This is a genomic window from Simplicispira metamorpha (assembly GCF_004341365.1).
Classification (GTDB): domain Bacteria; phylum Pseudomonadota; class Gammaproteobacteria; order Burkholderiales; family Burkholderiaceae_C; genus Simplicispira; species Simplicispira metamorpha.
Window position 1 is genome coordinate 1 of the sequence record NZ_SLXH01000030.1, and the last position, 41,792, is coordinate 41,792.

Annotated in this window: 38 protein-coding genes and 1 pseudogene; 10 read left to right on the plus strand and 29 right to left on the minus strand. The window is 64.9% G+C overall.

Translation table 11 applies throughout. The features are described from left to right. Positions 1-146 precede the first annotated feature (146 nt). Both EV674_RS14535 and EV674_RS14540 read left to right on the plus strand, forming a co-directional pair. Positions 147-980: a pyridoxamine 5'-phosphate oxidase family protein gene (locus EV674_RS14535; protein ID WP_119014119.1), complete on the plus strand. Its 834-nt coding sequence runs from the start codon at positions 147-149 to the stop codon at positions 978-980. Between the two features lie 164 nt (positions 981-1,144). Then, complete coding sequence (locus EV674_RS14540; RefSeq protein ID WP_119014120.1) at positions 1,145-2,761, plus strand: Na/Pi symporter; 1,617 nt, start codon at positions 1,145-1,147, stop codon at positions 2,759-2,761. Positions 2,762-2,774: 13 nt separating this feature from the next. Here the strand turns inward: EV674_RS14540 and EV674_RS14545 are convergent, their stop codons facing one another. Beyond that, entirely contained in the window at positions 2,775-3,224 is a 450-nt protein-coding gene (locus tag EV674_RS14545; RefSeq protein ID WP_119014121.1) for a CoA-binding protein, read from the minus strand. Positions 3,225-3,363: 139 nt separating this feature from the next. Continuing rightward, positions 3,364-5,745, minus strand: coding sequence for a protein-disulfide reductase DsbD family protein (locus EV674_RS14550; protein ID WP_119014122.1), 2,382 nt, complete (start codon positions 5,743-5,745; stop codon positions 3,364-3,366). Positions 5,746-5,822: 77 nt separating this feature from the next. On the opposite strand from EV674_RS14550, the gene EV674_RS14555 reads away from it, so the two are divergent. Further along, complete coding sequence (locus EV674_RS14555; RefSeq protein ID WP_119014123.1) at positions 5,823-6,773, plus strand: creatininase family protein; 951 nt, start codon at positions 5,823-5,825, stop codon at positions 6,771-6,773. Between the two features lie 15 nt (positions 6,774-6,788). Here EV674_RS14555 and EV674_RS14560 read toward each other — a convergent pair whose 3' ends face one another. The 5 genes from EV674_RS14560 to EV674_RS14580 form a co-directional block, all read right to left on the minus strand. Then, positions 6,789-7,751, minus strand: coding sequence for a threonine dehydratase (locus tag EV674_RS14560; protein ID WP_119014124.1), 963 nt, complete (start codon positions 7,749-7,751; stop codon positions 6,789-6,791). 70 nt (positions 7,752-7,821) lie between these two features. Then, positions 7,822-8,721 (minus strand): PhzF family phenazine biosynthesis protein, encoded by a 900-nt coding sequence (locus tag EV674_RS14565; protein WP_119014125.1) that lies wholly within the window; start codon positions 8,719-8,721, stop codon positions 7,822-7,824. A 4-nt stretch (positions 8,722-8,725) separates the two neighbouring features. Beyond that, the gene (locus EV674_RS14570) at positions 8,726-9,910 is read right to left on the minus strand and encodes an aminotransferase-like domain-containing protein (RefSeq protein WP_119014126.1); all 1,185 of its coding nucleotides are present in this window, start codon (positions 9,908-9,910) and stop codon (positions 8,726-8,728) included. Positions 9,911-10,032: 122 nt separating this feature from the next. Next, positions 10,033-10,986 (minus strand): DMT family transporter, encoded by a 954-nt coding sequence (locus tag EV674_RS14575; protein WP_374761693.1) that lies wholly within the window; start codon positions 10,984-10,986, stop codon positions 10,033-10,035. A 119-nt stretch (positions 10,987-11,105) separates the two neighbouring features. Beyond that, the gene (locus tag EV674_RS14580) at positions 11,106-11,705 is read right to left on the minus strand and encodes a LysE family translocator (RefSeq protein ID WP_119014127.1); all 600 of its coding nucleotides are present in this window, start codon (positions 11,703-11,705) and stop codon (positions 11,106-11,108) included. Between the two features lie 155 nt (positions 11,706-11,860). Between EV674_RS14580 and EV674_RS14585 the strand changes: the two genes are divergently transcribed. Further along, positions 11,861-13,330: an aminotransferase-like domain-containing protein gene (locus tag EV674_RS14585; RefSeq protein WP_119014128.1), complete on the plus strand. Its 1,470-nt coding sequence runs from the start codon at positions 11,861-11,863 to the stop codon at positions 13,328-13,330. A 33-nt stretch (positions 13,331-13,363) separates the two neighbouring features. Here the strand turns inward: EV674_RS14585 and EV674_RS14590 are convergent, their stop codons facing one another. The 13 genes from EV674_RS14590 to flgB form a co-directional block, all read right to left on the minus strand. Continuing rightward, positions 13,364-14,569 (minus strand): HDOD domain-containing protein, encoded by a 1,206-nt coding sequence (locus EV674_RS14590; protein WP_119014129.1) that lies wholly within the window; start codon positions 14,567-14,569, stop codon positions 13,364-13,366. Between the two features lie 9 nt (positions 14,570-14,578). After that, positions 14,579-15,925, minus strand: coding sequence for a flagellar hook-associated protein FlgL (flgL, locus tag EV674_RS14595; protein WP_119014130.1), 1,347 nt, complete (start codon positions 15,923-15,925; stop codon positions 14,579-14,581). A gap of 33 nt (positions 15,926-15,958) precedes the next feature. Then, positions 15,959-18,034 (minus strand): flagellar hook-associated protein FlgK, encoded by a 2,076-nt coding sequence (gene flgK / locus EV674_RS14600; protein ID WP_119014131.1) that lies wholly within the window; start codon positions 18,032-18,034, stop codon positions 15,959-15,961. Positions 18,035-18,064: 30 nt separating this feature from the next. Further along, the gene (gene flgJ, locus EV674_RS14605; protein WP_119014132.1) at positions 18,065-19,009 is read right to left on the minus strand and encodes a flagellar assembly peptidoglycan hydrolase FlgJ; all 945 of its coding nucleotides are present in this window, start codon (positions 19,007-19,009) and stop codon (positions 18,065-18,067) included. A 2-nt stretch (positions 19,010-19,011) separates the two neighbouring features. Next, the gene (locus tag EV674_RS14610; protein WP_193552706.1) at positions 19,012-20,121 is read right to left on the minus strand and encodes a flagellar basal body P-ring protein FlgI; all 1,110 of its coding nucleotides are present in this window, start codon (positions 20,119-20,121) and stop codon (positions 19,012-19,014) included. A gap of 250 nt (positions 20,122-20,371) precedes the next feature. Then, positions 20,372-21,007, minus strand: a complete 636-nt coding sequence (locus EV674_RS14615; RefSeq protein ID WP_119014134.1) for a hypothetical protein — start codon at positions 21,005-21,007, stop codon at positions 20,372-20,374. Between the two features lie 118 nt (positions 21,008-21,125). Beyond that, positions 21,126-21,854, minus strand: a complete 729-nt coding sequence (locus EV674_RS14620) for a flagellar basal body L-ring protein FlgH (RefSeq protein WP_119014135.1) — start codon at positions 21,852-21,854, stop codon at positions 21,126-21,128. A gap of 29 nt (positions 21,855-21,883) precedes the next feature. Next, entirely contained in the window at positions 21,884-22,666 is a 783-nt protein-coding gene (gene flgG, locus EV674_RS14625) for a flagellar basal-body rod protein FlgG (protein WP_119014136.1), read from the minus strand. Positions 22,667-22,698: 32 nt separating this feature from the next. Continuing rightward, positions 22,699-23,439, minus strand: a complete 741-nt coding sequence (flgF, locus tag EV674_RS14630; RefSeq protein WP_119014137.1) for a flagellar basal-body rod protein FlgF — start codon at positions 23,437-23,439, stop codon at positions 22,699-22,701. 33 nt (positions 23,440-23,472) lie between these two features. Next, positions 23,473-24,741, minus strand: a complete 1,269-nt coding sequence (gene flgE, locus EV674_RS14635; RefSeq protein ID WP_119014138.1) for a flagellar hook protein FlgE — start codon at positions 24,739-24,741, stop codon at positions 23,473-23,475. Positions 24,742-24,771: 30 nt separating this feature from the next. After that, complete coding sequence (locus tag EV674_RS14640; protein WP_119014139.1) at positions 24,772-25,434, minus strand: flagellar hook assembly protein FlgD; 663 nt, start codon at positions 25,432-25,434, stop codon at positions 24,772-24,774. Positions 25,435-25,459: 25 nt separating this feature from the next. Next, positions 25,460-25,864, minus strand: a complete 405-nt coding sequence (gene flgC, locus EV674_RS14645; protein ID WP_119014140.1) for a flagellar basal body rod protein FlgC — start codon at positions 25,862-25,864, stop codon at positions 25,460-25,462. Between the two features lie 21 nt (positions 25,865-25,885). Next, positions 25,886-26,326 (minus strand): flagellar basal body rod protein FlgB, encoded by a 441-nt coding sequence (flgB, locus tag EV674_RS14650; RefSeq protein WP_119014141.1) that lies wholly within the window; start codon positions 26,324-26,326, stop codon positions 25,886-25,888. 232 nt (positions 26,327-26,558) lie between these two features. Between flgB and flgA the strand changes: the two genes are divergently transcribed. The 3 genes from flgA (at position 26,559) to EV674_RS14665 (ending at position 28,185) form a co-directional block, all read left to right on the plus strand. Next, positions 26,559-27,317 (plus strand): flagellar basal body P-ring formation chaperone FlgA, encoded by a 759-nt coding sequence (flgA, locus tag EV674_RS14655; RefSeq protein WP_119014142.1) that lies wholly within the window; start codon positions 26,559-26,561, stop codon positions 27,315-27,317. 88 nt (positions 27,318-27,405) lie between these two features. Beyond that, positions 27,406-27,744: a flagellar biosynthesis anti-sigma factor FlgM gene (flgM, locus tag EV674_RS14660; protein WP_374761694.1), complete on the plus strand. Its 339-nt coding sequence runs from the start codon at positions 27,406-27,408 to the stop codon at positions 27,742-27,744. A 54-nt stretch (positions 27,745-27,798) separates the two neighbouring features. After that, complete coding sequence (locus EV674_RS14665; RefSeq protein ID WP_241524990.1) at positions 27,799-28,185, plus strand: hypothetical protein; 387 nt, start codon at positions 27,799-27,801, stop codon at positions 28,183-28,185. A gap of 72 nt (positions 28,186-28,257) precedes the next feature. Here EV674_RS14665 and EV674_RS14670 read toward each other — a convergent pair whose 3' ends face one another. The 9 genes from EV674_RS14670 to motA form a co-directional block, all read right to left on the minus strand. Further along, positions 28,258-28,977 (minus strand): RNA polymerase sigma factor FliA, encoded by a 720-nt coding sequence (locus tag EV674_RS14670; RefSeq protein ID WP_119014143.1) that lies wholly within the window; start codon positions 28,975-28,977, stop codon positions 28,258-28,260. Positions 28,978-28,981: 4 nt separating this feature from the next. After that, positions 28,982-29,797, minus strand: a complete 816-nt coding sequence (locus EV674_RS14675; RefSeq protein WP_119014144.1) for a hypothetical protein — start codon at positions 29,795-29,797, stop codon at positions 28,982-28,984. After that, the gene (gene flhF / locus EV674_RS14680; RefSeq protein ID WP_119014145.1) at positions 29,790-31,340 is read right to left on the minus strand and encodes a flagellar biosynthesis GTPase FlhF; all 1,551 of its coding nucleotides are present in this window, start codon (positions 31,338-31,340) and stop codon (positions 29,790-29,792) included. Before flhF ends, EV674_RS14675 begins: the two co-directional genes overlap by 8 nt. Beyond that, complete coding sequence (gene flhA, locus EV674_RS14685; RefSeq protein ID WP_119014146.1) at positions 31,337-33,421, minus strand: flagellar biosynthesis protein FlhA; 2,085 nt, start codon at positions 33,419-33,421, stop codon at positions 31,337-31,339. Before flhA ends, flhF begins: the two co-directional genes overlap by 4 nt. After that, complete coding sequence (locus EV674_RS14690) at positions 33,418-34,569, minus strand: EscU/YscU/HrcU family type III secretion system export apparatus switch protein (RefSeq protein ID WP_119014147.1); 1,152 nt, start codon at positions 34,567-34,569, stop codon at positions 33,418-33,420. The genes flhA and EV674_RS14690 overlap by 4 nt, the downstream gene beginning before the upstream one ends. Before the next feature lie 87 nt (positions 34,570-34,656). Then, complete coding sequence (locus tag EV674_RS14695; protein WP_119014148.1) at positions 34,657-35,295, minus strand: protein phosphatase CheZ; 639 nt, start codon at positions 35,293-35,295, stop codon at positions 34,657-34,659. A gap of 11 nt (positions 35,296-35,306) precedes the next feature. After that, positions 35,307-35,693, minus strand: a complete 387-nt coding sequence (cheY, locus tag EV674_RS14700) for a chemotaxis response regulator CheY (RefSeq protein WP_119014149.1) — start codon at positions 35,691-35,693, stop codon at positions 35,307-35,309. Positions 35,694-35,756: 63 nt separating this feature from the next. Next, positions 35,757-36,701, minus strand: a complete 945-nt coding sequence (gene motB / locus EV674_RS14705) for a flagellar motor protein MotB (RefSeq protein WP_119014150.1) — start codon at positions 36,699-36,701, stop codon at positions 35,757-35,759. Between the two features lie 9 nt (positions 36,702-36,710). After that, positions 36,711-37,571, minus strand: coding sequence for a flagellar motor stator protein MotA (gene motA / locus EV674_RS14710; RefSeq protein WP_119014151.1), 861 nt, complete (start codon positions 37,569-37,571; stop codon positions 36,711-36,713). A gap of 194 nt (positions 37,572-37,765) precedes the next feature. Between motA and EV674_RS14715 the strand changes: the two genes are divergently transcribed. From EV674_RS14715 to rfbG, 3 genes and pseudogenes are all read left to right on the plus strand, one after another. Further along, positions 37,766-40,096 carry a tetratricopeptide repeat protein gene (locus EV674_RS14715; RefSeq protein WP_165887108.1) on the plus strand — a complete coding sequence of 777 codons (2,331 nt, stop codon included), beginning with the start codon at positions 37,766-37,768 and terminating at the stop codon, positions 40,094-40,096. Further along, on the plus strand, positions 40,093-40,863 hold the full coding sequence (rfbF, locus tag EV674_RS14720; RefSeq protein ID WP_119014153.1) for a glucose-1-phosphate cytidylyltransferase: 771 nt from the start codon (positions 40,093-40,095) through the stop codon (positions 40,861-40,863). The genes EV674_RS14715 and rfbF overlap by 4 nt, the downstream gene beginning before the upstream one ends. 6 nt (positions 40,864-40,869) lie before the next feature. Continuing rightward, positions 40,870-41,703, plus strand: a pseudogene (rfbG, locus tag EV674_RS14725) (CDP-glucose 4,6-dehydratase); the annotation flags it as partial. Positions 41,704-41,792 lie beyond the last annotated feature (89 nt).

The following is a 41,792-nucleotide window of genomic DNA, read 5'->3' on the forward strand; positions in this document are numbered from 1 at the left end:
TGACTTCGAATTGTGTATGGCTGATGTCGCTTGGATAGCTCTTTCTCATTTCCCGAGCTTCTCATGATCCCGGAAGACTTTGAACACGTTCTAAGATGCTCCAGCCGCTTCGCCGCCCCCTGGCGCAGCCCCTACCGGAGAGCACCATGGCCTTGCGCGACTACCTGAACGAACAACTGCTGGGCATTGTGGCCAGCTACCAAAGCACCGGGGTGGTGCACCACATTGGCGTGGTCTATCCCAAACGCAATAACCAGCTCCAGATTTTTATCCCGCGCGGCCACGCGCTGGCGCTGGGTTCGCTGGTAACGGTACACCTGGACAACCGCACCGGCATCGATGAGCTGGACGCCGAACTGCGCGTGTACCGCACCTCCTACAAAGGCCGGGTGCTGGCCGCCGAAGACAACTGGGTGCTGCTGGAGCCGCTGGAATACGCGCTCATCCACGGCGTGAAGGTGGTCGATGGGTTCACGGCGCCGGGCTATGCCTTTCCCGCCGACAGCCGCCCCGAACGCGCCCTGCCCCTGAGCCCCCTGCACAGCATCCCGCCCGTGGAGCCCAAAGACAATGACAACAAGGTGGGCGTGCTCACCACCCTGGCGCAGGGCCAGCCGCACACCACGGTGCTGGCGTTCTTGTCCACGGCGCAAGACGACGTGTTTTTGATTTCCATGCCCGACAGCTTCAAGGTGCAGCAGCTGCGGCGCGACCCGCGCTGTTTTTTCACGATTGACGAGCGCGCCAAGTTCACCTTCGAGCAGTCCATTGAATGGAACTACACCATCATGGAAATGCAGGCCCACCAGGTGCCCGCCAGCTGCCCGTTGTTTGAGCAGGTGCGCCGCTCCTTCATCCTGAAGAACCCCTGGGAAGTGGGCTTCTTCCTGAGTCCGGCGCTGGAGATGTTTCTCCTGCAACGGGTGTCGTTGGTGTGCTCGGGGCAGGCCGTGGCGCGCCAGCAGGGCGAAAGCCGTTGACACGCCACTGACACACAGCGCGGTTACATAGAACGCTGTCGCAGGCCACCTGCTTTTTTCTCCTCGCCAGCCGTTTTTTCTCGGATGCACTGCCACCTTCTTGCGCGGCGCCGCCCCTGTGTGCGGCCGCCTTTCTATGTCTGCTCCCTTCTGCAAGGTGCTCCATGCTGGCAGAGATGATCAGCGCCATGCTGGCCGGCCTGGGGCTGTTTTTTGTCGGCGTCAAATTCATTGGCAGCCATTTCAAGCAGATGTCAGGACGCGGTTTTCGCTTGCTGGTGGCGCGGGCCGTGGCGCGGCCCTGGCAGAGTGTGCTGCTGGGCGTGGTGGCCGGTGCGCTGACCCAGAGCACCAATGCCGTTACCTTCATCCTCACCAGCATGAACGCGGCGGGGTTGATCAGCGTGCGCCAGGCCATCCCCATCGTCACCTGGGCCAATGTGGGTACCTCGGCGCTGGTGCTGGTGGCCACGGTGGATATCCACATCCCGGTGCTGTTGCTGCTGGGTGGCGTGGGGCTGGCCTTTTACCTGGATGTAGAAAAATCCAGCCGCTGGCGCCACCCTGCCGGGGCTTTGCTGGGCATTGCCCTGCTGTTTTTGGGCTTGCAGTTCATCAAGAACGGGGCGGCGCCCCTGCGCGAGCTGCAAGAGGTGCGCTTGTGGCTGCAACTGGCGGGCCAGTACGGGGTGCTGTTGTTTTTGGCGGGGGCGGCCATCACGCTGGTGCTGCAATCGTCTGCCACCGTGTCGGTGATTGCCGTGGCCATGACGCACATCGGCCTGCTCAGCATGGAGCAAACCGCCATCGTCATTTACGGCGCTGGTGCGGGGTCGGCGGCCAGCCTGTGGCTGATGACGACCAACCTGCACGGCACAGGCCGCCAGTTGGCGCTGCTGCAAATCGGTTTCAAATTGATTGCGGCTCTGTTGATGGTGCTGCTGCTGGTGCTGGAGCACGCCCTGGGCGTGCCGCTGGTGTTGGCCTTGGTGCGCCAGGTGTCGGAGCAGGTGTCGCTGCAAGCGGCCTGGGTCTTTTTGCTTTACCAGGTGGTGGGCGCCCTGGCCGTGACGGTGCTGGGCCAGCGGCTGGTGCGCTGGCTGCACCAGCTCTCGCCGCCCAGCGTGCAAGAGACCTTGTCCCAGCCCCAGTACCTGTATGAGCAGGCGCTGGACGACGCCGAAACCGCCCTCGATCTGGTCGAGAAAGAGCAGCTGCGGCTGCTGGGCCATTTGCCCGATTACCTCAGCCACATCGACGCCGCGCGCGGTGTGGCCCCAGTGGCCGTGCGCGTGGGCGACCGCGCGGTGGCGGGCAAGGTCGATGAGTTTTTGGCCGTGCTGATGCACAACGGCCAGGATAGGCAGGGGCTGGACCGGATGCTGAACTTGCAGGCCCGCAACCGCTTGCTGCACGACCTGCGCGATGGCCTGGTGCAGCTCGATGAAAGCCTGCAAGCCACCCGCGCGCTGGACAGCGTTGGAGGGCCGGTGCAGGCTGTGGTGCAGCGCATGGGCGAGGCCATGCACTTTTTGCTGCTGACCCTGCACGATGGTGCCCAGACCTGCGCCGCCCAGGACTTGGCACTGTTGCAGGCGCTGGCCAGCGACCGCTCTGACACCATGAGCCAGTTGCGCCAGAAAGCGCTGCAAGAAGCCGCCCACGCCAGCCAGACCACGCTGGCGGCGCTGTTCGGTGCCACCACGGTGTTTGAGCGCCTGGTCTGGCTGGTGCGTGGCTACACCCAGTTGCTGCCGCAGCAGCCTGCGCTCAAGGATTGACGTTGTGCGGCAATCAGGCGTCCGGCAGTTGCCCGGCCGCTTGCAGCCGCCGGTGCTCTACCAGCGTGCAGCGCTCTTGCACCACCAGCAGCCCGGCGGCGCGGGCGCGCGCGGCGGCCTCGTCGTGGCGCACGCCCAGTTGCAACCACAGCGCGCGCGCGCCGATGGCGATGGCCTCGTCGGCAATGGGCGGCACATCGGCGCTGTTGCGGAACACGTCCACCATGTCGATGCGCTCGTGCTGCGCCGCTTCGGTCAGCGAGGGCCAGCAGCGCTCACCCAAAATCTCCGTGGCCTGTGGGTTGACGGGCACGATGCGGTAGCCCTGCTGTTGCAGGTACTCGGCCACATGGTGGCTGTCGCGGTGCGCCTTGGGCGAGAGGCCGACGACGGCGATGGTGCGGCAGTCGCGCAGGCTGTGCAGGATGGCTTGCGTGTCGGTATCGGGGCTGGTGTGGGGCATGGTGGGGATGAAAACAGCGGTGGAAAAACGCGCACAGGCCGAGCAGAGGCCGTGCGCAGCAAGGGGCGCCGGGGCGCTGGGGCGCGCTGGCCACGCGGCGGTGCGGCCAGCGCGCGGGTGGGCGGCTGGCCGGTGCAGGTTACAGCGCCGCCAGCGCCTTGTACACATCGCCGGGGTGGATGATTTCGGTCATCACCACGGGTGCACGGCCTGGGGCGTAGAGCACATACACCGGCACGCCGCTGCGCCCCAGCTGCGCCAGCGCGGCCGTGATGGCCGGATCGCGGCGCGTCCAGTCGGCGCGCAGCAAAGCGACGCGGTGCGTGGCAAAGCGGGCCAGCACGTCGGCATCGGCCAGCGTGGTGCGCTTGTTGTATTGGCAGGTCACGCACCAGGCGGCGGTGAAATCGACAAACACCGGCTGGCCGTCCGCCAGCAGATCGGCCACGCGCCCCGCCGACCACGGTTGCCAGCGGGCGCTGGCGGGGCTGGGGCCGTCCGTGCCCGTGCCGCTGTGGCTGCCAGTGCCTGTGCCGATACTGCGGTCGCTGCCTGCGCCGTTACCTGCGCTGGTGCCTGCATCCGTGCCGGGCGCTGTGGCCAGCAGGGCCTGCTCTGCGGGTTGGGTGATGTTTTGGCCGATAGCGCCCGCCAGCCATGCGCTGAATGCTATCAATACAGAAGCAATCGCCCAGCGTGCGCGCCCGCGCAGCGTGAGCGACCACACCACCGCGCTGCCCGCCACCAGCAGCGCCAGCAGCGCACTGGCGCCATCGATGCCGCTTTGCTGGCCCAGCACCCAGACCAGCCAGACCACCGTGGCAAACATCGGAAACGCCATGGCGTGGCGGAAGGTGGCCATCCACGGCCCCGGGCGCGGCAGTGCGCGCGCCACACCGGGCAGCCAGCTGGCCGCCAAGTAGGGCAGGGCCATGCCCACGCCCAGCGCAGCAAACACGGCCAGCGCCTGCACGGCGGGCATCTCGATGGCAAAGCCCAGCGATGCGCCCATGAACGGCGCCGTGCAGGGCGAGGCAATGGCCACGGCCAGCATGCCCGACAAGAAAGCATCGGCCGCCGGGTGGCGGGCCTGCAACGTGGCCAGGCGCCCGGGGGCAAACTGGCCAAACTCGAACACCCCCGCCAGATTCAGCCCCAGCAGCGTGAACAGCGCCGCCAGCGCTGCCACCACCCCAGGCGATTGCAGCTGAAAGCCCCAGCCCAGCTGCTCGCCCGCTGCGCGCAGCGCCAGCAGCAAACCGCCCAGCGCCACAAACGACAGCACCACGCCTGCGGTATAGGCCAGGCCCGCCAGCCGGTGGGCGCGCCGGTGGCTGCCGTGGCGGGCAAAGCCGATCACCTTGATGGCCAGCACCGGAAACACGCAGGGCATGAGGTTGAGCAGCAGCCCGCCGATCAGCCCGCCCAGCAGCGCCGCCAGCAAGCCACTGGCCGAGGCACTGGCGCCGGGCAGCGCCGTGGACGTGGCCCCGGCCTGTGCCGCCTGCGCTGCGGCCTGGTTGGCCGCCAGCGCAGCGGCCAGCGCGGGCGATACCTCGGCGCGCGGGGCGGCCTGCGTCCACGGTGCGGTCACGGTGGCCACGGTGCGCCAGGCGCGCGCGCTGGCCTGCGTGTCCGTGCTGGCCGTGGACGCGGCGCCATCGGCCAGCGCCAGCACCAGCGGCAAGGTGGCCGTGCTGTCACCGCGCTCGGGCGAGAGCGGCACAGTGGCCGTCCAGACATCGCCTTGCCAGGTTTGCGTCCAGTCTTTGCCCGCTTCTGCCGCGTGCAGCAGCACGGCGGGGGTTTCGGGCAGCAGCTCCAGCATCTGGCCGCGCGCCGCAGCGGGCAGGCCGGTCACGCGGATGTGCAGGCGATCGCCCTCGGCGCGCACGGTGCCCTCGCCTGGCAGCGCCTGTGGTTGGGCCGCCAGACTCTGGGCAAACGCTGTACCGTGCAGCGCCGTGGAGCCGCGCAGGGGCAGTTGCAGCACAAAACTGCCTTCTTCGGGGATGCACTCGACGCGGCACACCAGCCAAGTGGCGTGCAGGCGCACTTCCAGCGTTTGCGCGGCACTGCCCACCAGCGGCGGCTTGAACGCGCCCGACACTTGCAGCGGCACGGCCAGCAGCACCTGGCCCTCGTAGCCGTAATTGGCCAACGTGCCGACGCGAATTTTTTGCGGCACTGGCCAGGCCACCTCGCCCACGTCCAGACCGGCAGGCAGCTGCCAGTTCAGGGCCGTGGGCAGGCCCGAGTCGCCGGGGTTTTTCCAATAGGTGTGCCAGTGCGGCTGGTGCGTGAGCTGCAAGCCCAGCCACACCGGCTGGCCCGGCGCCACGCCCTCGGGCGCATGGGCGATGAGTTCGGCGCGCACATGGGGCGTGCTGACCACGCTGCCGGTGGCTGGGGCCGGGTTGGTGCCAAATTGTGCCCTGGCGCCCGTGGACAGGGCGCAAGCAGCTATAAAAAAAAGAGCGCCCAGAAGGCGTGCAAAGAAGGAGGTGGAGTGTGGCTGCATGGTCGCAAGGTGGGAGCGCGGGGGGCGGCTTTGGTTCCGGCGATGGTAGTGGCGCGCGGCCTACTACCATCGTCGCCATGACCACTGCACCGCCCGCCCCTGCGGCTTTTGCCGCTTCTGCTGCCCTTGTTGCCGCCCCTGCCCAGGCTGCTGCCAACGCGCCATCCCCTGCTGCGCCTGCCAGCGCCGCGCCTGCGCCCTTGCCCACGCGCTTCTGGGCCGAGTGCAGCACGCGCGACTTTGCCCGCTGGCAGGCCAGTGGTGCGGCTGCCGACATCGTGGCCGTGCTGCCCGTGGCCGCCATCGAGCAGCACGGGCCGCACCTGCCGCTGTCGGTGGACGCCACGCTGCTCCAGGGCGTGATCGACGCTGCCCTGCCCCGGCTGCCCGCAGAGCTGCCCGTGCTGTTTTTGCCGCCGCAGGTGGTGGGCCTGAGCACCGAGCACACCGCTTTTGCCGGCACGCTCACGCTCACGCCCGCCACGCTGATCGCGCTGTGGACGGAGCTGGGCCAGTGCGTGGCCCGCGCGGGCATCCAAAAGCTGCTGCTGCTCAACGGCCACGGCGGCCAGGTCAGCGTGATGGACATCGTGGCGCGCGAGCTGCGCCAGCGCTGCGGCCTGCTGGTCTACAGCGCCAGCTGGTTCAGCCTGCCGCTGCCCGAGGCGGTGGCGGGCCAGTTCAGTGCCGAGGAACACCGCTTTGGCATCCACGGCGGCGAGATTGAAACGTCGATGATGCTGCACCTGGCACCCCAGACCGTGTGCATGGCGCAGGCACAAAACTTCCGCTCCACCTCGCAAGACCGCGCCGAGCGCTACGCCCTGCTGGGCAACGGCAAAAGCGCCAAGATGGGCTGGGCCATGCAGGACTACCACAGCGCAGGCGCCGTGGGCAACGCCGCTGCCGCCAGCGCGGACAAAGGCCGCAGCGTGGTCGATGCCGCTGCGCAGGCGCTGGTGCAACTGCTGCAAGAGCTGCACCAGCTGCCCTTGTCCACCGTGGTCGCGCGGCCTGCGCAGGGGTAGGGTGGGCGCGCGGTATCAGCCGGTGGCCAGAACCTGCGCAAACACGCCCGCATCGACATTGCCCCCCGTGAGCGCCAGCCCCACGGCCTGGCCGCGCAGCGCGTCGCGCTCTTGCAGCGCCGCCGCCAGCGCGGCAGCACCCGCGCCTTCGGCCAGGTTGTGCGTGTCGGTGTAAATGGCGCGCATGGCGGCGGCCACCTCGGCATCGCTGACCTGCACCAGGTGATCGAGGTGCGGCGCCAGGATGTGGAGCGCTGCCTGGTCGGCCACGCGGCAGGCCATGCCGTCGGCCAGCTCGGTGCTGACGGGGGCCTCGACCACGCGGCCCGCTGCGATGGAGTCGGCGTAGGTGGTGGCATGGCTGCTGACCACGCCCACCACGCGCACGGGGTGTTGCAGCGCCTGCTTGGCGGCAATGGCCGCGCACGCGCCCGAGCCCTGGCCGATGGGCACATACACCACATCGAGCTGCGGCACGGCGCGCAAAAACTCCCACCAATAGGTGGCCACGCCGCGCAGCAAGTCGGGGTGGAAGCTGGGCACCATGTGCGCGCCGCGCTCCTGGGCCAGCTGCATGGCGTGCTCGCGCGCGGCCTGGAAATCGTCGCCGTGCTCGACCAGGGTGACGCCCAGGGCGCGCATGGCGGCGTTCTTTTCGGTGGAGTTGCCGCGCGGCACGACGATGGTGCAGGCTACGGCGTGGCGGCGCGCGGCCCAGCCCATGCTCTGGCCGTGGTTGCCGCGCGTGGCGCTGACCACTTCGCGCGGCAGCGCACCGCGCTGGGCGAGCTGGTCAAAGTAGGTCAGCCCACCGCGAATCTTGAATGCGCCCACGGGCGTGTGGTTCTCGTGCTTGAGCCAGCAGTCGGTGCCCAGGCGTTCGCTCAGCAGTGCCCAGCGGTATTGCGGCGTGGCGGCAAAGTCGCGGTACACGACGTGGGCGGCGGCTTCGATGTCGGCCAGGGTGGGAAGGGGCATGGATAAACTCCTGTTTTGATAGCTGGTAGCGCTTGCTGCGTGCGCGTTCAAGGCAGTTTTGGCTTGTTTTTTACAGCCGCACGGTGCCGCTGATGCAGGTGGCGGTGTGGCCGCCCACCCAGATGTCGGCGCCGTCCTGCTGCACATGCACGCGCCCGGCGCGGCCCAGGGCGGTGCCCTGGCTGGCGATGTAGCGCGCAGGGGCCAGACCGGCGCCGATGAGCCACTGCGCCAGCGCGGCGTTGAGGCTGCCGGTCACGGGGTCTTCCATCAGGCCGCTGTGGCCGGGCAGAAAGGCGCGTACCTCGAAGGCGATGGCTTCATCGCCGGTGGCCGAGTCGGTGGCCGCATCGGTGGCGCCCACCACGCCGACCTTGCCGCGCGGCCCCACCACGCCCACGTCCAGCCCGGCCAGCACGGCGCCGTCGGGTTGCAGCGCCAGCACCTGCGCGGCACTGCGCAGCAGCACGCCGCGCCAGCGCGGGCCGTTGTCGCACCAGGCGTGGGCCACCACGTCGCTGCGCGCCACGCCCAGGCCGCGTGCAATCAGCTGCACATCGGCTTCGGGCAGCGGGCCGCTTTGGATCAACGGGGGCGCGGCAAAGGCCAGCCGCTCGCCGTCGCGCCGCAGCGTGACCAGGCCCACACCGCATTCCTGCACCACCCGGCCCGCCACCTGGGGCTGGCCGCCCGTTTGCAGCCAGGCATGGCAGGTGCCCAGCGTGGGGTGGCCGGCAAAGGGCAGCTCGCGCCCGGGGCAGAAGATGCGCACGCGGTAGTCGGCCCCGGTGGCGCGCCCCTCGGGCGTGGGCGGCAGCACAAAGGTGGCCTCCGACAGGTTCGTCCAGTCGGTGAACTGCTGCATGGCCTCGGTGCTCAGGCCGCTGCCATCGAGCACCACGGCCAGCGGGTTGCCACGGTAGGCGGTGGCGGTGAACACGTCCACCTGTTGGAAGGGGCGCAGGCGCATGGCTTTACCCCTGGGCCTGGGCGCGGATGGCCTCGGCCAGCGCGGCGATGGCGGTGTCGATCTGCGCGCTCGATGCCGTCACGTACGACAGGCGCAGGGTGCGCGCGTCGGCCTCGGTGGCGTAAAACGGTGCGCCGGGCACAAAGGCCACGTTGCGCTCTACGGCAGTGGGCAGCAGGGCCTGGGCGTCCATGCCCGCAGGCAGGCGCAGCCACAGGAACATGCCGCCCGCCGGGCGTGTCCAGGTCACATCCAGGCCCGCCATTTCGCGCTCTAGCGCAGCCAGCATGGTGTCGCGCTGGCGCTGGTAGAGGGCGCGGATGGTGGGCACGTGGCGCGCCAGAAAGTCGCCCTGAATCACTTCAGCCACCACGCGCTGGTTGAAGCCCGGCGTGTGCAGGTCAGCGGCCTGCTTGGCCTGCAGCAGCTTGGGGTAGATGGCCTTGGGCGCCACCAGAAAGCCGATGCGCAGGCCCGGCGCCAGCACCTTGGAGAACGAGCCCATGTAGATGCAGCCGTCGGGGTTGCGCGCCGTCAGGGGGGCGGGCGGGGCTTCGCCAAACCACAGCTCGCCGTAGGGGTTGTCCTCGATCAGCGGAATGCCCAGCTCGGCGGCCTTGGCCACCAGCGCGGCGCGGCGCGCTTCGGTCATGGTGCGGCCCGTGGGATTCTGGAAGTTGGGCAGCACGTAGGCCAGGCGGGCTTTGTCGGCGCCGGTGCCTGCCTTGGCGGCAAAGTCGTCCACCAGGATGCCGTCGTCGTCGCTGGCCACGCCCACGGCGATGGGCTCCTGCGGTGCAAAGGCTTGCAGCGCGCCCAGGTAGGTGGGGGTTTCGACCAGCATGCGGCTGTCTTTGTCCAGCAGCACCTTGCCGATCAAGTCCAGCGCCTGCTGCGAGCCGGTGGTGATCAGCACCTGGTCGGGGTCCACGGCCCAGGGCAGCATGTCGGCCACGGCGCGCCGCAGCGGCGCAAAGCCTTCGCTGGTGGCGTATTGCAGGGCGGCGGCGCCGTCGCGCGCCATGACGGTGTTGCAGGCGGCGGTGAAGGCGTCGAGCGGAAAGGTCTGCGGCGCGGGCAGGCCACCGGCCAGGCTGATGATGCCGGGCTTGTCAGTGAGCTTGAGGATTTCGCGGATTGCGGAGGGGTTCATCTTGGCGGCGCGTGCCGCCAGGGTCCAGTTCGTCATGCCAATTGCACTCCAGGGTGGGGGCGCCAGAAGTTCTGGCGCAAAAAAAGGGGAAAGGGGGGCGATTGTGCGGCGCAGGCGGGTGCTGCGGGGCGACTCGGACGGGTTGTGGCCAGGGGCATTCAGTGCGCTGCGGTGGGTGCGCGCACCGGCATGCGCCGCCCGATCAGCACCGTGGCCATTACGGCCAGGCCAAAGCCCACGCTCATGGCATCAAGCCGTTCGCCCAGCAGCGGCACCGCTACCAGCATGCCCAGAAAAGGCTGCACCAGTTGCACCTGGCTGACGCGCACCGTGCCGCCCAGCGCCAGGCCCCGGTACCAGGCAAAAAAGCCCAGCCACATCGAAAACACGGCTACATAGCCCAGCGCACCCCAGGCGGCGGTGCTTTGCGGCGCTGCGGGCCACGTCAGCGCGGCCAGCGGCAGCGACAGGGGCAGCGACAGCACCAGCGCCCAGCAGATCACGCGGTCTGCGCGCATGCGCTGCGACAGCCGACCGCCATAGGCATAGCCCATGGCGCCGCAGGCCATTGCGGCCAGCAGCAGCATGTCGGCCAGGTGCAGCGACAGCCCCGTGCCACCCGATTGCAGCAGCGCAAACAGCACCACCAGCCCCGTGCCCAGCAGCGCGCAGGCCCAGAACCCGGCAGACGGGCGCTGGCGGTGCAAGAGCGCCCCCACGGCAGCGGTGGCCAGCGGCAGCACACCGACGAGCACGCTGGCGTGTACGCCGCTGACATAGCGCATGGCGATGGAGGTCAGCAGCGGAAAACCGAACACCACGCCCATCGCCGTGAGGGCCAGCGCTGGCCAGTCGCTGCGCGCTGGCCAGGGGGCGCGCTGCGCCAGCAGCAGCAGCGCCGACAGCACGCCGGCCAGCGCCGCGCGCCCCATGGCCACGAACACGCCCGACATGCCGGGCGCTTCGGGCGTGCCCACGGCCAGCCGGGTCATTGGCAGCGTGACGGCAAAAATGGCGACACCCAGCAAGCCCAGCGCCAGGCCACGCACTTCGGCGGACATGCGCGGGGGGCTGGTGGGGCGGACAGAGGAAGTGGTGGAAGAGGCAGTCATGGTGTGGCAGCAGGCAGTGAATGGGGACAAGAAATGGCAGGACAGCGGAGGAAACAGAGCGAACGAAACGAACGGGTGAGCGGTTGAACGGGTGAGCGGGGCGGTGAAATGGCCCAGGCTCAGGCCAGCGCCATCCAGGCGGCGGTGGCCACCAGCACCAGCGCCATGGCGCGGTTGAACCACAGCAGGCGCTGTCCCTGCGCCAGCCACTGGCGCAAGAGCGCACCGACGGCGGCATAGGTCAGGTTGCTGGAGAAGGCAAACACCACCATCACCGGCAGCACCACGGCCAGGCGTTGCAGGCTGTCTTCGCGCCCGGCCACCCAGCCGGCCACGATGGTCAGCGCCAGCAGCCAGGCTTTGATGTTGACGAATTGCAGCGCCGCGCCCTGCCAGAAGCCCACGTTCAGCCGCGCGGCGTCGGCCTCGCTCAGGCGGCTGCTACCGCTGAGCTTGAAGGCCAGCCACAGCAGGTAGGCAATGCCCACGGCCTTGATGCCCCAGCGCAGCGCCGGCACCGCCACCACCACGGCGCCCACGCCGCCCGCGCACAGCAGCAGCAGCGCCGTCCAGCCCACGGGCACGGCGCAGACAAAGCGCATGGCGGGGCGCAGCCCCCGGTTGGCGGCCAGCGCGGTCGAGAGCGTGGTGTTGGGGCCGGGCGTGAAGCTCATGGCCGTGGCCAGTGCCAGCAGGGCGGTGAATTCGACAAAAGGCATGGAGTGGGGCGCTCAGAAAAGGTGAAGTACCGGGCCACTGTAGGGGCGATTCCGCTACAGTGGCAGTACAGTTTTTCTGACAATCACACCCACTGTGCTGGTGCCTGCATCGGCACAGTTGCGCAGCCCCTTTGCCGCCCACCACCTGCCCCGCCATGCTCACCCGCACCGCCCACCGCACCCTGACCGAACAACTGGCCGAGCGCTTTGCCGAGCGCATCCGCGCCCGCTTGCTGCCCGTAGGCGCGCGCCTGCCCTCGGTGCGCGAATGCGCGCGCCAGCAGGGCGTGAGCCCCTACACCGTGGTGGCCGCCTACGATCAGTTGCTGGCCCAGGGCCTGGTCGAGGCGCGCCGCCAGCGGGGCTTTTATGTCCGCGATATAGGGCAAAAAACGCCTCCAGCCCTTGCGGGGCAAGCGCAAGCAGCTACTGAAAACATAGCATCTGAGGGCGCCCCCGCTGCGGCAGAGGCAGGGCCGCTGCCCTCGGGCTCACACATCAACGCCACGGCGCTGATCCGGGGCATGTTCCACCAGGCCTCCAGCAAGCCCCAGCCCGGCGCTGGGGTGTTTCCGCCGCAGTGGCTGCAAGAGGCGCGCTTCATGCCTGCCGCCGTGCGCAAGGTCACGGGCAGCCGCGCGCTGCAAGACGGCTCCCTGAGCTACGGCGAGCCCCTGGGCGATGCCGACCTGCGCAACGTGCTGGCGCGCCGCCTGGCCGAGCTGAATGTGCCCGCCCGCCCCGCGCACATCATGACCACGGTGGGCGCCACGCACGCGTTGGACATCGTCAGCCGCACCTTGCTCAAGGCGGGCGACCCGGTGATGGTGGAGGAGCCGGGCTGGTCGGTGGAGTTTGCCCGGCTCGATGCCCTGGGCGCGCGCGTGCTGCCGGTGCCGCGTGGCCCCCAGGGGCCCGACCTGGACGTGATGGCGCGCTACTGCGAGGTGTACGCGCCCAAGCTGTTCGTGAGTGTGAGCGTGCTGCACAACCCCACGGGCTACTGCCTGACGCCGGGCAGCGCGCACCAGGTGCTGCAATTGGCCCAGCAGCACGATTTCCACATCGTTGAGGACGACACCTACAGCCACCTGGCCCCGGTCCATGCCACGCGCCTGACGGCGCTCGATGGCCTGCGCCGCACCATCTACGTCAGCGGGTTTGCCAAAATCCTGGCACCCAACTGGCGCGTGGGCTACCTGGCCGCACCGCCCGATCTGGTCGAGCGCCTGCTCGATACCAAGCTGCTGTCCACGCTGACCACGCCGTCCATTCTGGAAAAAGCGCTGGCACTGTGCATAGACCAAGGCCAACTGCGCCGCCACGCCGAGCGCATGCGCCTGCGCCTGGCCCAGGCGCGTGCCCGCAGCGTGCAGCTGGCGCTGGAGGCCGGTTGCAGCTTTGCCGCCGAGCCCGCAGGCATGTTCGGCTGGGTGGAGACGGGCGTGGACACCGACATGCTGGCCCAGCGCATGTTGGACGAGGGCTATCTGCTGGCGCCCGGCGCGCTGTTCCATGCCAGCCGCCAGCCGTGCACGCTGATGCGCATCAACTTCACGACCACGCAGGATGCGGCGTTCTGGCGCGTGTTCCAGCGCGTGGTGGCGCAGAGCCGTTCGCGCTGATGCCGGGGACAAAACCGCCGGGCCGGGCGCTGCTTACCTTTGCAGGCGGGCCACGTGCAGGTCGGCCAGCGCGCGCAGCAGGGCGCGGTTGACGTCTTCGGCGCGCAGCTCGTGCTCTTCGCACAGCTGGCGCACGGCGCTGGCGTCATCGCTCTCCAGCGCGCAGGCCAGTTGCAGGCTGGGCGCGTAGGGGCCGGTGTGCAGCACGGCGGCGTCGTGGATGCGCTCGGACAGCGGCAGGCGCAGCAAGATGTTGCTCAGTGGCTCGCGCAGCAGCAAGTCGAGCTGCGAGAACAGGCCGCACAGGTAAATCTCGCGGCGCAGCTCGTTCTCGACGCCCGCGTCCAGCAGCCGCTCGGTGACGCGCGCGCGCAGCACCATGGACTGGTACACGGGCTGCAAATCGGGCTCGGTGCTGGCGTGGGGCAGCTGGTCGCCCAGCCAGCGCTGGATGGAGCCATAGCCCATCATCACCAACCCCCGGCGCAGCGAGTCGATGCCCGTGCGCAGGCCCAGCGCGGCCGAGTTGGTGTAGGTCATGAAGCGGTAGGCCAGCAGCGGGTCTTCGGCCAGGATGTCTTCAAAAATCTCCAGCGACTGCTCGGCGTCAATTGCCTTCATCAGCTTGTAGATGGTGGCGTGGCCGGGCTGGGGCGTTTCGTGGCGCAGGCTGTAGAGCACGTCTTCGGTGGGCCAGCCAGCCAGCGACAGCGCATTGCGCTGGTCCAGGCAGTGCGCCATCACGGTGCGGCTGGCAATGCCCTCGTACATCTGCCCGGGCAGCACGGGGCTGCGCTGGGCGCCCGCGCGCAGGGCGGCGAGGGCCACCTCGGGTTGCAGGCTCAGCAGGCTGTGGCTGAAGCAGCGGGCCACGTCCTGTTCGGGCAGGTCGGTCAGGTCGCCGCGCCAGACCAGGCGCAGGCCGCGCGCATGGGCTGCGCGCACCATGCTGAAAATTTCTGAGCCTGCCAGCCACTGGCCGCGCACTTCAATATCGGGGCCGCCGGGTTGGGCGTATTGCAGCAAGTCCAGCAGCAGCTGGCGCGATTGCGGCGACAGCAGCAGGGGCGGTGAATGTTCGCCCCACATTTCGCGCAGCGTGCGCAGCAGGTGCGGGGTATCCACCGCCGCGCTGGCATCGGCCTGGGCCACGTACAACTGCACGCCTGCCAACGCGCGCGAGCGGCCCCACAGTGCGCGGTAACCCAGTGTGAGGCTGCCCAGAACGGATTGCACCATGGCGAAAAATCAGGCGATGTAGTTGAACAGGGACAGCTTCTGCACCATAGAGTAGGACTTCAGTGCTGCCTCGTAGCCGACTTGCTGGTTCTGGAAGTCGGAGAAGCCCTGGATCATATCGAGGTCTTCGGCGCGCTTGCGGTCATCTTCGAGCTGGATGGAGCGCTGGCTCTGGTCGCCCGTGATGCGGTCAGCCCGGTTGAGCAACTCGCCCGCGTAGCCGCGCACGTTGTGGATGCGGTCCAGCCCCTTGTCCAGGTTGCCCAGCGCCTGGCCCACGGCCTGCACAGCGGCATTGCTGTTGTTGGCACTGCCGATCTCGGCAATGGCGCGGTCCAGCACGCTGAAGATGCTGCTGCTGGGCTCGAGGGTGATGGTGTCGCCGTTGGCGGGCGAGAGGGTTACGGTGCCGTCCACCGCCTTGGTGGGCGTGGCGGTGATGCTGAACTTCAGGCCCGGAACAAAAGCGCCGGGCGTGGTGGCTTCTGAAATCTCGATTTTCAGGGGCTTGTCGTTGGGAAAGTCCGGCACGACCACGTCGGGCGAACTCACCCCCGTCGTGGTGTTGATGATGTTGTAGGTGACGGTGCTGGTGTTGGGGCTGGCACCTGGCCCGGCGTTCTTGAAAACGACCTGGTAGGTGTTGCCGTTGCCGTTGGCATCGAGCTGCACATCGGCGGCGTTGACCGCTGTCACGGCGCTGGCAATCAATTGCCGGCCATTGAGGGGGTTGGGCGGTACGGCGGCATTGCTGATGCCCGCGTGGTAGGCGCCATCGCGTTGGGGCTGGAAACTGAAGGCGGCATCGCCATCGAGCACCAGCGGAATGCTGGCCTCTCCGGCGGCGGCCTGCCCAGCCAAACCATTGAACTGGTAGTCAAACGTGGCCGACTGTGGCCCCAGCAGCGGCGACAGCGCACTGCCCAGGGCACTGAACAGCGGCTGGCCGTTGGTGTCTTTGCGGCTGGCGATGGTGAACAGCTGGTCGCGCAGGCTTTGCAGCTGGTTGGCCGTGGTGCGCCGGTCGCTGGGCACCTGGCTGGCATTGCCTGCCGATACCAGCAGCTCGCGGATGTCCTGGCCCAGCTTGACGGCGTCGCCCAGCGAGGATTCGGCCTGGGCAATCGAGTTGCGTTGCTGGTCAAGCGCGCGCTGCTCGGTCTGGATGCGCGAGAGGCGGGTGAGCGCGCGTTCGGCCTGGGCGGCGCCCACCGGGTCGTCGCTGGCCCGCACCACGCGCTTGCCCGAGGTCAGGTTCTCTTGCAGATTGGACAGGTCGGTCTGGCGCTGGCTGATGTTGCGCAGTGCGCTGTCGTACTGGCTGGCTGTGCCGAGGCGGTAGAGGGTGTTGCTCATGGCGGACTCCGGGTGGGTGCTGCGGCGGCGGCTTTAGCGGCCAACGCTCTGGATCAGGTTGTCAAAGATGTTCTGCGCGATCTGGATCATCTTGGCCGAGGCCTGGTAGGCCTGTTGGTACTGGATCAGGCGGGCGGCCTCTTCGTCCAGGTTCACGCCCGAGACGGCGGCGCGCTCGCGCTCCAGGTTGGCGGCGATGGTGGATGACAGCGTGGCAGCAAACTTTGCGCTTTGCGTGCGCGTGCCCACCTGGGCCATGGCACCGGCAAAACCGTCGGCCAGCGAGGCGCCGTCGAACATCTTGGCGTCGCGCAGGGCCATTAGCGCACTGGCGTTGCCGGCATCGCGCTGGTAGAAGTCGCCGTACTGTGGGTCAGCAGCGTTGCCTACGGTGACGGTGTCGCCCGTTTTGGGCGAGCCTTGCAGGGTGATTTCCCAGCCGTCGATGCTGATGCGCTTGCCCGGGATGTATTCGTAGGGCGCCGTCATCTCTTTGGGCGGCGTGGCCGACATGTCGATGGGGGTCGCAGTGTTGCCCGCCAAGGTGAATGTGGTGCCTGCTGCGGTGGTGTTGAACGTGAGCGTGACACCTGCGCCCGTGGCCGGTGGAACCGGCGAGGGTGGCAGCGTCAAGGCGCCCGTGTTGACCACTTGGCCCAGCGCCGCATCCCATGTTTTTCCAGTGGCCTTGAGGCTGACCAATTGCAGCGAGCCATCGTTGGCCGCGCCCATCTTGGCATTGACGGGGTTGGCCGCAGCCAGTTGGCGTGGTGACGATTGCACCGACTGCATCTGGCTGGCCACGCCTTGCAGGGGGGTGAGCAGGAATTGGTCTTTGTCGGTAGCGCCAGCAAAAGCGCCCGGTGTGGCGGGAGGGGCGGCACCGTCTGTCAGTCGCAGTCCCTGGCCCAGCATGAGGGCGTTGAGTTCGCCCATGTTGGCGAAGGGAAAAATCTTGCCATCGGACTGGCGCGTCACGGTGCCCGAGTCAGCGCCCGTGAAAGTGAAGCTGTAGCTGGAAGCTTGCAGCTTGCTGGCATCGGCCACTTCCACGCCCATCTTGGCGCCGGACGTGTTTTTGTTGCCCGGCACGGCGTTGGCCAGCGTGATGGTTTTGAACAGGTTCTCGCCGGGCTTGCCGTCCAGCGTCAGGCCCAGTTTGTTTTGGCTATTGAGCGCTTCGCTGATGGCCACGGCCATGCGGCCCAGCAGGTTGCGGCCTTCGGCCAGATCGCCGTTCTGAAAGCGCAGCAGGCCCGCCACCTGGCCACCGCCGAGCATGCTGTCGTTCATTTCGATGGCCTGCGCCGCAGTGGCATTGGCCGGGATGAACAGCAGCTTTTTTTGGCCGCTGCCCGAGCCAAAGTCTTGCGGGTCGCCAATGGCCAGTGATGCCGCCGTGCCACCCAGCACCAGCGGCTGGCTGGCACCCACAAACACGCTCACCGAGCCATCGTCCGCAGCCACCTGGGTGGTCTGCACATATTTGTTGATCTCGCGCGTGAGCTGGTCGCGGCGGTCAAGCAGGTCGTTGGGCGCTTGGCCATTGCCCCGGGCGCGCACGATCTCCTGGTTCACCTGGGCCAGGTCGCGCGCCAGGTTGTTCACCACGTTCACGGCGCCCTTGAGCTGCTCGGCCACGGCCAGTTCAATCTCTTCGATGCGGCCAGCGCCGTCGCGCATGCGCCGGGCGGTTTCGTCGATGCGGGTCAGCACCACGCCGCGCGCGGTCAGGTCGGTGGGCGAGCTGACCACGTCCGAGAACGCGTTCATCATGTCGTTGATGGCCGAGCCCAGCCCGGCAGCGCCGCCGCTGAACACGTCTTGCAATTGCTTGAGGCGCTCCAGGCGGGCGCTGTCGCCTGCATCGGTGGCCGCCGCCGCGTTGGCCTGGCGGGTGAGCAGGTCGCTGTGGTTGCGCAGCACGGTCTGGATGTCCACACCTTTGCCGATGTAGCCGCCCCCAGTGAGCTGGCCTGGCATGGTGGCCAGCACCACGTTCTGGCGCGAATAGCCTGTGGTGTTGACGTTGGCGATGTTGTTGCCAGCCGTCTGGATGGCTGCCTGGTTGGCCAGCAGTGCGCGCGAGCCGACGTTCAAAAGACTCATGGTGTATTTCCTCGGTATCGGGCAGGGGGCTTAGGCTTGGTCGCGCTGCACGCGCAACGCACTCTGGATGGCGCCGCTGAGCTTGCGGGCATAGGCCGGATCGGTGGCGTAGCCCGCCTTTTGCAGTGCGCTGGCGTAGGCCTCGGCAGAGCCGGTCTGGGCGCGCGCCTGTTCGTAGCGCGGGCTCTGGTTGATCAACTTGGCGTAGTCGCGGAACGAGTCCTCGTAGGAGTCGTAGGCGCGGAACTTGGCGCTTACCTTCTGGGCCTTGCCGTCGATGTATTCGGTGGTGGTGATTTCGGCCACCTTGCCCGTCCAGCCCTTGCCCGCCTTGATGCCGAACAGGTTGAACGAGTTGCTGCCATCGCTGTGGCGGATTTCGCTCTTGCCCCAGCCCGTTTCGTGGCCGGCCTGGCCCAGCATGTAGGCCGCCGGGATGCCGCTTTCCTTGGCCACGCGCTCGGCGGCGGTTTCATGGAACTGCACAAAGTCGTCGCGTCCTTTGGGGGCCGGGCCGTTGGCGGCTGCGGCGCTGGCGGGGTCGGCAGCGCTGGTGCGGGCGGCAGCGGTCACTTGGCTGGTGCGCGCCAGGCTCAGGGTCGAGGGTGCTGACACCACCGGGGCCGGGGCGCCGCCCATTTGCAGCGACAACTGGCGCGAGATGGCCTCCGAGAGGCCGCCGGGCAGGCCCGACATGCTCACCGACAGCTGTTGGTCGAGCAGCTCGGTGCCCAGGTCGCCCTGTGCGCCTTCGAGCAGGCCGGACTTCATGGTCGCCTCGCGCATGCTCTTGATCATCTCGCGCATGAACAGCGACTCGAACTGCTTGGCTGCCTCTTTGGTGGCGGCAGGGTTGTTGGCGCCCGCGTCGTACTTGAGCTGGTTGAGCGAGCGGACATCGGCGGCCAGGGCGTTGCTGGCCGTGGTGGTGCCCAGCGAGGCGCCCGAAGATGAGGGTGTGAGGGAGAGGGCCATGGTCAGATCACCTCCAGTTCGGCGTTGAGCGCGCCGGCGGCTTTGATGGCTTGCAGGATGGCCAGCAGGTCTTGCGGCGTGGCGCCCAGCTGGTTGAGGGTGCGCACCACGTCCGACAGCTGTGGCGAGGCGGGCATCTGGATGATGTTTCCCGGCTCCTGGGTGATGGTGATGTCGCTCTTTTGCGTCACCACCGTCTGGCCTTGGGACAGCGGGTTGGGCTGGCTGATGACGGGCGTGGATTTGATGGTGATCGAGAGGTTGCCGTGGGCAATGGCGCAGGGGCCCAGCGTCACGGCCTGGTTGAGCACCACCGAGCCGGTGCGCGCATTGATGACCACCTTGGCCGAGGGTGCGCTGGTTTCAATGGGCAGCTCTTCCAGGTCGGCAAGGAAGCCCACCCGCTCGCCGGGGTTGCTGGGCGCTTGCACCTGCACGGTGCGCCCGTCCAGCGCGGTAGCGCGGTTGCCGCCCATGCGGGTGTTGATGGCCTGGGCCACGCGGCGCGCGGTCTGGAAGTCGGAGCTGTTCAGGCCCAGGGTGATGAAGTCGCTGTCGTGCAGTGGCGTGGGCACGGCACGCTCGACCTGCGCGCCCTGCGGAATGCGCCCGGCGCTGAGGTGGTTGATTTGCACCTTGCTGCCGCCAGCGGCTGCGCCAGCGCCAGCAATCACCACGTTGCCCTGGGCCAGGGCGTAAATCTCGCCATCGGCGCCGCGCAGGGGGGTGACGATCAGCGTGCCGCCCTTGAGCGACTTGGCGTTGCCCATCGAGGACACGCTCACATCAATCATCTGGCCGGGTTGGGCAAAGGCGGGCAACTGCGCCGTGACGATGACCGCGGCCACGTTTTTGAGCTGCAACTGCCCGGTGGCGCCGGGCGGCAGGCTGATGCCCATTTGTTGCAGGTAGTTCTGCATGGCCTGCGTGGTGTAGGGCATTTGCGTGGTTTGGTCGCCCGTGCCATCGAGGCCGACCACCAGGCCGTAGCCGGTGAGCTGGTTGGTGCGCACGCCTTGCACCGCCGCCACTTCCTTCAAGCGCAGGGCCTGCGCCGGCAGGGCCGTACACAGGGCCAGCATGAGTACGCACAGCCAACGCGGTGCGGCCATGCGCTGGGCCAAGGGGGGGGCAAAGACAGTTTTCATGGCACCAATTGTGGAATCGGTGCCCCTTGCGGGAATGCCGGAAAAGCGGCGCAATTACCCGCCAATTGCCTGCGCTGGCGGGTGCCCTGGTGTGCCTTCTGGGGCTGCGCGCGGCGGCTGTTGTGGCCAGTTTTTTACAAGCCAAAAACGGCAAAAGCGCCCGATGAGCGGGCGCTTTTAGCTATTGTTTTAGTAGCTCGTGGCTACCGCCAGATCACAGGCAGGTGTCGGCGGCGGTGCCCTTCCAGGGCTTGCGCAGCATGAAGGGCTTGCTGTCCCATGCGCTCCAGGTGGCGGGGTCGTCAAAGTTGGCGCCGTCGCCAATGATGGCCGTGACCAGCCACAGCCCCGAAGACAACCCTTCCAGCGGAATGTTGCCGCCCAGAATGACTTCGGTCTGGGCGTAGCCCAGGTTGCTGGCCGCTGCCGCGTAGGTGTCTGTGGCCTGGATGCCTGCGGCCGTGGCGTAGGGCTTGAACTGGGTGTCTGTCGTCAGCTTGTCCCGCACCAGTGCCAGGTAGGGCTTGGCGCCAGCGGTCAGGCCGGTGTCGGGGTGGGAGAAGATCACATAGACGTTTTTCAGGTCGGCGGCCAGCTTGCCTGCGTCGTACTTGATGGTGAAGGCCAATTGGTCCATGTTGGCTGCGGCATTGCACGGCGAGAAGTCAACGCCCGCAGGCAGGGTCTTGTCTTTGGTGGCCAGGTCGGCTGCCGACGCCTTGGGCGTGGTGATGCCCAACGTCACTGAATATTTGTAGGGCGCTGGCGTGGTTTGGGCGTAGCCGGTGCTGACAAAGGCCGAGGCCAGCAGGGCCACGGCGCAGGCCAGGGGTTTGGTCAAAGCGTTCATCAGGAGGCTCCTTGGTAGTGTGCAATCAGTGTTAGATAGAAAAAGTGCCTCCAGCCCTTGCTGGATGTGCGCTAGCAGCTATCAAAAAAGTAGTAATTGGCAGCGGTGTCCAGCGCGCTCAGAACGGCGCCACGCTGTTGAAGAACCGGCCCAGCCAGCCCATGGCCTGCACTTCGGCCTGGGCACCGCGCCCGCGCGACTCGATGCGCACATTGGCCATTTGCGTCGAGGCCACGATGCTGCCCGGCAGCAGCGAGCGCGGATCGACCGTGCCCGAGAAACGCAGCACATCGACGTTGTGGTTCACGCCGATCTGCTTCTCGCCCGCCACCACCAGGTGGCCGTTGGGCAGCACGTCGATGACGGTGGCAGTGATGGAGCCAGTGAAGGTGTTGGCGCTTTCGGTGCCGCCCTTGCCGGAGAAGTTGTTGCTCGACTCGGCGCCCACCTTGGTCTTGTCGGTCAGGGTGCGGCTGTTCAGGAAGGGCAGGGCCGTGATGCCCGCCTCGATGCCCGATTGGCGGTCAATGGTGGAGGTGGAGGTCTGTTTGGCCGTGACGTTTTCCACGATCTGTACCGTCACGCTGTCGCCCACCATGCGCGCGCGCCGGTCTTCAAACGCGGGGCGGTAGCTGGCGCTGTGGAACAAGCCGCCCGTGGCCGGGCCCACGGTGCGTGGCAGCGTGGCAATGGGGGGCGGTGTGGTGGGCAGGATATCCACCGGCGGCGGGGGCGAGAGGCTGGCGCAGCCGCTGCACAGCAGCGCCAGGGCAGCGCTCCAGGCGCCGGTGCGGGCGCGCCGACCCAACAAAGGGCGGGCGGGGAGAAACGGGGCGGTGGCTGGCATGGCGCAAATCCTCGGGGTGCGTGATCGGCTCAAAGCTGCGAGAGCTTGGCCAGCATCTGGTCGGAGGTGGAGATGGCTTTGGAGTTCATCTCGTAGGCGCGCTGGGTCTGGATCATGGTCACCAGCTCCTGCACCACGTTGACGTTGGAAGTCTCCAGATAGCCTTGCTTGATCACGCCCAGGCCATTGGTGCCGGGCGTGCCTTCCTGGGGCTGGCCCGAGGCCGCCGATTCCTTGAACAGGTTTTGCCCAATGGGTTCCAGACCGGCCGGGTTGATGAAGCTGGACATGGCCAGCTGTCCCATCGGCTGGGGTGCCGGGTTGCCTGGCAGCAGGGCAGACACCGCGCCATCGGCACTGATGCTCACCGCCGTGGTGCCGGGCGGAATGGTGATGCCGTTGGCCACGGGCAGGCCGCTGGAGGTGGTCAGGCGGCCCTGCGCATCGAGCTGGAAGGAGCCGTCGCGGGTGTAGCCGATGGTGCCATCGGGCATGGTCACGCCAAAAAAGCCGTTGCCGTTGATGGCCACGTCCAGGTTGTTGTTCGATTGCTGCAGGCTGCCTTGCGTGAAGTTGCGGCTGGTGGCCACGGTGCGCACACCCAGGCCCAGGTGCAGGCCGGTGGGCAGCTGGTTTTGCTCGGTGGTATTGGCACCCACCTGGCGCAGGTTTTGGTAAATCAGGTCTTCAAAGACGGCGTTGTTGCGCTTGAAGCCGGTGGTCGAGACGTTGGCCAGGTTGTGCGAGATGACGTCCAGCTGGGTCTGCTGGGCTTCCATGCCGGTCTTGGCAATCCACAGGGAGTTGATCATGGCGGTTCCTTTGGGCTGGGGCGCGGTGCGCTTTAGCCGTTCATGCTCAGCAGCTGGCTGGCGGTCTTGTCGTTGGTTTCAGCGGTTTGCAGCAGGCGCATTTGCTGCTCGAACTGGCGCGAGGCGGCGATCATGCCGACCATGGTTTCCACCGCGTTGACGTTGGAGCCTTCGACGGCGCCTGCCAGCATCCGGGCATTGGCGTCGTTGGGAATGGGGTTGCCGGAGGTGGCACGGAACAATCCGTCGTCGCCGCGCTTGAGCGGATCGTCGGCGCCGGGGGTGGCCAGTTTCAGGCGGCCCAGCGTGGCCGGGGGCTGGCCAGCGGTGCGGGCAGTGATGGTGCCGTCCGAGCCCAGCGAGACTTCGGCGCCTTGTGGCACGTCGATGGGGCCACCGCCGTCCGACAGCACGGGCAGGCCGTTGCCTGTGACCAGCTGGCCTGCCTGGGTCACTTCAAAGCCACCGTTGCGGGTGTAGGCCTCGGTGCCATCGAGCCCCTGCACAGCAAACCAGGCATTGCCCATGGCCATGGCGTCCAGGTTGCGCCCGGTGCGCGTGACCGGGCCGGAGACCTCGGAGTGGCCCGACGTGGCCTCCAGCGCAAACACGCGCGTGGTCGAGCCCGAGCCTTGCAGCGGCACCGAGCGGAAGGTGGACATCTCGGCGCGAAAACCCTGCGTGGAGGCATTGGCCAGGTTGTGTGACAGCACCGCCTGCCGGTGGGCAGCCGCGTTGGCGCCGGTCATGGAGGTGTAGATGATGCGGTCCATGGCGAATTTCCAGTGTCAGGGCTAGCGGGGTGATCAACGCAGGTTGACGATGGTGGACATCACCTGGTCTTGCGTCTTGATGGTCTGGGCGTTGGCCTGGTAGGCGCGCTGGGCGGTCATCATGTTGACCAGCTCGGCGGTGAGATCGACGTTGGACTCTTCCAGCGCTCCTGAGCGCAGCCCGCCAAAGTTGCCATCGCCAGGCTTGCCCAGAATGGACGGGCCCGATTCAAACGATTCGACCCAGTTGTTGCCGCCCACGGGTGTCAGGCCCTGCGGGTTGCGGAAGTTGGCCAGCGCCACTTGCGCCTCGGCACGGGTCACGCCGTTGGAGTAGCTGGCCACGATGGTGCCGTCGTTGGCAACGTTGATGTTGGTCAGCTCGCCCGCGCCATAGCCGTCTTGTTGGAGGTCAGAGACAGCAAATTTGTTGCCGAACTGGGTGGCTTTGCCAAAATCAATCTCCACCTCGAAGGGGCCGGGCGCATCGGTGTTGGGATTGGCGCTGGGGGTCACTTCCAGGGTGAGTTTGGCGCTATCGGCCACGATCTCGCCCTTCTCGTTGAAAGTGATGGTGTGCTTGGGGCTGCCGGGCGGCTCCAGGGTTTCATCCAGCGAGGTGTACACCTCCCAGGTATTGGGCTCGGCTGTTTTGACGAAGTACAGGTTCACTGGCGTGGCCACGCCCTGGCTGTCAAACACGTTGACGGAGGTGCCGTAGGTGGAGCGCGGTGTGGGAGCCACAGCGGCCACGGGCGGCGTGGCCGCTGGGTCTGCGGCAATGCCCGCCGCATCCTTGGCCCGCGCATCCAGGTTGAAGCTGGCCGTGATACTGGTGGTTTGCTGGGCGCCAATCGGCGTGCCCACCGGAAAGCTCAGTGGCACGGCCTCTGTGCCCGCGACGCCGGTGGCCGGATCGACCTTGTAGCCCATCACGTGCGAGCCGTCGTTGGTGACCAGGTCACCCACTTTGTCGAGCTTGAAGTTGCCCGCGCGGGTGTAGGCGGCCGAGCCGTCGGGCTGCTGCACCTTGAAGAAACCGTTGCCGTTGATCGCCAGATCGAGGTTGTTGCCCGTGACGGTCAGGCTGCCCTGGGAGAATTGCTGGGCCACGGCAGCCACTTCGACGCCGATGCCGTTGCTGCGGCCACCGGCGGCGCCCATGGAGGCAGCCACCATGTCGGCAAACTCGGCGCGCGAGCTTTTAAAGCCGGTGGTATTGGCGTTGGCGATGTTGTTGCCGATCACGTCCAGATTTCTGCTGGCAGCGTTCAGACCCGAGAGACCTTGTTGAAAACCCATGGTGTGCTCCTGAAAAGAGGGCGAGTCGAATTAAAGAATGGCCTTGAGGCCCGACTGGGTGGTGGTGCCGCCGCGCGCCAGTTCCAGTTGCAGTGCGCCGTTGCTCAGGCTCACGGCAGAGATTTGGTCGATGGACAGCGGCGTGCTGTCCACGGCGGTGTTGCCGTTGGTGGCCATCACCTTGAAGCGCAGCCCGCCTTCGCCCTCGTACTTGGAGGCGTCCCAGGCAAAGTTGTAGCGCCCTTCCTTGAGCGAGCCCAGATCGACCACGCCCAGCTCTTTGCCGTTGGCGTCCAGCACCTGCACTTTGACGCTGGAGGCGGGGCCTGCCAGATCGAGTGCGCCGTAAGCCTTGTCCGCTTCGGTGTCCAGCACCAGGGAGTCGCCCTCTACCAGCACCTGGCGGCCCACCATGCCGGTGGCCTGCATCAGTTGCTGCGAGGCAAACTGGCTGGCCAGGCCCTTGACGGTGTCGTTGAGCTGCTGGATGCCGGTCACGGTATTGATCTGCGCGATTTGCGAGGTCATTTGCGCGTTGTCCAGCGGATTCATCGGATCCTGGTTGTTGAGTTGGGCGACCAACAACTTGAGGAAACGGTCTTGTGATGCCGCCGCGTCGTTGGCGTTGACATCGCGTGTGGCGGTGTTGCCCGCGCTGGCAGCGGCGGTGTTATTGGTGATGGCGGTCGTCATGGCGGTGCGCTTTCAGGGGCGGGCCTTATTGGCCCATTTGCAGGGTCTTGAGCAGCAGCGACTTGGCTGTGTTCATGACCTCGACGTTGTTCTGGTAGGAGCGCGAGGCCGAAATCATGTTGACCATTTCCTCGACGGCGTTCACGTTGGAGTGCGAGACATAGCCCTCGGCGTCGGCCAGCGGGTGGCTGGGATCGTGTATGCGTTTGCCGGGTGTGTTGCTTTCCTGGATGGTGCTGACGCGCACACCTGCGGCGCTGTCGGCGCCCATGGGCGCAGTCTGGAATACGACCTGGCGGGCTTTGTAGGCTTTGCCGTCGGGGCCGGCCACGGCGTCCACGTTGGCCAGGTTGCTGGCCACCACGTTGAGACGCTGCGACTGCGCACTGATGGCGCTGCCCGAGACGTTGAAAATGGAAAACATCGACATGGTGCGGCTCCTGTGGTCGGGTTACTGGCCCTGGATGGCACTGAGCATGGTTTTGGCGGTGCCGTTGATGAAGCGCAGCGCGGCTTCGTAGCGCACGGCGTTATCAACCGAGTTGGCGCGCTCGCGGTCCAGGTCTACGGTGTTGTTGTCCAGGCTGGGTTGCGTCTGTACGGCATAGCCCATGGCGGCGGGGTTCGTGCCGGTGCGGGTGTTGCCGATCTCTACCGTGGGCAGGGGGGCATGGCTGGTGTGGGTGACGGGGGCCAGCGCCATGCGCGTGTCCCCCAGGCGTTTGCTGCCTTCGGTGGCCTCGCGCAGTGCGTTGGCGAAATGGAAATCACGGGCCACGTAGCCCGGCGTGTCGGCGTTGGCAATGTTGCTGGCGATGGTGCGCTGGCGCTCGGCACGCAGCAGCAGTGCGTTGCCCTGGAATTCCAGTCGCTCGGTCATCTTGTTGATCATGGCTGCGCCTCTTGCCGTGGGTTCATGGTGTGCCGTTGCCGTCCGCTGGGGGTGGCTTTGGCCTGTGGGCAATTATGAAAAAGCCCCCGGTTTGCTAAAGCGTGAAGAGCGCGGGCTTTGGCGCGCAGTTCGCCCCATCGGTTTTTGCGGCCACTGCGATAGTGGTGGGGCCATGCCATCGCCTTGCCTGCTGCGCGCGCGGGCGTTGCCGTGCATTTTTTGGAGGTTTGCCATGCAAGAAAACGCTTTTTCCACCCCGTTGCCATCCCGGCGCTTACCTTTGCGCTCGGGGCTGCGGCGTGCGCTGGCTTGTCTGGCCGTGCTGTGCGGTGTGCCAGCCGTGCAGGCGCAAACGCAGCAAAACCTGGAGCAGTTCACCCAGCACTGGATTGAGCAGGCATTGCAAAGCAGCCCGGCTGCTGCCGCTTCGGTGCTGCGCATGGAGGTGGCTGTGGGGGCATTGGACCCCCGTCTGCGCTTGGCGCCATGTGAGCGTGTAGAGCCTTATTTGCCTGCGGGTACCCGGCTGTGGGGGCGCTCTCGTCTGGGGTTGCGCTGTGTGGCCGGGCCCGCGCGCTGGAACGTGTTTTTACCCATCACCGTCAAGGCGTATGGCCCAGCCTGGGTACTGACCGGCAGCGTGGCCTCGGGAGCGGTGTTGTCGCAGGCCGATGCGGTGCAGACGGAGGTGGACTGGGCCGCAGAGCAAGCTTCTGTGGTGGCTGATCCGGAGCAATGGGTGGGCCAGGTGGCTGCGCGCTCGTTGCAGGCCGGCCAGGCGTTGCGCCAGTCCATGCTGCGGGCACCACGCCTGTTTCAGGCCGGTGCCCAGGTGCGTGTGGTGTCCCAAGGGCCTGGTTTTGCGATCAGCGCCGCAGGCCAGGCCATGGCCGCAGGGGCGGTCGGCGAGACGGTGCGTGTGCGCATGGCCAATGGCAAGACCGTCACGGGTGTGGTGAGCGAGAACGGCACCGTAGATGTCTCTCTGTAACAGATTCACTTGGGCGCTAAAGTCCGACCCCCACAGGCCGATAACAAGGCACTGACGCCTCGCAATCCAAGAGGCGGTGGAGGACAAAGTGATAAAGATAGGACACCAACCCGAGTTGCCCGGCACCGTAGTGCACTCAGGGTCTGCCAAGCAGGCCCAGGCTGCTGCATCGGCTGCTGACGGGCTTGCCAAAAGCGCTCCAGCCGCTTCGGCCAGCCGTGCGCCCAGCACTGTCACTTTTTCGCGCAGCGCCCGCGATCTGGAACCACCAGGCCGTGCTGCGGGAGATTTTGATGCGGCCCGCGTTAAAGCCATGCGTGCTGCCATTGACGCAGGCACGTTCCGCATTGATGCCTCTGCCATTGCAGACAAGTTGCTCTCCAACGCGCAAGAAGTGCTCTCTCGCATGGGGCGGCACGACGCGTAGCGCTGGCGGTGGCAGTTTCTCTTTTTGTTTTACTACCCGTCTGAGCCTATTCCCATGATGCGTTCTTCCCCCTCTTTTCTGGAGCATGCGCTGGTGGCCGTAGAGGCACAGTTGCAAGAGTTGTCTGCGGCGTTGTTGGCGCCCGATCCTTTTGCATTGCAGACGTGCAGTGAGCAGATGCGCCAGGTCGCCATTGATTTTGTGGCCGCCTTAGGCGGGCTTCAGGGGCAGGTTCTGTCCGAGCCACTACAGCGCCGGATTCAGCAGATTCATGCCACACTGTCCATTCACCGTGACAGCCTGGCACGCTTGGCCGCTGTGGCAGATCGCCAAGCGGAGGTGCTGTTGCCCCCCGCTGAGAGCGCTCCCACCTATGCCCCGGGCCTGGGGTTTTCTGCGGGTGTTCCTGGCGCAGCACGCATTTACAGCGCCGCAGGTTGATACGGGCGGGTTGTATAAACAAAGGCCAGTCGCTGTGGGCGACTGGCCTTTTTTGATGGAGCAGGCAGGTGCTCAGTGTGTCCGCATTTTGGCGCGCAATCGCGCAATCGACTGGCTGTGCAGTTGGCACACGCGCGATTCGGTCACGCCCAGTACCGCAGCGATTTCCTTGAGGTTCATGTCGTGCTCGTAGTACATGCCCATGATGTATTGCTCACGCTCGGGCAAGGTATGGATGGCACTGACCAGGGCGGTGCGCAGCCGCTGGTCACGCAGCAAGTTCACCGGATCTGTGCCTGTGTCTGCTAGGTGGCGCTCCAGAAAGCCCTCGCCATCATCGCCCTCGCCATGCGCCATATCTTCCAGGTACACCAGCTGTGTGCCGCGCACCTTGCCCAGCAGCGACTGGTAGTCCGACAGGCTCATCTCCATTTCTTGGGCAATCTCTGATTCCAGCGGGCTGCGGCCCAGCTTTTGCTCCAGCCGTTGCACCGCACGCTCAATGTCTTTCTGGCTTTTGCGCGAACTGCGTGACATCCAGTCGCCTTCGCGCAGTTCGTCCAGCATGGCGCCACGAATGCGCTGCGTGGCGAAAGTCTCGAACTGCACGCCTTGGGTGGCTTCATAACGCGACAACGCTTCGGTCAGCCCGATCATGCCGACCTGAACCAGATCGTCCAACTCCACGTTGGGTGGCAGTTTGGCGATCATGTGGTTTGCCAGACGCCGCACCAGTGGCAGGTACTGGCGAATCAGGGCGTCGCGATCAAGCTGGCCTTTGGCGGTGTACATCACTTCAGTGGCTTTGGACAAAAGGCGCGTAGATGGCCGAGCTTGCCAGCGGGTTGAGTGGCCAAGACACCGGCGCCGGGGCGGTGATGGTGCCCGCGTTTTCCAGGAGCAGCAACGCCAGGCGTTGCATGTCTTGGGCGCGGTCTTCATGTAGCAGCGTAGCGCGCAGGCGTTGTCCCAGGTGGTGCGCCGCGCAGCGCTCCAGGGCCTGGATGTTTTCCCGGGCCTGGTCTTGCGCGGCGGCATCATCCGACGGCGCCATGTAAGCCACCATGCCTGTCAGTCCGGCATGAATAGCCAGGTGCTTGAGTTGGCGGTAGCACTCGACCAGCTCTGTTTTGCCCGGGTGCGTGATCAGCAGTGGCATGGCCGGGCTACCCGCCAGCAAGGGCGAGGTCAGTAACTCCAGCGGGGCGTGCAACACTACGACCGCGTAGCGCCGGAAGATAGGCTCCAGAGGCTCAAGGGTTTGCAGTGGCAGGCCTTTGCGCTGGGCGGTGTTGACCAGTGTCAGCAAACCCAGTGCAGCAGGCACTACGGTCAGTGTCGATGTGTTGGCGTTGGCATGTGGCTGGCCGCCGTTGTCCCAGGGCGAGTGCGTCAATAATTGCAACAGTCCCGGGGTGCGGTCTGTTTCGACGGCGGTGGCATCCAGCACCACCACGGGGTAGCCCAAGCGCTGGAGGTGCGCGCAGACCTGCCACAAGGTTTCCTGCGTTTGCCGTGCATCTTCCCGGCTGGCCACGACCAACAAGCGCAACTCATCCTGTGGTCGGTTGCAGTGCAAGCCCGTACCTTGGTGAAAACTGTTCTCAAGCATGGATCAGCCCCCTGTCGGAGACATGCTCCGTGGTTCGTGAGAAGAAGAAGTTCAACTCTGTTTCTTTGGGGTCGAATGCCGAGCGTGCAGGCGAGCGCATGGACATGCCCACCAGCTTGTTGGCATCGGCCGCTTCCCAGTCTTCGGGGACGCGCTGGCCATTGGTGACACCGCGCAGCACCATCTGGTGGCGGATCAGCGCATCCAGTGGAGGGCCGAGTTTGACGGCCTCGTCCACCTTGGACAAGATGGCTTGCTGCGACCCGGTGGTCTTGAAGGCAGTGAGCACATCATCCAGGGTATCGCCATGGCTGCCTGCGTTGAGCACCAGCAGCCGCTTGATATGGGGCAGATCCAGCACATCAAGCATGTCGCGCTTGCGTGGATCGCGGGGGGCCACCCCTGCGGTGTCTATCAACACCATCTTTTTGCCGCTGAGCAGGCCCAGCAGGTCTTGCAGGGCTGCCTGGTCGTGTGCCAGGTGAGCCACTACACCCAGCATGCGGCCGTAGGTGCGCAACTGGTCGTGGGCACCCACGCGGTAGGTGTCCAGTGTGATCAGCCCTACGCTGGAGGGGCCATGGATACGGGCGCACAGCGCTGCCAGCTTGGCGGTGGTGGTAGTTTTGCCCACGCCAGTGGCGCCTACCAGTGCATACACCCCGCCTTCGTCGTACAGCGGACGTGTGCCAGCATCGGTTTTGAGGTTGCGCTCCAGTACGCCCATCAGCCAACGCACGGCCTCGCCTGCACCCAGATCGTCGGGCAGGCGTTCCAGTACCGTGCGTGCCAGTGCGGGCGAGTAGCCCGAGCGGATCAGCTTGAGCATCAGGTTGGACTGGATCGGGTTCTGGCGGGCTTGTCCCAGCCAGGACAGTGTGTTGAAGCGATCTTCAATCAGATCCTTCATGGACTGCAGCTCCTGGAACAGCCCTTGTTCGTTGACCGCAGGCGTCGGCATCAAGGCCGGTGCCGGATCGCGGCGAACTTGCAGCGCCGGCTGGTGCATGGTGGTGGCTGGATGGTGGTGTTCATGGGCGTACTCCGGTGCGGCATACAGCGGCGCTGGCTGGCCCAGGGGCGCCAGCGGGGCACGGGTCTCGCGCGGGTCGCGGCGCAGAGGCTGCTGTGCTTCGGCGGGGGCGTTGCCTTGCAGTGCCTCGTGGCGCCGACGCAGCATGCGTTCACGCACATAGTCTTGGAACGACAGCGTGCTCATGGCCAATTGCTCGGTGTCTTCATGCACCGGATTGCGCTCGGACACGCTGGCTGTGTGTGCAGGGCTGGCCTGGGGACGTGCCGCGGGCTGGGGCGCTGGCTTGAAGGCTTCTTTGAATGCCTCCGGTGCTGGCGCCGGTGCCGACAGGGGCAGGTCGTCTGCGCGCTCCAAAGACGAGCTCAGCGACTCTTCTGCCGTCGCCACCACTTCCACACCGTCGGGTGTGGGGCGGTTGGACAAAATCAGCGTGCCGTCCCCAAAGGTCATGCGCGCCTTGGCCAGTGCCTCACGGGCGGTGGCTGCGTAAAAGCGTTTGATGTTCATGCCGATGCTCCTTTGAGGACGGGCCCAATGCGGATGGTGTGTGTTTCAGGAATTTCGCTGTGCCCCAGCACTTGCAGGCGTGGTGCCATGCGGCGTACCAGGCGTGAGATGGCGCTGCGGATGGCGTCGGGCACGAGCAGGCAGGCGGGCAGGCCGATCTCTTCCTGCTTCAGTGCCACCTCGGCTGCCCTTTGCGTCAGGATATCTGCCACACCGGGGTCCAGCGCCGGGCCTGCGGGGTTGCCCAGGGCTTGCACCAGCAGGCGCTCCAGGCCGGGCTCGATGGCAATCACGCTCAATTCGCGTGTCGGGCCATAAATTTGCTGCACGATGGCGGGCGACAGGGCGATGCGAACGCGCCGTGCCAGCTCTTGTGGGTCGGCTGTGTTGCCTGCGTGCTCGGCCAGCGTCTCGATGATGGTGCGGATGTCACGGATATGCACCGACTCCTCCAGCAGCAACTGCAGCACTTTTTGGAACGTCGTGATCGAAACCATTTTCGGGATCACCTCTTCTATCAATTTGGGCGCCAGCTTGGCAACGTGTTCCACCAGCTGTTGGGTCTCTGTGCGACTCAGCAACTTGGTGGCCTGAACTTGCATCAAGTGTGACAAATGTGTCGCCATCACGGTTTCCGAATCAACGACGGTAAAGCCTGCCATTTGCGCCGCTTCTTTTTGCTGTTCGTCGATCCAGTGCGCGGGCAAACCAAAGGCCGGATCGGTGGTGGGTGTGCCAATCAGTGGGGTCGAGATGCCGCCCGGGTTGATGGCCAGGAACATGCCGGGGAAGGCCTCGCCCTCGCCGACGACCACACCGCGCAGCGTCAGGCGGTAGGCGCTGGGCTTGAGCTCCAGGTTGTCGCGCACATGCACCGGGGGCGGCAAAAAGCCGACTTCCTGGGCAAACTTGCGCCGCACGCCTTTGATGCGGGTCAGCAAGTCGCCCTGGCGGTTTTTGTCCACCAGTGCAATCAGACGGTAGCCCAGTTCCAGGCCCAGCAGATCGACCGGTTGCAGGTCGTCCCAGGTGGCATCGCCGTCGCCAGTGGGGGCGGCTGCGGGAGCTTCTTCTTGCACAGGTGCCTTGGCGCGCTGCATCAGTACCCAGGCCAGGTAGCCCAGTACCGAACCAATGCCCAGAAACACCACATGCGGCATGCCCGGAATCACGCCCAGCAAAATCAGAATGCCTGCCGTTACGCCCAGTACGCGCGGCGACATGAACAGTTGGTGAACAATCTGCTGACCCATGTCCGAGTCCTTGCCCACGCGCGAAATCACCATGGCGGCGGCCACCGAAATCAGCAACCCCGGAATCTGCGCCACCAGCGCATCGCCCACGGCCATCAGAATGTAGATGTCAGCTGCTTTGCTGGCCGACAGGCCGTGCTGAACCATACCAATGACAAAGCCGCCCACGATGTTGATCAGCAAGATCAGAATGCCGGCCACCGCGTCGCCGCGCACAAATTTGGAGGCGCCGTCCATGGAGCCAAAGAAGTTGGCTTCTTCAGCCACTTCCAGGCGGCGGCGCTTAGCTTCTTTTTCATCAATCAGGCCCGCGTTCAGGTCGGCATCCACAGCCATTTGCTTGCCGGGCATGGCGTCCAGGGTAAAGCGTGCCGAGACCTCGGCAATGCGCTCGGCGCCCTTGGTGATCACGATGAAGTTGATCACCACCAAAATCGCAAAAACGATCAGACCCACGGCAAAGTTGCCGCCAATCAAAAAGTGGCCAAAGGCCTCAATCACTGCGCCCGCAGCGCCAGGGCCGGTGTGGCCTTCCAGCAGCACCACCCGCGTAGAGGCCACGTTCAGCGACAGGCGCATTAACGTGGTCAGCAGCAGCACTGACGGAAACGCAGCAAAGTCCAGTGGCTTGAGCATGTAGGCTGCCACCATCATCACCATCAGGGCCACGGCAATGTTGATGGTGAAGAACACGTCCAGCATCCAGGCCGGAATGGGCAACACCATCAGCGCCAGAATGGCCACCACCAGCAGCGGTGCAGACAGGCCCTGGACTGCAGAGGCATTACTGCCCGCCCATTGCCGTGCGGAGTTCATGGAAATGTTCATGGCTGGTTGCCTTGTGGTGTGGTGCGGTTCAGGGGGTCGAGTTCAGGCGGGACGTACGGGTCAGGCTGCGCATCGGGCATACGGCCTTCGCCACGCATGGCCGCCTTGAGTCGGTATACGTAAGCCAGCACCTGGGCCACAGCCGTGTACAGCGTGGCCGGAATGGGTTGGTCAAGTTCTGCGTGTGCGTACAGTGCGCGGGCCAACATGGGCGACTGCAGTACCGGCACACCGTGGCTGTTGGCCAGGTCGCGAATCTTCATGGCGATCAGGTCGGTGCCTTTGGAGATCACCTGGGGAGCGCTCATGGTGTCGTCGTACTTCAGCGCCACGGCATAGTGGGTGGGGTTCATCACCACAAAGTCGGCCTTGGGTACGGCAGTGACGCTGGCGCCATCGGCAATCTCGCGCTGGCGCTGGCGCTGGCGGCCCTTGATTTGCGGGTTGCCATCGGATTCCTTGTGCTCTTGCTTGACTTCCTGGTGCGACATCTTCAAACGCGACTTGAAGAAGAACAGCTGCAGCGGTACATCGATCAGCGCCGTCAAAAAAACCACCAGCAGCAGCATGGCCATGCCCCCGGCCAACCAGTTGGCCACATAGCGGATGGCCACTGGCGATGGTTGCAACACCAGTGCAGCCATCTCCTCAATGCTGTTGCCCATGTATTTCCAGGCCACGAACGTGAGGATGGTGGTCATCAGCACCATCTTGGCCACGTTGGTCATTTGTTGTTTGGAAAACAGATTGGCCGCGCCCGAGAGTGGGTTCAGGCGGTTGAATTGCGGCGTGATGGGCTTAAAGCTCCATACCCAGCCGCCTGCGCCCACGGCGCTGATCAAGGCTGCGGCACTGGTCAGCAAGGCAAAAAGGGCACTGGCCACCAGCCCTACCAGCACCATGGCTTGCAGGCGTACCAGCATATTCGTGGGTGTGCGTACCGTGGTCGCGTCAAACAGCAACTGGTGGCTCATCTCCAGTTGGATGCGGTCCAGCAGCTGTGGTGCCAAGACCAGCATGCTGACGCCCCCCATGCCCAAGATGGCCAGGTGGGACAAGTCGCGCGAGCGTGCCGCTTGCCCGTCGGTGCGGGCTTTCTGGAGCTTTCGCTCGGTAGCGGGAAGATCGCGGTCTTGGCTCGATTCCATGATGGCATGACGTAATAGGTCATGCCATTGTCGTGAGCGGGTACGAAATCTAAAGCCTGAAAAGCGGCCTATGGGCCGCTCTTATTGTTAAAAACCCAAGCTGGCCAACAGGTCGTCCACTTGGGACTGGTTGGTAACGACATCGGGTGTTTTCTCCGGGTCAACCACCGGGCCCGCCAGATGTTCGTGCGGCACTTCTACGGGCATGGGAGCGACACCGGGCGGTGCGGTGTCAATCACCAACTGCACCAGTTGCTCTTCAATGGTGGCGGCCAGCGTCACCACGCGGGCAATCACCTGGCCCGTCAGGTCATGAAAGTCCTGGGCCATCATGATCTCGGTCAGGTGCTCATCCGAGGTCTGGGCAATCTTCTCCACGTCATTGAGGAAATTCATGATCTCCCCCTTGGCCACTGCCGCCACGGGATCTTTGACCAGCGCGGTAGTGACCCGGCGTGTTTCAGCAGCCAGATGGTCGTTTTGGGACTTGGCCTGCTCCACGCGACTCAGCACCTTTTCGGCAGCCGCCCCTGTCAGTCGTGCGATGTACGACAGGCGACTTTGCGCATCGGGCAGCTCGCTCATGCTGCTGCGCAGTTTGTCGGCATAGCCCAGTCCGTTCAGGGAATCATGGAGCTGGCGGGTCAGCATCCCTATTCGCTGGTGAACATCGACCGGAACAGGTGTCACAGGTGCGGCAGGCGCAGGAGTGTTGCTGGTGTCCATGGTGGCGTGGCTCACAGCCCCTGCTTTTTGATGATCAGGTTGACCTTTTCTTCCAGTGTGGCCTTGGTGAAGGGTTTGACGATATAGCCGGCAGCGCCGGCCTGCGCCGCAGCCACGATATCTTCTTTGCGCGCCTCAGCAGTGACCATCAACACTGGCAGATGCTTGAGCTTTTCGTCGCTCTTTACTTCTGCCAGCAGCTGAAAGCCATTCATATTGGGCATGTTGATATCAGTGACCACGAAATCGAACTTGCTGTTGCGCAGCTTGTGCAAGGCGACCACACCATCCTCTGCCTCATCGGCATCGGAAAACCCGCTTTCCTTGAGCAGGTTGCGCACGATGCGGCGCATCGTGGAGAAGTCATCGACGATCAGGAAGCGAAGGGCAGAAGACACGTGAGACCCTTTCGGTCGGAAATTACTGTATTTGCTGTCATGGGGTAGGTGGGTAGTGCCTGTTTATGGCTTGGCACCACCAGCGGGGGGATTTTCCTGCTTTTCATTGGGCAATTGTGCCGTGGGGAGGATAAGCGCGCTTTTACTCAGCAATCTTTCTTCGGCCTCGCGTGTCAGCACCGTGATGGTGATGCGCCGGTTGGCTGGTGCGCGCGGATTATCGGGCTCCATCAAATCGCTGTCAGCCAGGCCCACCACGCGCGCCAGTTTGGCATCGGGCATGCCTGAAGTCACCAGCTCCCGGCGCGAGGCATTGGCCCGGTCGGCGGACAGCTCCCAGTTGCTGTAGCCTCGGTCGCTGTTGCCATAAGGCACTGCATCGGTGTGGCCTGCCAGGCTGATGCGGCTCTCTACGCCACTGAGGGATGCCCCAATCGCATGCAGGATGTCGCGCATGTAAGGCTTGACCAGTGCGCTGCCGCTGTCAAACATGGGGCGGTTCTGGTCATCCACGATCTGGATTTGCAGGCCATCTGGTGTGACATCAATGCGGATCTGGGATTTGTATTCGTTCAGGCGTGGGCTTTGGGTGATGATGGCATCGATCTTTGCCCGCAGTGCCTTGATCCGTTCTGCATCCTGGCGAGCCTGCTCTGCACGGGCTTGCTCTGCGCTGGTTTTGCGCTGGGTGTTTTCATCGGAGTCCGAGCGCTTGACCTGGCCATGTACCTTGCTCAGGTCATTGCCGCCGCCCGGAATCACGCTGGAGCTGTTGCCTGCCCCCGAACCACCGGACATGGCCACCTTCATGGGTGAATTGAAGTAGTCGGCAATGCCCTGCAATTCGCCCTGCGCCGTGGAGCCCAGCAGCCACATCAGCAAAAAGAACGCCATCATGGCAGTCATGAAGTCGGCGTAAGCGATCTTCCAAGCGCCGCCATGGACGGCATGGCCGCCCTTCTTGACGCGCTTGATGATGATCGGCTGGAGCTTTTTTTCGGTGGCCATGGTTGCCGCTTATTTTTTGCCGCGCACGTACTCTTCCAGCTCCAGGAAGCTGGGGCGCTCGGTCGAGAACAGCACCTTGCGGCCAAACTCAATGGCAGTAGCCGGGTTGTAGCCCTGCATGCTGGCCAGCAGCGTGCATTTGATACACAGCAACTCTTTGGCTGCGTCGTCTGCCTTTTGCTCCATCAGGCCACCAAGGGGCTCGACGAAAGCGTAGGCCAGCAAAATCCCCAGGAAAGTACCCACCAGCGCCGAGCCCACCATCCCACCCAACACCGCCGGTGGTTGGCCCACCGAGCCCATGGTGTTCACCACCCCCAGCACCGCCGCCACGATACCGAAAGCAGGCAGGCCGCCTGCCAGGCGCGCCATGGCCGCCACCGGGGCGTGTGCCTCCTGGTGGTGGGTTTCGATTTCGTTGTCCATCAGGGCTTCGATTTCGTGGGCGTTGAGGTTGCCCGACACCATCATGCGCAGGTAGTCGGTGGTGAACTCGACCACATGGTGGTCAGAGCCCACAGTAGGGAATTTCTTGAACAGCTCGGATTCGTGTGGTGCTTCCACGTCGCCTTCGATGGCCATCAGACCTTCTTTGCGCGCTTTTTGCAGAATTTCGTAGAGCATGGCCATCAGCTCCAGATAGCGCGCTTTGGTGTATTTGGAGCCCTTGAGCAAGGTGCCCATGGCCTTCATGGTGGCCTTGAGTACCTTGGGCTGGTTGTTGATGATGAATGCGCCAAAAGCCGCACCACCGATGGTGGCCATTTCAAATGGCAGTGCCTTCAGCACCACGCCAATGTTGCCGCCGTGCATGATGAACACGCCAAAGACGCAAACGAGGCTGACTAAATAACCAATGATGACGGGCATGCTGTGTGAAAACCAGAGGTGCTGTGGTGGCGGGTTGCAGGCGACGGTAGCGCTAAATGTATCGGATTGCTATTGCTGCAATTGTCCAAGAACCTTGTGAATCCCCCTTTTTTCATGTGATTGACGCCGTGTGCAGGGCGCAATGCGGGGGTATTCTTGGGCATCTTGGCTTTTCGCGCCTGCGCTGCTTTCTCATGAATCAAATTACTGTTGTGCCTGCGCGCGACCCTTCGTTGGAAGATCAACTGTCCGCCGAAGCAGCGGAAGTTTTGCGGCAGACCATGGATTTGGCACTGCAGTGCCATCATGCCAAAGACTGGGAGCAGGCGGCCATGCTGTATCAGGTGGTGCTTCGCTTGTTGCCGGAGCATGCCGATGCCAACCACAACCTGGGCGCCATTTTGGTGGAGCAGGGCAGCCCGCTGGAGGCCATTCCTTTCTTTCAGCGCGCATTACAGGCGAACCCCCGGGGCTATCACTATTGGGTCAGTCTGGTGGATGCGTTGATGTTGGCCAATGAGTATGCCTTGGCCACCGATATTTTGGAGGATGCCCGCCGTGCGGGCCTGGCGGGCGATGCAGCTGGTGAACTGGTCGAGCGTTTGGTAGCCCATGCAGCCCAGAAGAAAGCGTCTGTGCGCATTGGGCGTGAGCCACCAGCCAAGCTCAAGGACGAGATCACCCGCCTTTACAACGAAGAAAAATTCAATGAGGTGGTCACGCTAGGGCGCAAATTGGTCAAACAATTTCCGGCCAGCAATCTGGGCTACAAGTCTTTGGGTGCCGCTTTGATGCGCTTAGGCCAGCGGGAAAAAGCCGAACCCTACATGCTCAAAGTTCTGGAGCGCGATCCGACAGACATCGACATTTTGAGCAATTACGGCCTGTTGTTGGCTGCTCGGGGTGAGTTGGTTCAAGCGGAAGTACTGTTGCGCCGTGCCTTGCACAAAGCGCCGGGTTTCATGCAAGCCTGGTTTAACTTGGGCATTGTCATGCGCGGCCAAGCGCGTCTTGAAGCAGCTGAGCGCGCTTACCGCAGTGCGCTGGAGATTGAGGGCCATAACGTCGGGGTTTTGTTGAACTACAGTCTTTTGCTCACCGAGATGAATCGCTTCATTGAAGCTGAGCAATGCATCAGAAAAGCCATTGCCCTCAAGCCAGACTTGGTCAATGCCTATGTCGGATTGGGTATTTTGCTGAAAGACCAAGGGCATATGCACGAGTCGATAGCGGCGTTGCGTCAGGCTATTGAGGTCGATCCGCAAGATCCCAGTGCGCACAGTACGCTTTTGTTTGTGATCAATTGCATACCCGAAATGGATCCTTATGAGCGGTTTGCCGCTTATCAGGAATTCAACCGGCGTTTTGCCGAACCCTTCCATAAGCATTGGAGGGCGCATACCAACGACCGCTCTACAGCGCGGCGTTTGCGTGTGGGCTACGTGGCGCCAGTGTTCCGCACCCATTCCTGTGTCATGTTCCTCGAGCCTTTGCTGGCCCAGCACGACCATGAGCGTGTAGAGCTGTTTGCCTATGCCGAGCAGTACGAGCTGGAAGATGTGGTGACCGATCGCTATCGCACGTATTTCGAGCACTGGCGTGACACCAAAGGCATCTCTGATGACCAGTTGGCTGCCCTGATTCGCCATGACCAGATTGATGTGCTGATCGATATTGCAGGCCAGACCAGAGGCCACCGATTGGGTGCCTTTGCGCGAAAACCGGCGCCGGTATCTTTGCATTGGTTGGACTCTGGCTACACCACCGGGCTCACCGCCATTGACTACTACCTCACTGACGCAGCTACGGCACCTGTCGGGTGTGAATCTCTGTTTTCTGAAACGCCGTGGCGCTTGCCGCGTGCTGCTTTTGTTTATCGCCCATTGGGGTATCCCGGGGAAGTCAATGCACTGCCTGCCCTGGAGCGTGGATACGTCACCTTCGGTACGCTGACACGGGCTATGCGGCTTAACCAGCGGCTGATCGCAGCGTGGGCGCGTTTGCTGAATCAGGTGCCCAATTCACATCTCGCAATCAACAGCAATAACTTCAGTCACCCCCAAACGCGTGAGTTGTGGCTACAGCGGTTTGAAGACCTGGGTATTGCACGCGAGCGTCTGGAGATTGGTTACCAGAGTCCGCCTTGGGATGTACTGCGTGGCATGGACATCGCCCTCGACTGTTTTCCGCAAAACTCAGGTACCACACTGCTCGAGTCTCTCTATATGGGGCTCCCCTTTGTGACTTTGGCTGGCACTCCCAGCATGGGCACGCTGGGAGCATCGGTGCTGACGGGTTTGGGGCGGCCCGAATGGATTGCACATTCTGAGGATGAGTACGTTGACAAACTGGTGGCACTGGCCAGCGATTTGCCTGCACTGGCCACTATTCGTGCCGGGCTGCGCCAAGAAATGCAGGCCAGCGCAGTGATGGACGAGTCCGGTTTTGCCCGCGACGTGGAAGATGCCTATTTCGCCATGTTCCAGAAATGGGCCGAGACCCACCCCGAGGGAGCCCGCCCATGAAAGCAGTCATCCTGGCCGGTGGCCTGGGTACCCGCATCTCTGAAGAATCGCACCTGCGCCCCAAGCCGATGATTGAAATCGGCGGGCGCCCCATCCTGTGGCACATCATGAAGATGTATGCCGCGCATGGCGTCAACGATTTCATCATCTGCCTGGGCTACAAGGGCTATGTCATCAAGGAGTATTTCGCCAATTACTTTCTGCACATGTCGGACGTGACGTTTGACATGGCCCAGAACCGCATGGAAGTGCACCGCCGCCACGCCGAGCCCTGGCGCGTGACGCTGGTGGATACGGGCGAAAGCACCTTGACGGGGGGGCGCCTGCGCCGGGTGCGCGACTACCTCACACCGGGCGAGTCTTTTGCCTTCACCTACGGCGATGGCGTGGCCGATATCGACCTGACGGCGGAATTTGCCTTCCACCGTGCCCACGGCAAACTGGCCACCGTGGCCGCCGTGCAGCCCCCCGGGCGTTATGGCGCACTGCAAATAGACGGCAGTAGCGTCAACGCCTTCACCGAGAAGCCCCGGGGCGATGGCGGTCTCATCAACGGCGGCTTTTTTGTGTTGCAGCCCGAAGTGCTGGAGCTGGTGGCCAGCGACCAGACCAGCTGGGAGGCAGAGCCCATGATCGCCCTGGCCGCACAAGGCCAACTGCAAGCCTTTGAACACAGCGGTTTCTGGCAGCCCATGGACACCCTGCGCGAGAAAAACCTGCTCGAAGAGCTGTGGCAATCGGGCCAGGCCCCCTGGAAGACCTGGTAAGCCGTGATGTACCCCGACCCCTCTTTCTGGCGCGGCAAGCGCGTGCTGCTCACGGGCCACACCGGCTTCAAGGGCGCCTGGTTGGCGCTGTGGTTGCAGCGCCTGGGCGCCCAGGTCACAGGCTTGGCGCTGGCGCCAGCCACCACCCCGGCGCTGTTCACGCTGGCCGGAGTGTCGCAGGGCATGGACAGCCATGTCTGCGATGTGCGCGATGGCGCTGCCGTGGCCGCGCTGGTGCAGGCTGCGCCCCCTGACATCGTGCTGCACCTGGCCGCCCAGGCCCTGGTGCGCCCCGGCTATGCAGCGCCGCTGGACACCTTTGCCACCAACGTGATGGGCACCGCCCATGTGCTGGACGCCTTGCGCGGCCAGCCCCGCGTGCGCGTGGCCGTGGTGGTCACCACCGACAAGGTCTATCGCAACCGTGAATGGGCCTACCCCTACCGCGAAGACGATCCGCTGGGCGGGCACGACCCCTACAGTGCCAGCAAAGCCGCCGCCGAGCTGGTGGCCGCCAGCTACCGCGACAGCTTCCTGGCCGCGCAGGGCGTGGCCGTGGCCACGGCGCGCGCGGGCAACGTGATTGGTGGCGGCGATTGGTCGCAAGACCGCCTGCTCCCCGACGCCGTGCGCGCCTGGCAGCAGGGCGTCACCTTGAACATCCGCCACCCCCAGGCCACGCGCCCCTGGCAGCATGTGCTCGAACCCCTGGCCGCCTACCTGCACCTGGCCGAGGTGCTGTGGCAGCAGCCGCAGCGTGCCGGTGCCTACAACTTCGGCCCCCTGCCGCATGAAGCGGCCACCGTTGAATATGTGGTCAAAATGGCCTCTGGCGCTTATTGACTAGAAATAAAACAACTTGAATCAAGCGGCATATTTGACAGAATCCTTCCCAAAAAACTGCTGCACCTTTTTGGGCGATTTCTGCA

Coding starts and splice junctions, on each gene's coding strand:
- motA (WP_119014151.1), bottom strand. CDS start 37,571: ATGCCCGTCATCATTGGTTATTTAGTCAGCCTCGTTTGCGTCTTTGGC.
- flgF (WP_119014137.1), bottom strand. CDS start 23,439: ATGGACCGCATCATCTACACCTCCATGACCGGCGCCAACGCGGCTGCC.
- EV674_RS14540 (WP_119014120.1), top strand. CDS start 1,145: ATGCTGGCAGAGATGATCAGCGCCATGCTGGCCGGCCTGGGGCTGTTT.
- rfbF (WP_119014153.1), top strand. CDS start 40,093: ATGAAAGCAGTCATCCTGGCCGGTGGCCTGGGTACCCGCATCTCTGAA.
- EV674_RS14615 (WP_119014134.1), bottom strand. CDS start 21,007: ATGAACGCTTTGACCAAACCCCTGGCCTGCGCCGTGGCCCTGCTGGCC.
- EV674_RS14580 (WP_119014127.1), bottom strand. CDS start 11,705: ATGCCTTTTGTCGAATTCACCGCCCTGCTGGCACTGGCCACGGCCATG.
- EV674_RS14590 (WP_119014129.1), bottom strand. CDS start 14,569: ATGGTGCAATCCGTTCTGGGCAGCCTCACACTGGGTTACCGCGCACTG.
- flhF (WP_119014145.1), bottom strand. CDS start 31,340: ATGAACATCAAACGCTTTTACGCAGCCACCGCCCGTGAGGCACTGGCC.
- EV674_RS14675 (WP_119014144.1), bottom strand. CDS start 29,797: ATGCTTGAGAACAGTTTTCACCAAGGTACGGGCTTGCACTGCAACCGA.
- flgG (WP_119014136.1), bottom strand. CDS start 22,666: ATGATCAACTCCCTGTGGATTGCCAAGACCGGCATGGAAGCCCAGCAG.
- motB (WP_119014150.1), bottom strand. CDS start 36,701: ATGGCCACCGAAAAAAAGCTCCAGCCGATCATCATCAAGCGCGTCAAG.
- EV674_RS14585 (WP_119014128.1), top strand. CDS start 11,861: ATGCTCACCCGCACCGCCCACCGCACCCTGACCGAACAACTGGCCGAG.
- EV674_RS14565 (WP_119014125.1), bottom strand. CDS start 8,721: ATGCGCCTGCGCCCCTTCCAACAGGTGGACGTGTTCACCGCCACCGCC.
- flgC (WP_119014140.1), bottom strand. CDS start 25,864: ATGTCGATGTTTTCCATTTTCAACGTCTCGGGCAGCGCCATCAGTGCG.
- flgJ (WP_119014132.1), bottom strand. CDS start 19,009: ATGGCCCTCTCCCTCACACCCTCATCTTCGGGCGCCTCGCTGGGCACC.
- EV674_RS14620 (WP_119014135.1), bottom strand. CDS start 21,854: ATGCCAGCCACCGCCCCGTTTCTCCCCGCCCGCCCTTTGTTGGGTCGG.
- flgB (WP_119014141.1), bottom strand. CDS start 26,326: ATGATCAACAAGATGACCGAGCGACTGGAATTCCAGGGCAACGCACTG.
- EV674_RS14535 (WP_119014119.1), top strand. CDS start 147: ATGGCCTTGCGCGACTACCTGAACGAACAACTGCTGGGCATTGTGGCC.
- flgE (WP_119014138.1), bottom strand. CDS start 24,741: ATGGGTTTTCAACAAGGTCTCTCGGGTCTGAACGCTGCCAGCAGAAAT.
- EV674_RS14610 (WP_193552706.1), bottom strand. CDS start 20,121: ATGGCCGCACCGCGTTGGCTGTGCGTACTCATGCTGGCCCTGTGTACG.
- flgK (WP_119014131.1), bottom strand. CDS start 18,034: ATGAGTCTTTTGAACGTCGGCTCGCGCGCACTGCTGGCCAACCAGGCA.
- EV674_RS14545 (WP_119014121.1), bottom strand. CDS start 3,224: ATGCCCCACACCAGCCCCGATACCGACACGCAAGCCATCCTGCACAGC.
- EV674_RS14570 (WP_119014126.1), bottom strand. CDS start 9,910: ATGACGAACTGGACCCTGGCGGCACGCGCCGCCAAGATGAACCCCTCC.
- flhA (WP_119014146.1), bottom strand. CDS start 33,421: ATGAACATTTCCATGAACTCCGCACGGCAATGGGCGGGCAGTAATGCC.
- flgA (WP_119014142.1), top strand. CDS start 26,559: ATGCAAGAAAACGCTTTTTCCACCCCGTTGCCATCCCGGCGCTTACCT.
- flgL (WP_119014130.1), bottom strand. CDS start 15,925: ATGAGCAACACCCTCTACCGCCTCGGCACAGCCAGCCAGTACGACAGC.
- EV674_RS14665 (WP_241524990.1), top strand. CDS start 27,799: ATGATGCGTTCTTCCCCCTCTTTTCTGGAGCATGCGCTGGTGGCCGTA.
- EV674_RS14690 (WP_119014147.1), bottom strand. CDS start 34,569: ATGGAATCGAGCCAAGACCGCGATCTTCCCGCTACCGAGCGAAAGCTC.
- EV674_RS14670 (WP_119014143.1), bottom strand. CDS start 28,977: ATGTACACCGCCAAAGGCCAGCTTGATCGCGACGCCCTGATTCGCCAG.
- EV674_RS14695 (WP_119014148.1), bottom strand. CDS start 35,295: ATGGACACCAGCAACACTCCTGCGCCTGCCGCACCTGTGACACCTGTT.
- EV674_RS14550 (WP_119014122.1), bottom strand. CDS start 5,745: ATGCAGCCACACTCCACCTCCTTCTTTGCACGCCTTCTGGGCGCTCTT.
- EV674_RS14555 (WP_119014123.1), top strand. CDS start 5,823: ATGACCACTGCACCGCCCGCCCCTGCGGCTTTTGCCGCTTCTGCTGCC.
- EV674_RS14560 (WP_119014124.1), bottom strand. CDS start 7,751: ATGCCCCTTCCCACCCTGGCCGACATCGAAGCCGCCGCCCACGTCGTG.
- EV674_RS14640 (WP_119014139.1), bottom strand. CDS start 25,434: ATGACGACCGCCATCACCAATAACACCGCCGCTGCCAGCGCGGGCAAC.
- EV674_RS14575 (WP_374761693.1), bottom strand. CDS start 10,986: ATGACTGCCTCTTCCACCACTTCCTCTGTCCGCCCCACCAGCCCCCCG.
- EV674_RS14715 (WP_165887108.1), top strand. CDS start 37,766: ATGAATCAAATTACTGTTGTGCCTGCGCGCGACCCTTCGTTGGAAGAT.